51 protein-coding genes and 1 pseudogene (1 of these 52 only partly in view) are annotated in these 57671 nt (G+C 67.7%); 22 read left to right on the top strand and 30 right to left on the bottom strand.

All coding sequences use genetic code 11. From position 1 onward, the window contains the following. Positions 1-87 precede the first annotated feature (87 nt). The gene (locus KBZ19_RS07675; RefSeq protein WP_255100490.1) at positions 88-384 is read right to left on the bottom strand and encodes a hypothetical protein; all 297 of its coding nucleotides are present in this window, start codon (positions 382-384) and stop codon (positions 88-90) included. Between the two features lie 85 nt (positions 385-469). Here KBZ19_RS07675 and KBZ19_RS07670 point away from each other — a divergent pair, with 85 nt between their 5' ends. The 3 genes from KBZ19_RS07670 (at position 470) to KBZ19_RS07660 (ending at position 2076) form a co-directional block, all read left to right on the top strand. Beyond that, positions 470-1000, top strand: a complete 531-nt coding sequence (locus tag KBZ19_RS07670; RefSeq protein ID WP_255100712.1) for an AbrB family transcriptional regulator — start codon at positions 470-472, stop codon at positions 998-1000. A 97-nt stretch (positions 1001-1097) separates the two neighbouring features. After that, positions 1098-1664, top strand: a complete 567-nt coding sequence (locus tag KBZ19_RS15210) for a DUF6554 family protein (RefSeq protein WP_399220116.1) — start codon at positions 1098-1100, stop codon at positions 1662-1664. A 16-nt stretch (positions 1665-1680) separates the two neighbouring features. Then, the gene (locus tag KBZ19_RS07660; protein WP_255100489.1) at positions 1681-2076 is read left to right on the top strand and encodes a hypothetical protein; all 396 of its coding nucleotides are present in this window, start codon (positions 1681-1683) and stop codon (positions 2074-2076) included. 103 nt (positions 2077-2179) lie between these two features. On the opposite strand, the gene KBZ19_RS07655 is transcribed toward KBZ19_RS07660, so the two are convergent. After that, positions 2180-3724 carry a DEAD/DEAH box helicase gene (locus KBZ19_RS07655; protein ID WP_233132860.1) on the bottom strand — a complete coding sequence of 515 codons (1545 nt, stop codon included), beginning with the start codon at positions 3722-3724 and terminating at the stop codon, positions 2180-2182. Positions 3725-3985: 261 nt separating this feature from the next. Here KBZ19_RS07655 and KBZ19_RS07650 point away from each other — a divergent pair, with 261 nt between their 5' ends. Beyond that, complete coding sequence (locus KBZ19_RS07650) at positions 3986-4402, top strand: HNH endonuclease (RefSeq protein ID WP_094511169.1); 417 nt, start codon at positions 3986-3988, stop codon at positions 4400-4402. A 15-nt stretch (positions 4403-4417) separates the two neighbouring features. Here KBZ19_RS07650 and KBZ19_RS07645 read toward each other — a convergent pair whose 3' ends face one another. Then, complete coding sequence (locus KBZ19_RS07645; RefSeq protein ID WP_255100488.1) at positions 4418-4663, bottom strand: hypothetical protein; 246 nt, start codon at positions 4661-4663, stop codon at positions 4418-4420. A 34-nt stretch (positions 4664-4697) separates the two neighbouring features. Between KBZ19_RS07645 and KBZ19_RS07640 the strand changes: the two genes are divergently transcribed. Then, positions 4698-5654 carry an SDR family oxidoreductase gene (locus KBZ19_RS07640; RefSeq protein WP_255100487.1) on the top strand — a complete coding sequence of 319 codons (957 nt, stop codon included), beginning with the start codon at positions 4698-4700 and terminating at the stop codon, positions 5652-5654. Between the two features lie 33 nt (positions 5655-5687). On the opposite strand, the gene KBZ19_RS07635 is transcribed toward KBZ19_RS07640, so the two are convergent. Then, a complete protein-coding gene (locus KBZ19_RS07635) occupies positions 5688-5882 on the bottom strand; it encodes a hypothetical protein (RefSeq protein WP_255100486.1) in 195 nt (64 codons plus the stop codon). Between the two features lie 22 nt (positions 5883-5904). On the opposite strand from KBZ19_RS07635, the gene pdxA reads away from it, so the two are divergent. Continuing rightward, positions 5905-6921 carry a 4-hydroxythreonine-4-phosphate dehydrogenase PdxA gene (gene pdxA, locus KBZ19_RS07630; protein WP_255100485.1) on the top strand — a complete coding sequence of 339 codons (1017 nt, stop codon included), beginning with the start codon at positions 5905-5907 and terminating at the stop codon, positions 6919-6921. Positions 6922-6969: 48 nt separating this feature from the next. Here pdxA and accB read toward each other — a convergent pair whose 3' ends face one another. Both accB and efp read right to left on the bottom strand, forming a co-directional pair. Then, positions 6970-7458, bottom strand: a complete 489-nt coding sequence (gene accB, locus KBZ19_RS07625) for an acetyl-CoA carboxylase biotin carboxyl carrier protein (protein WP_255100484.1) — start codon at positions 7456-7458, stop codon at positions 6970-6972. A 6-nt stretch (positions 7459-7464) separates the two neighbouring features. Then, positions 7465-8025, bottom strand: coding sequence for an elongation factor P (gene efp, locus KBZ19_RS07620; RefSeq protein WP_094511175.1), 561 nt, complete (start codon positions 8023-8025; stop codon positions 7465-7467). A 131-nt stretch (positions 8026-8156) separates the two neighbouring features. Here efp and KBZ19_RS07615 point away from each other — a divergent pair, with 131 nt between their 5' ends. Together KBZ19_RS07615 and thiL are read left to right on the top strand one after the other, a co-directional pair. Continuing rightward, positions 8157-9245: a peptidylprolyl isomerase gene (locus KBZ19_RS07615; RefSeq protein WP_399220115.1), complete on the top strand. Its 1089-nt coding sequence runs from the start codon at positions 8157-8159 to the stop codon at positions 9243-9245. Continuing rightward, positions 9238-10281: a thiamine-phosphate kinase gene (thiL, locus tag KBZ19_RS07610; RefSeq protein ID WP_255100482.1), complete on the top strand. Its 1044-nt coding sequence runs from the start codon at positions 9238-9240 to the stop codon at positions 10279-10281. Before KBZ19_RS07615 ends, thiL begins: the two co-directional genes overlap by 8 nt. A 168-nt stretch (positions 10282-10449) precedes the next feature. On the opposite strand, the gene KBZ19_RS07605 is transcribed toward thiL, so the two are convergent. Next, a complete protein-coding gene (locus KBZ19_RS07605; RefSeq protein WP_094511178.1) occupies positions 10450-11472 on the bottom strand; it encodes a type I glyceraldehyde-3-phosphate dehydrogenase in 1023 nt (340 codons plus the stop codon). A 162-nt stretch (positions 11473-11634) separates the two neighbouring features. Here KBZ19_RS07605 and murC point away from each other — a divergent pair, with 162 nt between their 5' ends. The 3 genes from murC (at position 11635) to KBZ19_RS07590 (ending at position 14429) form a co-directional block, all read left to right on the top strand. After that, positions 11635-13077, top strand: coding sequence for a UDP-N-acetylmuramate--L-alanine ligase (murC, locus tag KBZ19_RS07600; protein WP_255100480.1), 1443 nt, complete (start codon positions 11635-11637; stop codon positions 13075-13077). A gap of 3 nt (positions 13078-13080) precedes the next feature. After that, complete coding sequence (gene murB, locus KBZ19_RS07595) at positions 13081-14001, top strand: UDP-N-acetylmuramate dehydrogenase (RefSeq protein WP_255100479.1); 921 nt, start codon at positions 13081-13083, stop codon at positions 13999-14001. A gap of 92 nt (positions 14002-14093) precedes the next feature. Next, a complete protein-coding gene (locus KBZ19_RS07590) occupies positions 14094-14429 on the top strand; it encodes a YbaB/EbfC family nucleoid-associated protein (RefSeq protein ID WP_094511181.1) in 336 nt (111 codons plus the stop codon). Here the strand turns inward: KBZ19_RS07590 and rsgA are convergent. The 4 genes from rsgA to grpE are packed head-to-tail and all read right to left on the bottom strand — an operon-like array spanning position 14404 to position 17588. Continuing rightward, complete coding sequence (gene rsgA / locus KBZ19_RS07585) at positions 14404-15438, bottom strand: ribosome small subunit-dependent GTPase A (RefSeq protein ID WP_255100477.1); 1035 nt, start codon at positions 15436-15438, stop codon at positions 14404-14406. The two genes, KBZ19_RS07590 and rsgA, sit on opposite strands and share 26 nt — an antisense overlap. A 2-nt stretch (positions 15439-15440) precedes the next feature. Next, complete coding sequence (locus KBZ19_RS07580; protein ID WP_255100476.1) at positions 15441-15704, bottom strand: sulfurtransferase TusA family protein; 264 nt, start codon at positions 15702-15704, stop codon at positions 15441-15443. 22 nt (positions 15705-15726) lie between these two features. Then, the gene (gene dnaJ, locus KBZ19_RS07575) at positions 15727-16839 is read right to left on the bottom strand and encodes a molecular chaperone DnaJ (protein ID WP_094511184.1); all 1113 of its coding nucleotides are present in this window, start codon (positions 16837-16839) and stop codon (positions 15727-15729) included. Beyond that, on the bottom strand, positions 16839-17588 hold the full coding sequence (gene grpE / locus KBZ19_RS07570; protein ID WP_094511185.1) for a nucleotide exchange factor GrpE: 750 nt from the start codon (positions 17586-17588) through the stop codon (positions 16839-16841). The genes dnaJ and grpE overlap by 1 nt, the downstream gene beginning before the upstream one ends. 217 nt (positions 17589-17805) lie before the next feature. Between grpE and KBZ19_RS07565 the strand changes: the two genes are divergently transcribed. From KBZ19_RS07565 to KBZ19_RS07555, 3 genes are all read left to right on the top strand, one after another. After that, positions 17806-19653: a GspE/PulE family protein gene (locus KBZ19_RS07565; protein WP_094511186.1), complete on the top strand. Its 1848-nt coding sequence runs from the start codon at positions 17806-17808 to the stop codon at positions 19651-19653. 71 nt (positions 19654-19724) lie between these two features. Next, entirely contained in the window at positions 19725-20804 is a 1080-nt protein-coding gene (locus KBZ19_RS07560) for a type IV pilus twitching motility protein PilT (RefSeq protein WP_094511187.1), read from the top strand. Positions 20805-20814: 10 nt separating this feature from the next. Then, the gene (locus KBZ19_RS07555) at positions 20815-22263 is read left to right on the top strand and encodes a type II secretion system F family protein (protein WP_094511188.1); all 1449 of its coding nucleotides are present in this window, start codon (positions 20815-20817) and stop codon (positions 22261-22263) included. Positions 22264-22382: 119 nt separating this feature from the next. Here KBZ19_RS07555 and KBZ19_RS07550 read toward each other — a convergent pair whose 3' ends face one another. Further along, a complete protein-coding gene (locus KBZ19_RS07550) occupies positions 22383-23648 on the bottom strand; it encodes an NAD(P)/FAD-dependent oxidoreductase (RefSeq protein ID WP_255100474.1) in 1266 nt (421 codons plus the stop codon). A gap of 69 nt (positions 23649-23717) precedes the next feature. Here KBZ19_RS07550 and dusA point away from each other — a divergent pair, with 69 nt between their 5' ends. Continuing rightward, the gene (dusA, locus tag KBZ19_RS07545) at positions 23718-24665 is read left to right on the top strand and encodes a tRNA dihydrouridine(20/20a) synthase DusA (RefSeq protein WP_255100473.1); all 948 of its coding nucleotides are present in this window, start codon (positions 23718-23720) and stop codon (positions 24663-24665) included. Between the two features lie 119 nt (positions 24666-24784). On the opposite strand, the pseudogene KBZ19_RS07540 reads toward dusA, so the two are convergent. From KBZ19_RS07540 to KBZ19_RS07510, 7 genes and pseudogenes are all read right to left on the bottom strand, one after another. Continuing rightward, positions 24785-25207, bottom strand: a pseudogene (locus KBZ19_RS07540) (RNA recognition motif domain-containing protein); the annotation flags it as partial. A 115-nt stretch (positions 25208-25322) separates the two neighbouring features. Next, positions 25323-26771, bottom strand: a complete 1449-nt coding sequence (gene argH, locus KBZ19_RS07535; RefSeq protein ID WP_255100471.1) for an argininosuccinate lyase — start codon at positions 26769-26771, stop codon at positions 25323-25325. A gap of 52 nt (positions 26772-26823) precedes the next feature. Next, positions 26824-28227, bottom strand: a complete 1404-nt coding sequence (locus KBZ19_RS07530; protein WP_255100470.1) for a PP2C family protein-serine/threonine phosphatase — start codon at positions 28225-28227, stop codon at positions 26824-26826. Between the two features lie 145 nt (positions 28228-28372). Then, positions 28373-30130: a signal recognition particle-docking protein FtsY gene (gene ftsY / locus KBZ19_RS07525; protein WP_255100469.1), complete on the bottom strand. Its 1758-nt coding sequence runs from the start codon at positions 30128-30130 to the stop codon at positions 28373-28375. Between the two features lie 7 nt (positions 30131-30137). Next, entirely contained in the window at positions 30138-30752 is a 615-nt protein-coding gene (nusB, locus tag KBZ19_RS07520; protein ID WP_094511194.1) for a transcription antitermination factor NusB, read from the bottom strand. A 26-nt stretch (positions 30753-30778) separates the two neighbouring features. After that, complete coding sequence (locus tag KBZ19_RS07515; protein ID WP_233132862.1) at positions 30779-31555, bottom strand: DUF502 domain-containing protein; 777 nt, start codon at positions 31553-31555, stop codon at positions 30779-30781. 79 nt (positions 31556-31634) lie between these two features. Beyond that, the gene (locus KBZ19_RS07510) at positions 31635-32285 is read right to left on the bottom strand and encodes an HpsJ family protein (RefSeq protein WP_255100466.1); all 651 of its coding nucleotides are present in this window, start codon (positions 32283-32285) and stop codon (positions 31635-31637) included. Positions 32286-32316: 31 nt separating this feature from the next. On the opposite strand from KBZ19_RS07510, the gene queG reads away from it, so the two are divergent. The 3 genes from queG to KBZ19_RS07495 all read left to right on the top strand — a co-directional run bounded on the left by queG (position 32317) and on the right by KBZ19_RS07495 (position 36822). After that, the gene (gene queG / locus KBZ19_RS07505; protein ID WP_255100464.1) at positions 32317-33297 is read left to right on the top strand and encodes a tRNA epoxyqueuosine(34) reductase QueG; all 981 of its coding nucleotides are present in this window, start codon (positions 32317-32319) and stop codon (positions 33295-33297) included. 87 nt (positions 33298-33384) lie between these two features. Further along, on the top strand, positions 33385-34287 hold the full coding sequence (locus KBZ19_RS07500; RefSeq protein WP_094511196.1) for a tetratricopeptide repeat protein: 903 nt from the start codon (positions 33385-33387) through the stop codon (positions 34285-34287). 75 nt (positions 34288-34362) lie between these two features. Then, complete coding sequence (locus KBZ19_RS07495; RefSeq protein WP_255100462.1) at positions 34363-36822, top strand: DNA topoisomerase (ATP-hydrolyzing) subunit A; 2460 nt, start codon at positions 34363-34365, stop codon at positions 36820-36822. A gap of 51 nt (positions 36823-36873) precedes the next feature. On the opposite strand, the gene purF is transcribed toward KBZ19_RS07495, so the two are convergent. The 7 genes from purF to KBZ19_RS07460 form a co-directional block, all read right to left on the bottom strand. After that, positions 36874-38370: an amidophosphoribosyltransferase gene (gene purF, locus KBZ19_RS07490; RefSeq protein WP_255100461.1), complete on the bottom strand. Its 1497-nt coding sequence runs from the start codon at positions 38368-38370 to the stop codon at positions 36874-36876. 139 nt (positions 38371-38509) lie between these two features. After that, a complete protein-coding gene (gene purL, locus KBZ19_RS07485; protein ID WP_399220114.1) occupies positions 38510-40879 on the bottom strand; it encodes a phosphoribosylformylglycinamidine synthase subunit PurL in 2370 nt (789 codons plus the stop codon). Between the two features lie 70 nt (positions 40880-40949). Continuing rightward, on the bottom strand, positions 40950-41849 hold the full coding sequence (locus KBZ19_RS07480) for an RNA methyltransferase (RefSeq protein ID WP_094511199.1): 900 nt from the start codon (positions 41847-41849) through the stop codon (positions 40950-40952). 4 nt (positions 41850-41853) lie between these two features. After that, a complete protein-coding gene (gene dnaN, locus KBZ19_RS07475; protein WP_094511200.1) occupies positions 41854-43029 on the bottom strand; it encodes a DNA polymerase III subunit beta in 1176 nt (391 codons plus the stop codon). A 525-nt stretch (positions 43030-43554) separates the two neighbouring features. Further along, positions 43555-44613 (bottom strand): threonine synthase, encoded by a 1059-nt coding sequence (gene thrC / locus KBZ19_RS07470; RefSeq protein WP_255100710.1) that lies wholly within the window; start codon positions 44611-44613, stop codon positions 43555-43557. Between the two features lie 142 nt (positions 44614-44755). Beyond that, positions 44756-45406 (bottom strand): alpha/beta hydrolase, encoded by a 651-nt coding sequence (locus tag KBZ19_RS07465; protein ID WP_255100460.1) that lies wholly within the window; start codon positions 45404-45406, stop codon positions 44756-44758. 27 nt (positions 45407-45433) lie between these two features. Next, positions 45434-47362, bottom strand: coding sequence for an AarF/ABC1/UbiB kinase family protein (locus tag KBZ19_RS07460; RefSeq protein ID WP_255100459.1), 1929 nt, complete (start codon positions 47360-47362; stop codon positions 45434-45436). A 75-nt stretch (positions 47363-47437) separates the two neighbouring features. On the opposite strand from KBZ19_RS07460, the gene recN reads away from it, so the two are divergent. The 3 genes from recN to KBZ19_RS07445 all read left to right on the top strand — a co-directional run bounded on the left by recN (position 47438) and on the right by KBZ19_RS07445 (position 53912). Continuing rightward, positions 47438-49165 (top strand): DNA repair protein RecN, encoded by a 1728-nt coding sequence (gene recN, locus KBZ19_RS07455; RefSeq protein ID WP_255100458.1) that lies wholly within the window; start codon positions 47438-47440, stop codon positions 49163-49165. A gap of 87 nt (positions 49166-49252) precedes the next feature. Beyond that, the gene (gene uvrA / locus KBZ19_RS07450; protein ID WP_255100457.1) at positions 49253-52291 is read left to right on the top strand and encodes an excinuclease ABC subunit UvrA; all 3039 of its coding nucleotides are present in this window, start codon (positions 49253-49255) and stop codon (positions 52289-52291) included. Between the two features lie 67 nt (positions 52292-52358). Continuing rightward, positions 52359-53912, top strand: coding sequence for a dienelactone hydrolase (locus tag KBZ19_RS07445; RefSeq protein WP_255100456.1), 1554 nt, complete (start codon positions 52359-52361; stop codon positions 53910-53912). Positions 53913-53945: 33 nt separating this feature from the next. Here KBZ19_RS07445 and KBZ19_RS07440 read toward each other — a convergent pair whose 3' ends face one another. Beyond that, on the bottom strand, positions 53946-54974 hold the full coding sequence (locus KBZ19_RS07440; protein ID WP_255100455.1) for an LCP family protein: 1029 nt from the start codon (positions 54972-54974) through the stop codon (positions 53946-53948). 50 nt (positions 54975-55024) lie between these two features. Further along, positions 55025-56221 carry a formate-dependent phosphoribosylglycinamide formyltransferase gene (purT, locus tag KBZ19_RS07435; RefSeq protein WP_255100454.1) on the bottom strand — a complete coding sequence of 399 codons (1197 nt, stop codon included), beginning with the start codon at positions 56219-56221 and terminating at the stop codon, positions 55025-55027. A gap of 59 nt (positions 56222-56280) precedes the next feature. On the opposite strand from purT, the gene KBZ19_RS07430 reads away from it, so the two are divergent. Beyond that, positions 56281-56469, top strand: a complete 189-nt coding sequence (locus tag KBZ19_RS07430; protein ID WP_233132866.1) for a cytochrome B6 — start codon at positions 56281-56283, stop codon at positions 56467-56469. 92 nt (positions 56470-56561) lie between these two features. Here the strand turns inward: KBZ19_RS07430 and KBZ19_RS07425 are convergent, their stop codons facing one another. Continuing rightward, on the bottom strand, positions 56562-56804 hold the full coding sequence (locus KBZ19_RS07425) for a hypothetical protein (RefSeq protein ID WP_094511206.1): 243 nt from the start codon (positions 56802-56804) through the stop codon (positions 56562-56564). A gap of 112 nt (positions 56805-56916) precedes the next feature. Next, a protein-coding gene (gene mraY, locus KBZ19_RS07420) for a phospho-N-acetylmuramoyl-pentapeptide-transferase (RefSeq protein WP_255100452.1) crosses the window boundary here: on the bottom strand, positions 56917-57671 show its 3' portion. It continues 331 nt past the right edge of the window; only the last 755 of its 1086 coding nucleotides appear in the window; the start codon falls outside the window, past its right edge — the gene reads right to left on this strand; it ends in the stop codon at positions 56917-56919.

Raw genomic sequence — 57671 nt, 5'->3', positions numbered from 1 at the left:
TGGCAGGGGGCAAGCGGGATAGGTGAAAGCCATGTTCGCTTTCTTTTCATTCTGCCACCCCTGGCCAGTGCATCGAGAGAAGGTGAGCTATGCGGCGTCCCGGTAGCTCTGCGGCTCGGGTGCCGATGACAGGAACACTTCGGCCACCGCCTCCGCCTGGGGACCTGGCTCATCAAGCAGCTGCCGGCAGTCCTGAAGCAGCGCTTCCACGTGGTCGAGGGCATCGAGCTGAGCCTGGTCTGGCGACTCAGGCCGCTGGATCGCCGTTTCAAGGGCGCCAAGCCGCTGTTCCAGCTTCACCAGCCGATGGGAAAGGGCGGCCACCGTCTGGGCAAGATCCTCGGCGGTTCGCGTGATCCGGAAAGACACCGATTCGGTCGTCATCGCAGGCAAAGTCGGTAACGCCGATGACAACACACATCCCCGGCGGGCTCAAGTCGTCTTTCAGACTGAGGGATCCCACCAGCGGATCTTCTTCATGGCTGCACCAGCGACTTTGGTGCTCTATCTGCTGTGCGGGACGGCCGGGGGCCTACTGGCTCTGCGTACCGGAATTCCTGCTGCCCCTTTGGCCGGCGCGCTGCTTGGAGCGGCCGTGGCGAGCATGAGCGGGCGCCTCGAAGTGGCCCAATGGCCCACCGGAACCCGCACCCTGCTGGAGATCGGCATCGGCACGGTGATCGGCACTGGGCTCACGAGTGCCGCGCTGGCGGAGCTGCGTGTGTTGTGGCGGCCGGCGATCCTGATCACCGTGGCCCTGGTGGCCACCGGCCTGGTGGTGGGGTTGTGGTCGAGCCGTTTGCTGGGCGTGGATCCGGTCATCACCCTGCTGGGCGCAGCACCGGGGGGCATCAGCGGCATGAGCCTTGTGGGAGCGCAGTTCGGTGTAGGGGCGGCCGTGGCGGCCCTGCATGCCGTGCGGTTGATCACCGTGCTGCTGGTGCTGCCTGTGATCGTGCGCCTGGTGCTCGGCAGCACGGGCGGTTCGTCATCGGGCTGAGCCCGGCCCTGGCCATAACCGCCACAGAGGCCCCTCGACAGCCGAAGCACGGCCGATACGTTGGGCCCAGCAGCCTCGGGCCCGCCTCCACCCTTCCATGCAGCACCCCACTGTTCGCCGCGCCACTGTTCACCAAGACACTGTTCGCCAAGACATTGTTCGGGCCGGCACTCTGCAAGCCAGCGCCACCGAGTCCGGCCTTGCTCCAGCCGGTGCTCTGCGAGCCAGCTCCTTTCGCCGCATCCGCACCGCCCTCACAGCAGGTCTGTTCACGCTGGCTGGTTCCCTGCTGACGGCCGGGGCGATCCCACAGCCCGCCTTGAGCCAGGCCACCACAGCGCTGCCTGCCGATCAAGGCAGCAAGGGCGCGCAGGTGTACTGCTTCATGCGCAAGGCGGGCAACAACCACGAGGTGAGCTGGACGGCGGCCTATGCCCTGATCCGGCGGCAATCCGCGAGCCTGTTCAAGACATCTCCGCAGCACGGCGCCGTGATGATCACCGAGGCGGTGGTCAACAACCCGGACGCCTTCCCCGATTGCGGCCAGTACCTGGGGGCGCTGTTCGGCAGCGAGAACCCTGCCCCTGCGGCTCCTGCCGTCACCTCCAGCGGGCCGGTGCCGATCCAGGGGGGCATGACCCGCGAGGAGCGCTACAACAATTGAAGGTGTTGCACTGCACTTGAGCAGGAACCGGCTGCAGGGGATCCGCCTGCTCACCACGGTCGCCCTGGCCGGCTTGGCGTTGATCGGCTGTGCGGCGGCGCCGCCGCCGGAGCTGGGCGACGCGCCAGCCAACGACGACTGCCTGCGTGAGGTGAAACTGGCGGAATTGCCGGCGGCGCTGCAGCGCTGTGACGCATCGGTGCAGGCCTTCCCCACCGATCCCCGCCCCTTGAGCGAGCGCTCCGTGCTGCACAGCCTGGGGGGCGATCAGGAGGCCGCCTGCAGGGACATCGAACGGGCCGCCCAGCTGCTGCGGCAACAGGGCAACCAAGCGGAGGACTCCCAGTTGGCCATCGACATCCGCATCCGGCTGGAGGGCTGCCAGGAGAAGGCACCGCTGCCTGGCACCTGATCAGGGCGGTGCTGACCCGCCCCACGCTGACCAATCACGGTCGTTGGGCACGGCTCGCGGGGCACGGGTCAGCCATCACTGGAAACCGAGGACTGCGCCATGATCACCAGCGCTCGATCAGCTGCCGCACCATCGCCGGCAGCGCCTGGCGCCGCAGAGCCGTCTGACGGCCTTCCAGCAGCAGCGTGATGCGCTCGGCCTTGCTGGCGATGATCCCGTCCACGAGCTGATCGGCCACGCCCAGCTGCAGCCAATGGCTGGTGAGCGGTCCGGCCATGCCGATGCGGTGGCAGCGGTCCTCCGCCTGCTCCGCGTCCCCCGGCGTCCAGGGGCGCTCCAACAGCACCACATGGGCGGCCCTGTGCAGCGTGAAGCCCAAGCCACCAGCCCCGAAAGTGGCCACCAGGCAGGGCGTCGCCCCGGCCTGGAAGCGATCCACCTGTGCCTGGCGCTCCAACGCCTTCAGCCGACCCGTGAGCAGCGCCCCACCCAGGCGGGCCTGCAGCTGTTCGGCACTGGCCACGAAGGCGGTGAACAGCACCACGGCCTCCCCCTGGCGCAGAAGGGCCTCCACCAGCTGGATGGCGGCAGGCAGCTTGTGCTGGGCACCGATCCGGCGCAGGGCGGTGAGCATGGCGAGGGGCTCGGCGTCGCGGCGCACCTCGCCCCTGGCGGCCCGGCAGCGGTAGTCGTCCAGCCTGGCGGCCAGTTCCTGCTCGAACGCCATCGCCTGGGACTCCCCGAGCGCCACCGGGAGCATGCGGCGGCACTTTGGAGGCAGATCGAGGCAATCCTGCTTGCGGCGGTGGAGCACGAGCGGCCTTGTCAGCCGCTGGAGTTCATCGAGCCGCTCGGCTCCGACCGCCTGCCACTGGCGCCGTCCACCCCGTTCGCTCCAGTGCCCCTGACAGAACCGCTCCTCGTAGGCGTGCCGGTCTTGGGCGAGGGGATGGCCGATTGCCGCCAGCAGCGGAAACAGCTGAACCGGGCGGCCATTCTTCATCGGGGTGCCGGTGAGCAACCAGATCGCCCGCAGCCGCGGATGTCTGGCCAGCCGCAGCAGGGCCTGGGTGCGCGCCGCCTGGATGTTCTGGGCGAAATGGGCCTCATCCACGATCAACACCGTGGCGGCCGGCGGCAACGAGCGCGGCAGGGCCGCCCAGCTGATCAGCTCCAGATCAAGGGCGAGGGAGAGGCCCTCCTGCCGCCAGTGGGGATGGAGGGCGGTTGGAGCCACCACGGCGATGCGGCAATCCGCCGCCCGGACCATGGCCCGGGCCGCCACCAACGCCGTGAGCGTCTTGCCCAGGCCCATGGCGTGGGCCAGCAGGGCACCGCGACGAGCCAGCAGCCAACGCGCCGCCAGCCGCTGATGGGCGAACAGACGGCGCCCATCGGCCAGAGGCTGATCCAGGGCGGCCTGGGCCACGAGGGTGCGGTGAGGCGGCAGGGGCGGCAGGGGCTGCTCCAGCCATTCCATCCACTGCGCCAGCTCCGGATCGATCCGGAAGCGCTGGCCAAGCAGCTGGCGCAAGGCCAGCGAGGCCTCAAGCGGAAAGGCCCAGCAACCACGCCGCGCCTGCCACTGGCCCCGGGGCCGCACGGCGCGCAACTGGGCCTGAGTGACGGGATCAAAGGGGGAGACCACCTCGATCTGTCCCGATGGGCCGAGACGCAGCAGACAGGTGGCGGCGGAAACCGTGCGGGGTCCGAGGGAGCGGCTGACCGAGGGAGAGCTGCTGACGGCGGGAGAGCGGCTGGCGACGGGGGCGCTGCAAGCGGGCCGAAGACAAATTTAGTCGAATCGGGGCGACGGGCAACCGTTGGCGCTGAAGGCCGAAAAAAGCAATCCTCGACACATTGACATCTCTTGAGGTGGGGGCAAACTCTCCGCAACTGAGCCATCAGGATGCACGCGAGAGATGCGGTGTTCCTTGAAGATCTCTGCCCCAAACTTCGCGTCAGGCGCTGGCGTCAATCTCTCCACAAACACACTGACAATCGTTGTATTTACTGCGGCAATCGCTCCGAATCCATTGATCATCTGATGCCCCGCTGCCGTGGTGGCCTGAGCGTGACAGCGAACTGCGTGCCGGCCTGCCTGGCCTGCAACGGCCACAAAAGCGATGCCGATCCCTTCGATTGGTACCGGCGTCAGCGCTTCTACGACCCGCGGCGGGCCATGGCGATCCGTGCCTGGATGGATGGGGATCTACGCCTGGCGGTGCGGCTGCTCCAGTGGGCCAACCCGGAGCCCAGCTCCAGCCCGCCGCTCCATGCCGGAGCCACTCCAGCGGGGACGGACTGGGCCTTTCAGGCGGCCTGAGCGCGCCTCGCCGGTTCACCAGACCCGGCAGGCCACCGGGCCGTTGTGGCGGATGCAGATCCCCTCTTCCCGCTCCGGGGCTTCCGGGGCGAGCACGGAGACGACCAGCACCAGGCTGAGGGCGAGCACGGCCGGAGCCCAGGCCAGAGCGGTGTTCCAGGTGGCCGTGCGGGCAGAGGGAAGCGCGGCGGGGCGCTGATTCCGGGCCACGAAGGGGCCGGCGGGCACCCTGCGGGAGCTAGAGAGAGGGGAGGCGGTCATCAACGAAAGCCATGAATGTGATACAGGTGTACTCATGACGGTCGGTGATGTCAATGGCCGGCCGGCCAGCGTGCTGGTGCTGGGCGGTGGCTACAGCGGACTGCGGTTCGCCCAGGCCCTCACCGAACACGCGCTGCCGGTAGCGGTCACCTCCCGCCGCCAGCCGGCCCAGCCGGAGGTGCTCACCCCCTGGGGATCCGCTGGCAGCGCGCTGCCGCTGCGCTGGCTGAGTTTTGACCCCGACAACGGCGCGTTGCCCGATGCCGAGGCGCTCGACGGCATCACCCATGTGCTGGTGACGATCCCGCCCGACGGGCAGGGAAAGGATCCAGTGCTCGAACATCTGGCCCCGCTGCTGGCCCAGCTGCCGCTGCAGTGGATCGGCTACCTCTCCACCACCGGCGTCTACGGCGACCATGGCGGTCGCTGGGTGGACGAGACCACTCCTCCCGCGCCAGGGGCGTCGCGCAGTCGCGCCCGGCTGGCCTGTGAGCAGGCGTGGGATTGCAGTGGCCTGCCGGTGCAGATCTTTCGCCTGCCGGCGATCTACGGGCCCGGTCGCTGCCCCTTCCAGAACCTGCTGCAGGGCACCAGCAGGCTCGTGCACAAGCCGGGCCAGGTGTTCAGCCGCGTCCATGTCGATGACATCGTGGGAGCGCTGATCCACTGCATCGGCCTGCCGCCCCAGCGGCGCCCGCGGATCGTCAACCTCTCCGACGACCGCCCCTGCCCCTCAACGGAAAGCCTGGGCTACGCCGCCCATCTGCTCGACTGCAAACTGCCGACCGTGGAGCGGTTTGAGGACATCTGCGGTGGCATGAGCCCGATGGCACTCAGCTTCTGGGTGGAAAATCGCCGCGCCAGCAACGATCGGCTCTGCCATGACCTGGGCTACACCCTGCGCTACCCCAGCTACCGCGAGGGTTTTCGCGAGGCCCTCGCCGAAGAGCGCCGGACGGCCGCGCGCGGCAACGGCGACCAGGCCGCATGAGCCCACGTCTCCGGCCGACTCCGCCGGGCCCGTTCAGCGGCGGGTGAACACCCGTTCGATGCTTTGGCTGTCGGCGGGGGAGGCGTCAGCGCCGGGCTCGGGGCAGACTCCGGCCGCATCCGGTTGAAGGTTCTTGAGGGTGGGGAGCTTCGTGTCCTGCATGAAGCGGCAGCCATCCACGGTGACCCAGCCCCGCTCCAGACCGACGGCTGTTCCGACCACCGCCAATCCGATCAGAAACCACCGAAACATGTCGTCACTCTCCCATCAGCGCGAGACTAAGCCCGCTGCCATTGCCGTCTCCCTCGGTGACCCGGCTGGCATCGGCGCGGAAGTGGCTCTTAAGGCTCTGGCCCTGCTCGGCGATCGGCAAGCGGAGGTGGTGCTGGTGGGTTGCCGCCGCTGGCTGGAAGACACCCACCGGCGCCTGGAGCCGCTGAGCAGCGTTCCCCTGGCCGACCCCGGCGGCCTGGAGGTGCTGGACCTGCCGCTGGAGGTAGCGCCACAGCCCGGCCAGGGTTCAGCGGCCAGTGGTGCCGCCAGCTTCGCCTGGCTCACCGCCGCCACAGCGCTGGTGACCAGCGGCCGCTGCCGCGCCATCACCACAGCGCCGATCGCGAAGCACGCCTGGCATGCAGCGGGCCATCACTACCCCGGCCAGACTGAACGGCTGGCGGAACTGGCCGGCGGCATGGAGGCCTCGATGCTGTTCACAGCCCGCTCCCCTCTGACCGCCTGGCGTCTGAACACGCTGCTGGCCACCACGCACATCCCGCTGGCGGCCATGCCGCGCTGTCTCGATGGGGCGCTGGTGGAGCGCAAGCTCGACGTTCTGCTGGCTTTCTGCCAGCGGTTCAAGCCCTATCCGCGGCTGTCAGTGGCGGGCCTGAACCCCCATGCCGGCGAAGCAGGCCAGCTCGGGAAGGAGGAGGTCGAGTGGCTGGTGCCGGCACTGGACCGCTGGCGGCGACGCCATCCGGACGTGGAGCTGGTGGGGCCGGTGCCGCCCGACACCTGCTGGCTGGGTGCCGCCGCCGCCTGGCGTGGTGACGGTGAGGGATCGGACGGCTATCTGGCTCTGTATCACGATCAGGGCCTGATTCCGGTGAAGCTGCTCGCCTTCGATGCGGCCGTGAATGTGACCCTGGGGCTGCCCTTCCTACGCACCTCCCCCGATCACGGCACCGCCTTCGATATCGCCGGACTTGGCATCGCCCGCGCCGACAGCATGGTGGCAGCGCTCACCGCCGCCTGGGACCTGGGCTGATCGGCAGCCGCGCGGGTACGGAGCGGGGCTGCTGGACACCAGCGCGGATCAGCCGGGCTTGACGCGCATCAGCACCTGGCCGAACTCCACCGGGGTGCCGTTCTCCACCAGGATTTCCACCACCTGGCCGGTCATTTCCGCCTCCAGCTCATTCATCAGCTTCATCGCTTCGAGGATGCAGACGGTCTGGCCGACCGAAATGACACTGCCGAGCTCCACGAAGGGGGGATCTCCCGGTGAAGCCGCCCGGTAGAAGGTGCCCACCATCGGTGCGGTGACCTCCACCAGATCGGCCCGCACGGCAGCGGCTGCCGGCGGGGCGCTGGAGGGCTGGGGGGCGACTGGGGCTGGCGCAGCCTGTGCGGGGGCTGCCATCGCCACCGGGGCGTAGGCGGCAGGCGCAGGAACGGGGTTGGGGGCCGGCAGGTTGCGGCGCACCTCAAGACGAAAATCCTCCCCCTCCAGCTTCAACTCCTGGATGTCGCTGCCTTCAAGGAAGGTGAGCAGGGCGTGGAGCTGGTTGTTGTCGAGTTGCATGGCGCTTCAGGACTCCCGACCCAGGTAGCTGTCGGTGCGGGTATCGATCTTGATCTTTTCACCGATCGAGATGAACAGCGGCACCATCACCTGGGCGCCCGTTTCCACGATCGCCGGCTTGGTGCCGCCGGTAGCGGTGTCACCCTTGACGCCGGGGTCGGTCTGGGTGACTTCCAGCACCACGGAGTTGGGCAGCTCCACCTCAAGTGGGGACCCATTCCACGACACCACATTGACCTCCATGCCCTCCTTGAGGTACTTGCGCCCATCGCCGATCTGGTTGGCGGTAAGGCGGGTTTCCTCGTAGCTGCCCATGTCCATAAACACGTAGTCGTCGCCTTCCATGTAGGTGTGCTGAAGGGTGGACTTCTCCAGCAGGGCCTGGGGAACGGTTTCGCCGGCGCGGAAGGTTTTCTCCACCACGCTGCCGCTCTGCACACCTTTGAGCTTGGTGCGCACGAACGCGGAACCCTTACCGGGCTTTACATGCAGAAACTCGACGACCCTCCAGACCTGACCATCCAGCTCGATCGTGGTGCCTGTACGAAAGTCGTTGCTGGAGATCATTCCGAGGGAACGGGTCAGCGGGATTGTACGGCTGCCCTTCGGCCCCTCCCCGCCGTGCGGCTGCAGCGACAGCGCCGGATGGAACGGGACCGGCCGGCTGTGCCAAAGTCCGGAAAACGGCAGACGGACAGATGCGGAGGACCCGGGTCGGTGGTTTGTGGGCCCTGCTCCTGGCCGTGGTGCTTTGCGCAGCGACGGGGCTGACGGCGCCCCGGCCTGTCGCTGCAGCCCTACCCCCAGGCAATGCCGTCACCGATCCCGCTGCCCTGCTGCGGGATGCGCTGCCGATCGAAGCCACCGATCTGCAGGATCTCCAGCACCGGCTCGAAAGCACCAGCGACGACCTGCGCGCCAAGCGCTGGAGCGCCCTGACCAATGTGGTGCGCCGCTCCCAGTCGCTGCTGGGTACCCGTCGTGTGGGTCTGCTCGACAGCTTCGACCCGGCGGACCGCGACAAAGCGGAAGCCCTGCTCGAACAGTTGCAAGGATCCCTCCAGGACATGGCGACAGCAGCTGAGCGCCAGGACCGGGAGGCCTTCCTGGATGCCCGCCGCGAGGCACTCAGCCGGATCGGCGCCGCCGAGGCCGAGCTGGTGGGTCCGTTCCCGTTCACCATTCCTGCCGCCTTCGACGACCTGCCGCGGCTGCTGGGCCGGGCCACCGTGAGACTCACCACCACCAAGGGTGATCTCACTGCCGTGGTGGATGGCTACAACGCGCCGCTCACCGCGGGGGCCTTCGTGGATCTTGTGCAGCGGGGCTTCTATGACGCTCTGCCCTTCATCCGGGCCGAAGACTTCTATGTGCTCCAGACCGGCGATCCCGCCGGTCCCGCCGACGGCTTCGTGGATCCCAGGACACAGCACAACCGCCCGGTGCCCCTGGAGATCAAGGTACCCGGCGAAGCGGCCCCCTTCTACAACCAGACCTTCGAGGACCTGGGCCTGTTCAAGGCCACCCCGACCCTGCCCTTCGCCACCAAGGGCACCCTGGGCTGGGCCCATTCCGATGAAGCCCTCGACGACGGCTCCTCCCAGTTCTTCCTCTTCCTGTTCGAAGCCGAGCTGACCCCCGCTGGGCTGAACCTGATCGATGGGCGCTATGCCGCCTTCGGCTACGTCACCGACGGCTTTGATGTGCTCGAAGAACTCACCGCCGATGACGGCATCGTCAAGGCCACGGTGCTGGAGGGGGCCGAGAACCTGCGGCCCCATGCCTGAGCCACCGGCCGCCTGCGGCGAGGGCTCCACGCCCACGCTCGGCGATCTGGGCGAATGGCGACTGCTCGAGCGTCTGCGGGCCTTCGCGCCGCCGGGCCAGTTCGATGACGATGCCGCCCTGATCGAGGAGCGCGCTGGCGGGGTGCTGGTGGTCAATACCGATGTGCTGGTGGAGGGGGTGCACTTCAACGACGCCACCATGGGCCCTGGCGATCTGGGCTGGCGTGCCGCCGCCGCCAACCTGTCGGATCTGGCCGCCATGGGCTGCCGTGAGGTGGTGGGGCTCACCGTGGGCCTGGTGGCCCCACCCCGCACCCCCTGGGCCTGGGTGGAAGGGGTGTACGGCGGCCTGACCGCGGCGCTGGCCACCACCGGCGCGCCGCTGCTCGGGGGCGACTGCAGCAGCGGCAGCGAGCGCCTGCTGGCGGTGACGGCCCTGGGCCGGCTGGGCCCGCAGGGGCCGATCCGGCGGCAGGACGGCTGTGCCGGTGACGTGCTGGTGTGCAGTGGTCTCCACGGGCTCAGCCGCCTGGGCCTGGCGCTGCTGCTGGAGCAGCCGCTGCACGGGCTCATGACCGGCAGCATCGCCGCCACCGACCTGCCTGAAGACCTGCGGCAGCGGGCGATCGCAGCACACCGGCGCCCTCAGGCGCGTCTTGATGTGGTGGCGGCTCTGGAGCAAAGCCAGCCCCCCGGGGATCCCTGGCGGGTGGGCGGCACCGATAGCAGCGATGGGCTCGCGGCGGCACTCACTGCCATCGCCGGCACCAGCGGCTGCGATGCGCTGCTGGATCGCTCAGCCCTGCCGATCGATCCGGCCATGGCGCCGTTGCGGGAGGCCACCGACTGGTGCCTCGGCGGCGGAGAAGATTTCGAGCTGGTGCTGGCCCTGCCGGAGCGGTGGGCCCAGCGCCTGCAGGCCTGCCTGCCGGGGGTGCACTGCCTCGGCCGGCTGGTGGCCGGCACAGGACGGCTGCTCTGGCAGGGAACAGAGGAGCCACTGCAGGGCCCAGCCGGGTTCCGGCACTTCGGCTGAAGCGTGCCGGAGCACGTGGCCGGGCAAAACAGCGTGGCGGCGGCCCCACAAAAAAGGGCCTCCCTGCGAACCCCCCCTCAGGAGAGGCCGTGCAGGAAGACCCGATTCAGTTGGCAATACGGCCCGATTCGGAAGAAGGGCGATCCGGGCGAATGAGGAACGGGAGGATCAGACCCAGTTGCGGGCCACCACTTCGGCCAGATCAACAACGCGTTGGCTGTAACCCCACTCGTTGTCGTACCAGGAGATCACCTTCACCATGTTGTCGCCCATCACCAGGGTGAGGTCAGCGTCCACGATCGTGGATTCATCAGTGCCGGCATGGTCAGAGGACACCAGCGGCAGATCGGAATACTTGATGATTCCCTTCATGCCGTTCCGTGACGATTCCTCAAGCACCGCATTCACTTCTTCGCGGGTTGTTCCGCGGCTCACCTCCAGCACCAGGTCGACCACCGACACGTTCGGGGTGGGCACCCGCAGGGCGATGCCGTTGAGCTTTCCTTTCATCGGGGGATACACCAGAGCCACAGCCTTGGCAGCGCCAGTGGAGGTAGGAACGATGTTGATGGCAGCAGCGCGGGCCCGGCGCAGATCACGGTGGCTGGCATCGAGGATGCGCTGGTCACCGGTGTAGCTGTGGGTGGTGGTCATCGTGCCTTTGACGATGCCGAAGGCCTGATCGAGCACCTTGACGATCGGCGCCATGCAGTTGGTGGTGCAACTGGCATTGCTGATGATGTCGAAGCCGTCATGGGTGTATTGATCGGCGTTCACACCCACCACGAAGGTGCCGATGCCATCACCTTTCCCGGGAGCGGTGATCAGTACTTTGCGGGCACCGGCCTGAATGTGCTTTCCTGCCCCTTCCTTGTCGATGAACACGCCGGTGGCTTCGATCACCAGATCCACACCCCATTCCTTCCAAGGAAGGTTCAGGGGGTTGCGGTCGGAGAAGCACTTGATGGTGCGTCCATTGACGATCAGGGCGTCATCGGTGTGGCTCACCTTGGCGTCCCGGATCTTTCCGAGCATGGAGTCGTACTGAAGCAGGTGTGCGTTAGTGCGCGGATCGGAGGTGTCGTTGAGGCCGACAATTTCGATGCCGGTGTTCTCGCCGCGGCTCAGCCAGCAACGCATGAAGTTGCGACCAATCCGGCCAAATCCATTGATCGCAACACGCAAAGCCATGGCAACAGCGGGCAAACCCGCTAACAAGGGAGGTTTTGGCTGCCGATCATACAGAAATGGCGCCCCTGCCCCCACGGGAGCCATGCCGGGTTCCACAAGGTGCCTCAGCAGGGACAAGCGGGGATCCTGCCGCTTAAGTTTCGGTTCATCCTGGAGACGCCGTTGGGACTGCTGGTCGATCGCGGGCAGCCTTTGCACTTCATCGGTGTCGGCGGGATCGGCATGTCCGCCCTGGCTGAGATCCTGGTGGAGCGGGGCTTTTCCGTCAGCGGCTCCGACCCCCGCGACAACAGCGTGCTGCAGGCCCTGCGCCGCCGGGGTGTGCGGGTGTTTCAGGAGCAGAGCGCCGCCACCATCGAGGCGATCCGCACCACAGCCGCGGCCGATCCGCAGATCGTGGTGAGCTCCGCCGTTCCCCAGAGCAATCCCGAGCTGGTCGAAGCCCGCCGCGTGGGTCTGTCAGTCGTGCACCGCTCCGATGTGCTGGCGGCCCTGATCAACAGCCAGGACGCGATCGCGATCGCCGGCAGCCACGGCAAGACCACCACCAGCACCATGGTCGCCACCCTGCTGGCCGCCACCGCGAACGACCCCACGGCCGTGATCGGCGGCATCGTTCCAGGCTTCGGCAGCAACGCCCGGGTGGGCAACGGCAGGCTGCTGGTGGCGGAAGCCGACGAATCCGACGGTTCGCTCGTCAAGTTTCGGCCCAGCCTGGGGGTGATCACCAACCTCGAACTCGACCACACCGACCATTACGCCGACCTGGAGGCCCTGATCGGCACCCTGCAGCAATTCGCCTCCGGCTGCGGCCGGCTGCTGACCAACCGGGACTGCCCGGTGCTGCACCAGCATTTCCAGCCCAGTGCCTGCTGGTCGATCGAGAGCGCGGACGGGGCCGACTTCGCCTCCATCGCAGTGGCGGAAGAGGGGGACGGCACCCTGGCCGCGTTCTACGAGCAGGGCACAGAGGTGGGGCAGTTCCGGCTGCCGCTGCCCGGGCGTCACAACCTCAGCAACGCCACCGGCGCCCTGGCCGCCTGCCGGCTGGAAGGGGTGCCGTTCGAAGCGCTCAGCCAGGCCATTCCCTCCCTGAGCGCCCCCGGCCGCCGCTTCGATTTCCGCGGCAGCTGGCAGGGGCGTCTGGTGGTCGACGACTACGCCCACCATCCCAGCGAAGTGAATGCCACCCTGACCATGGCGCGGCTGATGGTGAGCACCGGCCGCAGCCCGCTGCCGGCGGTGCCGCGGCGGGTGGTGGCGGTGTTTCAGCCCCATCGCTACAGCCGCACGGCGGAATTCGGCGAAGCGTTTGCCCAGGCCCTCGGCCAGGCCGATGCTGTGCTGCTGGCGCCCTTGTATGCCGCCGGCGAAGCGCCACTCCCCGGGGTGTCGAGCGGATCGCTGGCGGAGCGCATCGCCGCGCTGCACCCTGCCCTTGAGGTGCGTGTGGCAGCCGACATGCAGCACCTTGCCCAGGACGTGGCGACGCTGAGCCAGGACGGTGACCTGGTGCTGGCGATGGGGGCCGGGGACGTCAACGGGCTGTGGGACCGGCTCAAGGCCCTGCCCGGCGCCGCTGTCGTCACACCCCTGGCTGCCTGAGGGATGGCGGGCGGCGAACCACCGGCCAATCTGAGCGCCCAGCTGCCGCTCGCCGCTCACACCACCTGGAAGGTGGGCGGCCCCGCCGAATGGTTCGGGGAACCCTCCAGTGAGGAAGAGCTGCACGCCATGGCCCGCTGGGCCCGGGAGCGCGGTCTGCCCTGGCGCCTGATCGGCGCGGGCTCCAATCTGCTGATCAGCGACAGCGGCCTGGCGGGCCTGACCCTCTGCTCACGCCGCCTCCAGGGCAGCCAGCTGGACGCCAGCACGGGCCTGGTGGAAGCCAGAGCTGGAGAGCCGATTCCCACCCTGGCGCGCCGGGCGGCCCGGGCGGGCCTGAGCGGGCTGGAATGGGCCGTGGGCATCCCGGGCACCGTGGGGGGTGCTGTGGCGATGAACGCCGGTGCACAGGGAGGCTGCACGGCAGAAGTGCTGCGCGACATCACCGTGGTGGCGCCGGATCCGGGCAGCGTTCCCTTCATCCTGCCGGCGTCGAGCCTGGAGTTCGCCTACCGCCACAGCCGCCTGCAGGAGGAGCCGCTGCTGGTGCTCTCGGCCCGGTTCCAGCTGAGCGCCGGCCATGATCCGCGTGCGATCGACCGGCTCACCAGCGCCAATCTGCAGAGCCGCACCGGAACGCAGCCTTACCACCTGCCCAGCTGCGGAAGCGTGTTCCGCAACCCGGAACCGCTCAAGGCGGGCCGGCTGATCGAGGAACTCGGCCTCAAGGGATGCACGGTGGGCGGCGCCATGGTGTCGCCCATGCACGCCAACTTCATCGTCAACACGGGGGAGGCCACCGCCGCGCAGATCAACCGCCTGATCGAACGGGTGCAGGAGCGGGTGCGTCAGGCCCATGGCCTGGAGCTCCACCCGGAAGTGAAGCGCCTGGGCAGCTTCGATCCGGCAACGATGTCCGATTGATACAGGGTGTCGGCGGGAGGAAAGCCGTTCCAGAGGTGCTGCTGAACGACCGTGGCGGCCCACGTACGCTGTGGCCCCACGACATCGTCCCCATGGCAGGCTTCGGTCTTCCCAACTTCGGCCAGCTCACCGAAGCGTTCCGCAAGGCGCAGCAGATCCAGCAGGACGCCCAGAAACTGCAGGACGAACTGGATGCCATGGAGTTGGAGGGCACCAGTGAGGACGGCCGCGCCAGCGTGTGGCTCTCGGGCAATCAACAGCCCCTGCGGGTGAGGCTGGCTCCCGAACTTGTGGCCTGCGGCGCCGAAGCCACCGAAGCCGCCGCCCTCGAAGCGCTGCGGGCCGCCTACGAAAAATCCACCGCGACCATGAAGGAGCGGATGGAAGAGCTCACCGGTGGGCTCAATCTGACGGGGATGGGGGGCTGAGCCCTTCCTGCTGGCTCTGCCGCAGCCGGCGGCGAGAAGGCTGGCGCTGCCGGCGATCCAGCCGCACCTCTGTCCGCTGTGCCTGAACATCCGGCTCCTGCGTACGGCGCGCTGGCCCTGAGCCACCGGCCGCCAACAACTCCTCCAAGGCCTGCAGGTAGTGGGGGTAACGGTCCCAGTCAGTGCCGACGCAGCAACCGGGATCGCCGCGGTGCAAGCAGTTGCGGTACCGGCACGCACCCGAGCGCAGCGCCTCTCGCATTTCAGGAAACAACGCGGCCAGCCGGGTGGGATCGAGCGGCAGATCCGGCCGGTTGAATCCCGGCGTATCGGCGAGCAGGGCCTCGGATCCCAGCGCGAACAGCTCCACGTGCCGCGTTGTATGGCGGCCACGCTGCAACCGCCCGGACACTGCAGCCACCCGCAGCTGAAGCGCTGGAATCAGGGCGTTCAGCAGGCTGCTCTTGCCCACGCCGGAAGGGCCGCACAGCACGGTGATACCCGGTTTCACCAGCCGCTGCCTCAACAGCTCGAGCCCCTCACCTGTGGCCACGCTCAGGCCGATCGGGTCATACCCCCAGCCCTTCAGGCGAACCAGCCACGCCTCCAGGACGGGGCGGGGCACCAGGTCAACCTTGCTGAGCACCAGCTCCACCTGCAGGTCGGTGGCCTCTGCCGCCAGGAGAAAGCGGGTGATCTGGACGGGATCCGGCTCCGGCTGCGCCAGCGCCACCACCACCAGCAACCGGCTGCAGTTGGCCACGGCGGGCCGCTCCAGCCGGCTGCCGCGAGGAAACAGGCGGCTCACCGCAGCGCGACCGGCGGCCCAGTCGATTCCATCGAGGCTCACCTGATCGCCGACATGGACCTGCTGGCCGCTCTTGCCCAGCCGGGTGCGCCGCACGCACAGCAGTTCGAGCTGATGGTCAGGGCCGGCCCGATCGAGCCAAACCCTGCAGAAATTGGCCTGCAGAGCCACGACCCGGCCGGTGACCGGCTCCTGCTCCACGCTCAGGCCCCGTCGCGGCAGATCAGCAGACGCGCCCCGGCGCCATCGGTGGGCTTCATGCGCAGCACCTCATGCCCCTCTTCGCGGATGCCCTCGCTCACCAGTAACTCAGGGGCGCCTGCGTCAAGATCGACCTGAAGCCAGGCACCGGGCGGCAGTTTTTCAAGCGCCAGCCTCGTGCGCACGAAATTGACGGGGCAAGGTGTGCCGCGCAGGTCAAGGCACTGGGCCGGCGCGGGAGCAGTGGAGGCATCAGCGGGCTTCATGGTGATGGGCAGGCGGCGGCCCTCACCCGAACAGTCCCCCGAAAAGACCGCTCTTGTGCGGGTGTTCCTTGCCGGAATGGTGACCGGCGAGCTGATCGAGCAACTCCCGCTCGTGGCTGGAGAGCTTGGTGGGAATATGCACCTTCACGGTGACGTGATGGTTGCCCCTGGCCACGGGATTGCCCAGCCGCGGCACCCCTTTGTTGTTGAGCGTGAGCGTGGCACCGGGCTGGGTGCCAGCAGGAATCTCCAGGGTTTCCGGACCATCAACGGTGTCGACTTCGATCTTGTCGCCGAGGATCGCCTGGAGATAGCTGATCGTGACATCCGATTGGATGTGGATGCCTTCACGGCGCAGGTGGTCGTGGGCCTGAACGAACAGGTAGACGTAAAGGTCACCGGCCGGACCGCCCCGCTGGCCCGCGTTGCCCTCGCCCGTCACCCGTAGCCGGGTGCCTGAATCGACGCCGGCTGGAATGGTGATGCGCAGCTTCTTCCGCACCTGCTGCACCCCCTGGCCGCCGCAATCGCCGCAGGGATCGGCGATCACCTGGCCGGTGCCTTCGCAGGTGGGGCATGGCGCCACCTGCGTAAAACTGCCGAATGGGGTGCGGGTGGCACGGCGCACCTGGCCGGATCCGGAGCAGGTGCCGCAGGTGGTGGGCCCGCTGCCCCGCTTGGCGCCGCTGCCCTCGCAGGTGGCGCAGGTTTCCAGGTGGCGGATCTGGACATCGCGCTCCTGCCCGAACACGGCCTCGCTGAAACCGATCGTGAGATCAAGGCGCAGGTCATCGCCTTGGCGCGGGCCACGGCGGCGTGGGCCACTGGCACCGCCAGCCCCCCCGAAACCGCTGAAGAATGTCTCGAACAGGTCGGCGAAGCCGCCCATATCCGTCATGTCGGGGCCGCCGCTGGCGCCGGACACACCCGCTTCACCAAACTGGTCGTAGCGAGCGCGGGTCTGGGGGTCGCTCAGAACCTCATAGGCGCGCCCGATCTCCTTGAAGCGCTCCTCGGCGCCGGGATCCTTGTTGATGTCCGGGTGGAACTGCCGCGCCAGCCGGCGGTAGGAACGTTTGAGGGTGTCGGCGTCGGCATCACGGCTGACACCCAGAAGGTCGTAGTAATCGGCCATCAACTCGGATCCGCGCCGGCCATGGGTTCAGTGTCCCCGTGCGGGGCGTTGGCGGCGTTGGGCCCACCGGCAGGACCGGGGCCCATCGACACCTTCACGAGAGCATGACGGATCACCCGGCCTTCCAGCTGGTAACCGCGCTGCAGTTCGGCGATCACCACGTCCTCCATCACCTCGTCGCTGGGCTCCCGCAGCACGGCTTCGTGCAGGTTGGGGTCGAACGGCTCTCCCTCCACGCGCATCGGCGAGACGCCCAGATTCTTGAACACATCGACCAGCTGTTTGTAGAGCCCCTGGTAGCTGCGATGCACGTCCTGGGCTTCGGGGTTCTGGGGGTCCAGCTGCTGGCGCGCCCGGTCGAAATTGTCGACCACCGGCAGGATCTCCGCGAGCGTGGAGCAGGTGATCTTCAGGCGCAGCTCGTCCTGATCGCGGCTCTGGCGCTTGCGGAAGTTATCGAAGTCGGCGGCGATGCGCATGTATTGGCTGCGCACGCCCTCGTGCTCGGCCTGGAGGCTGCTGAGCGTCGCCTCCAGTTCCTGAATCCGCTGCTCGGGACCACCGGCCTCCGAACCGATGGCATCGGCCTGGGCGGAGGCGTCGGCCGAGGCCGCGGAGGCTTCGAGCTGCGTGATCAATTCATTCGCCTCGCTGGCAAGACCCTCGACATTGGCCTCCGTGGAGGCCGCTTGAGGTGCCTCCGCAGGGGCCTCAGAATCCTGGGAGAAGGAAGAGGCTTCGCCACTCATGCCGGCTGGATCGCAGATCTGACACCAACATGTTGGAGGGTGACGCGTGCCTCCCACAAGCGGCGGAAGCCCGCACCTCGGCATCCGTCACGCACCAGGTGCGCCATGATCGCGGCAAACAAGCAGCCCTTCAGCGTGGATCTGGTCTAGAAAGGGGCCTTGGGTGCGTGAAATCTCAGCCCCACATAGGCATTTCCCCCTAGAGCCGCTTCCTGCCATGACCCTTTCGGCAACCCGTCCGGTGCCGGATGCCATCACCCCCACCCAGCAGCGCTTGGAGGTGGAGTTGTTGCTTGGGGAACGTGTGCTCCGTCCGCAGGAGCTGGAGCAGGCGGATCCAAAAGCGTTTGAGGCCTGCCCTTCGATCGGCAGTGAGAGGTGGCGCGGCTTGGCGAGCTTGCCGATTCGGCGCATCGGGAACCGGCTCGTGTTGGCCGTGCCCACCTTCTGGGGATCGGACCAGCGTCACGAGCTGATGGAGACGATCGCTGGCGACGGATTGGAACCCGATTTGCGTCTTGCTCTAAAGGGCGAAATCGAGGTTGTGCTCAAGGCGAGGCTTGAGGAGCTAGATGCTGCTGTCGCTCGTGATGGTGACGGCTCAGGTGATTCCTTGCCGAACCCCGAAGAGACGCAGCAGGAGGCCCGTGTGGAGCGGGTCTCTTTGCTGGAGAACCTGAGCCTCGAACGGCAGCTCGACGAAGCGCCAGCCGAAGACGATGCCTATATGAATCTTGATGAGGGCATTGCCGCCTCGAGTGCTTCGCCGGTGGTGAGTCTTGTGAATCGGATTCTGATCAAGGCGATCGACAGTGACTCCAGCGATGTGCACGTTGAACCTCAGGAAGAGGGCCTGCAGATCCGCTTCCGCCAGGACGGCGTGCTGCAACCTCTGGAACTCCTGCCAAGAAGCCTCATCCCGGCAATCACCTCACGGCTGAAGATCATGGCCGATCTGGACATCTCCGAACGGAGGATGCCGCAGGACGGCCGCATTCGACGGGTTTATAACGGGCGGACAATTGAACTGAGAGTAAGCACCCTGCCCAGCCGCTGGGGTGAAAAGGTGGTGATGCGGCTGCTGGACAGCTCCGCCACAAAGCTTGGTCTTGACAAGCTGATCAGCTCTCCAGCGATCCTCAATCTGGTGCGCACGCTGGGGTCACGCCCCTTCGGGATGATCCTGGTGACCGGACCAACCGGATCCGGCAAATCCACCACGCTTTACTCCCTGCTGTCGGAGCGTAACGTCCCGGGCATCAACATCTCCACAGTTGAAGACCCGATTGAATACATGCTCAAGGGCATCACCCAGACCCAGGTGAACCGCGACAAGGGCTACGACTTCAGCAATGCCCTGCGGGCCTTCATGCGGCAGGACCCCGACGTTCTGCTGGTAGGTGAAACCCGCGACGGAGAAACGGCCAAGACTGCGATTGAGGCCGCCTTGACCGGACACCTCGTGCTCACCACCCTCCATTGCAACGATGCCCCCAGTGCGATCGCCCGCCTCAACGAAATGGGCGTGGAGCCCTTTCTGATCAGTGCCTCCCTGTTGGGAATCGTGTCGCAGCGTTTGCTGCGGCACGTTTGCACGAAGTGCCGGGTGGGCTATCACCCCGGCCCTGAAGAGCTCGGCCACTTTGGCCTCCTATCCAGCCCTGATACAAAGGTCACTTTCTACAAAGCCTTTCGGCCTGAACCTGATGCCACCCACGTCTGCAGCACCTGCCAGGGAAGGGGCTACAAAGGCCGCATCGGCGTTTACGAGGTGCTCCAGTTCAACGAAACCATCGCTTCAGCTGTGGCACAGGGGGCGAGCACCGATGTGATCCGCAAGCTGGCCCTGGAAGCCGGGATGAAAACCCTGCTCGGCTACGGCCTGGATCTGGTGCGGGAGGGGCACACCACACTGGAGGAGGTGGAGCGCATGCTGCTCACCGACACGGAGCTTGAATCGGAACGCCGTGCCAGAGCCCTCACCACCTTGAGCTGCAGCGGCTGCGGGGCCGGGCTCAAGGATGAATGGCTGGAATGCCCCTACTGCCTGACAGAGAGGGCCTGACCCTTGATGCTCTCCCTCAAGCCGTGCAGAATTGCGCAACGTCACGAAGCTTGCTCAACGCCGCGAAGCCCATGGAACTCGTGATTGAAGATTTCATGCGCGAGCTGGTGGAAGCACGCGGCAGTGACTTGCACCTGGCCGCCGGACAACGTCCCTATGGACGGTTCAACGGCGAACTGCGACCGATGCATGAAGAAATTCTCACGGAAGAAACGTGCAACCGGCTGATCTTCTCGATCCTGAACAATGCCCAGAGGAAACATCTGGAGCAAACCTGGGAACTTGATTGCTCCTATGCGCTACGAGGTCTGGCCCGTTTTCGTGTGAATGTCTACAGCCAACGTGGCACCTACGCGGCCTGCCTACGAGCACTCAGCAGCAAGATACCCACCCCTGAGGACCTCCGCCTGCCCGAGGTGGTTGTGGACATTACGGACAGGCCCTCAGGGCTCGTGCTTGTGACGGGACCTACCGGATCCGGCAAAAGCACCACCCTGGCCAGCCTCCTGGATCACATCAATCGCACCAAGGCCTTGCATGTGATCACGATTGAAGATCCAATTGAGTTTACCTATCGAAACAATCTCAGCCTGGTGCATCAGCGCCAGCTGAACGACGACACCAAGAGCTTCAGCAACGCCCTACGTGCCGCTCTGCGAGAAGACCCTGATGTGATTCTGGTTGGTGAGATGCGCGACCTGGAAACGATCCAGCTGGCGATCACGGCCGCAGAAACCGGCCATCTGGTTTTTGCCACCCTGCATACGAGCTCCGCCGCTCAAACAGTCGATCGGATGGTGGATGTGTTTCCCGCCAACCAGCAGACTCAGGTCCGCGCGCAGCTCAGCGGCAGTCTTGCTGCCATCTTTGCTCAGACTCTGTGCAAGCGATTGAATCCTGACCAGCACTCCTGGGGCCGAGTGATGGCGCAAGAAATCATGATCAACACCCCAGCCATCGCCAATCTGATTCGGGAGGGAAAAACGGCGCAGGTTTACTCCCAGATTCAGACCGGGGCTCAACTGAGCATGCAGACCATGGAAAAAGCACTCAGCGAGCTTGTCATGCACGGAGAGATCAGCCTAGAAGAAGCCCGCTCAAAATCCGTCAAACCAGAGGAGCTCAACCGCCTGCTCAGCACCCTTTCCTAATCGTTCCCGAATGGCCTCGTTTCTCGCCACTTACACCACCAGCCGAGGGAACACCAAGGAGCTTCGCGTCAGCGCAGTGGATCTGGCAACCGCACGGCGTGACCTGAGGAAGCGCGGCATCCTCCCGACCACCCTCCAGGCTGTGGGCAGCTCCAGCCCATCTCCGCTCGCAAAGGCAAAGACTCGATCAACACCAACAGTCCAGTTCATCGCCACCTATAGCGGTAGAGATGGCAAGCCCAAGAAACTAAAACTGGCCGCAGTCGATATGACAGCAGCGCGCAGTGAGTTGAGGCGTCGCGGGATCACAGCAACCAAGCTTGTCCAGGATTTCGCAAGAGCGGCTAGCCAGGGAGGCGAGAAACAGCAGGACGGCAGCTTGCTGAACAAGGAAATCAACCTAGGGCCGCTGTTTGAACAGTCACCCGGAGTCAAGGACAAGGCCCTGTTCGCTAGCAAGCTCGCGGCCTTGGTGGATTCCGGCGTTCCGATTGTGCGCAGCCTGACTCTGCTCGCTGCTCAGCAGAAGAATCCAATCTTCAAGCGCGCTCTACAGGCCATCAGTGTCGAAGTCAGTCAGGGTGAAACCCTGGGCAGCTCCATGCGCAAATGGCCAAAGGTGTTCGATCGTTTGAGCATTGCCTTGATCGAAGCGGGTGAGGTCGGGGGTGTGCTTGATGAATCACTGAAGCGATTGTCACTCTTGCTTGAGCAGACCTCCAGACTCCAGAACCAGGTGAAGGGGGCCCTGGGATACCCAGTTGCGGTGCTGGTGATCGCTATAGCTGTTTTTCTGGGGATGACTATCTTCTTAATCCCAACATTTGCGGGCATCTTCGATCAGCTGGGTGCCGATTTACCGCCATTCACCCAATTCATGGTGGACCTCAGCGCTTTACTGCGCTCGCCTTTCTCGATTTACTTGACGGGAATCATCATTCTTGCTGTCATCCTTTTTAGCAAATACTACACAACTCCGCTAGGTAGACGGCAAGTAGATGCAGCCATTCTGAAGATTCCCCTGTTTGGTGATCTCATCCAAAAAACGTCAACGGCGCAATTTTGCCGCACCTTCAGCTCCCTCAGCCGTGCCGGAGTTCCCATCCTCCAGTCACTTGAAATCGTGCGCGACACCGTGGGGAACAGCATTCTCTCTGACGCTATTGACAATTGCCGCGGGGAGCTTCAGAACGGCGTCCTGCTGAGTACCGCCCTCTCCCGCAAGCGCGTCTTCCCCGAAATGGCGTTGAGCATGCTGGTGGTCGGAGAAGAAACTGGTGAGATGGATTCCATGCTCGCCAAAGTAGCTGACTTCTATGAAGATGAGGTTTCAGCTGCCGTCAAAGCGCTCACCTCACTACTAGAGCCCGCCATGATCGTGCTCGTTGGCATCATCGTGGCTTCGATTCTGCTGGCCATGTATCTGCCAATGTTCTCCATTTTTGAAAAGATCAGATAGATCATTACAAGAAGAAGATTGGCCATTGGCCATAGGGGTGGGCAAGATGATTGCAGGCTCTCTCAATGTTTCTCATTCAGAAGAAGCGGCCCTAGCCAGGAACGCTGGATGATCAACGCCTAGTTCGCAGCTGTCGCAAGCTTCGCCTGCTGGGCGATCGCCTGTCCCGCCAGCCAACCGGATGTCCAGCAGTGCTGGAAGTTGAAACCGCCGGTCACCCCATCCACATCCAGCAGTTCGCCGGCAAGGAACAGGCCTGGCTGCTTACGGCTCTCCATCGTGGCCAGGTTCACCTCGCCCAGGGCCACTCCGCCTGCGGTGACGAACTCTTCACCGAACGGGCCCCGGCCACTGACCGCATACCGACTGGCCCGCAGCCCCTCCAGCAGCCGGCGCTGGTCGGCCTTGCCGAAATCGGCCCAGCGCTTCTGCCCGTCCACCCCATGCCGCTCAAGCAGATGCAGCCACAGGCGCCGGCTCAACTCCGGCCAGGGTCTGCAGGCCGCCAGCTGCCGGCGGGGCTGGTCCCGGCGGCAGGCCGCCAGCAGCGCCTCCACATCCGCGGCGGAGCGGCCTCCGCACCAGTTCACCGTCAAGCGGGCCTGGTAGCGATGGTCCTTGAGGGCACGGGCCGCAAAGGCGGTGAGGCGCAGGGTGGCAGGGCCGCTGAGCCCCCAGTGGGTGAGCAGCACGATGCCGCTCTGGCGAAAGCGTTCCCCTCCCGGCACGTCCAGCTCCAGTTCCACCGGATCCATCACCACGCCACTGAGCGCCGCCAGGGGATTGGCCTCCAGCGCGAGGGTGAACAGCGAGGGCACCGGGGGCACCAATTGATGGCCAAGCCCGGCGGCCAGCTGGCGTCCGCTGGGGTGGCCGCCGGTGGCCAGCAGCAACCTCTGGCACCGCAAGGGCTGCTCGCGGTGGCGCACCTGCAGGGCGAAGCCGCCCGCCGCTGAGGCCTCAGCCCCCCGCAGCGCGGCGCCACGCCAGACCGTGACACCGGCCGCCGCCGCCGCCGTTTCCAGGGTTCTGACCACGGAGCTGGAACGGTTGCTGCGGGGAAACAGCCGCCCATCGGGCTCCTCCACCAGCTCAAGGCCATGGTCTGCGAACCAGCGCAGCGTGTCACCGGTGGCGAAGCGGCTGAAGGGCCCCAGCAGCGCCCGCGCCCCGCGGGGGTAGTGACCCACCAGGGCGCGCGGATCCCAGCAGGCATGGGTGACATTGCAGCGGCCGCCGCCGCTGATCAGCACCTTGCCGAGGGGTTGATCGGTGGCCTCCAGCAGCAGCACCCCCGCCAGTCCGGCCTCCGCGGCCGTGATCGCGGCCATGTAGCCGGCCGGGCCACCACCGGCCACCACCAGGGGGCACTCAGAAGGCAGCATGGGGAGATGGCAGAGGGTGAGTTGCAGGTGGGGCGGAAGCTGCCCGCGCACCGGTTCAGTGTGGCGCCGATGATGGACTGCACCGACCGGCACTTCCGGGTGCTGATGCGGCAGATCACCCGCCGCAGCCTGCTCTACACCGAGATGGTGGTGGCCCAGGCGCTCCACCATGGCCGGCGGGAACGGCTGCTGGACTTCGACCCCAGCGAAAAGCCGCTGGCCCTGCAGGTGGGCGGGGATGACCCCACGCTGCTGGCGGAGGCCGCCGGCCTGGCCGCCGCCTGGGGCTACGACGAGATCAATCTGAATGTGGGCTGCCCCAGCGAGAAGGTGCAGAAAGGCCGCTTCGGGGCCTGTCTGATGGCGGACCCTGAGCAGGTGGCCCGTTGTGTGGAGGCGATGGCCGCGGCCAGCCCCTTGCCCGTCACGGTGAAGCACCGGATCGGCATCGATGAGCGCGACAGCTACGCGGAGCTGCTGGCCTTTGTGGAGCAGCTGGCCGGGGCCGGCGCCGCCCGGTTTTCCGTGCATGCCCGCAAGGCCTGGCTGACGGGACTCGACCCCAAGCAGAACCGCACCGTGCCGCCCCTGCGCTACGACCGGGTGCACCAGCTCAAGCAGGAACGGCCCGACCTGACGATCGAGCTCAATGGAGGGCTGCAGGATCTGGAGGCATGCCGGCCCCACCTCCAGCACCTCGACGGCGTGATGGTGGGGCGGGCGGCCTATGAGCATCCGCTGCGCTGGACCCGGGTCGACGCGGACCTGTTTGCCGACGGCACAGCGCCGATCGCCACGTCCTCAAGCGTGGTGCGCGGTCTGGTTCCCTACGCAGAGCGGTGGTGCACCGGTGGTGGCCGCCTGTGGCCGATCGCCCGGCACCTGGTGCACCTGGTGGAGGGCGTTCCAGGGGCCAGGCACTGGCGCCGGCGGCTGGGGGAAGCCGCCGGCCAGGCCACTGCCGGGGCCGAGGTGCTGGAGCAGGCCTGCCGTGAACTGGAGGATCAGGGGCTCTGAGGGCTCCTGTCTCCCCGACGGTCCGGCGTGAGGCGTTGCAGTTCCAGGGGCTGAAGCTCCAGGCGCTGCGCTATCGCGCGCTGGGGTTCAAGGCAGGGCACGGGCGCTTATTGAAAGCGGCTGCGATCTTCCCAGCCACGGCTGCCACGCTCTGAAGCGCCACGGTCGGAGCTGCCGCGGTCGGAGGAACCCCGGTCAGAGCCGCCCCGATCGCCGTAGCCCCCCCCTCCATAGCCGCCGCCGCCATATCCACCACCACCGCCACCGGCATAGCCGCCGCTGCGACGCGGCCCGCCGCTGCCGCGGGGCTCGGCCTTGTTGATGCGCAACGGGCGGCCCATGAGCTCCACGTTCTGCAGGCCGTCAATGGCCTTGCTTTCCGTGGCCTCATCGGCCATCTCCACAAAGGCAAAGCCGCGTTTACGTCCTGTGTCCCGCTCGAGGGGGAGAGAACAGCTCACGACTTCGCCGAAAGGCGCAAACAATTCAGCCACATCTTCCTGCTCAGCGCGGAAGGGGAGGTTGCCGACGAAAATGCTCACTGACCGTAGAAACCGATTGGACCAAGAACAGGGGCCTTGATGGCATCAACCTCGACGGCCTCGGAAAGAACCCATCGGAGGTGACAGCCCAACCCTAGGACCGCCATTCTCTGCTTCAAGGGTTTTCCGCTGGAATCGGATCGAGCCGCTGGCGCATCAGGGCGAGTTGTTCACGCACCCGATCGAAGCCCGTGCCCCCTTCGCTGCGACGTGCACGCACCACCTGCCGCGGCTCGATCGCGGCATACACATCCGCCTCAAAGGCGGGATGCAACGCCTGCCAGCGCTCCAGCGGCAGCTCTCGCAGCAGCAGACCTTCCGCAAGGCAGCGCTTCACCAACCCGCCCACCAGCTGGTAAGCCTCGCGGAAGGGAACATCGCGAGCCACCAGATAGTCGGCCACATCGGTGGCGTTGGAAAAATCAGCGGCCACTGCCTGCTCCAGGCGCTCCGGACGAAACCGGATGCCTTCCTCCAGCAGGATCGCCATCGCCTCGAGGCAGTCTTCGGTGGTGCGCACCACATCGAAGAGCGCTTCCTTGTCTTCCTGAAAGTCTTTGTTGTAGGCCAGGGGCAATCCTTTGATCATCGTGAGCAGGGCCTGAAGATGGCCGAACACGCGGCCCGCCTTGCCCCGCACCAGTTCCGGTACATCCGGATTCTTCTTCTGAGGCATGAGGCTGCTGCCGGTGGCACAGCGGTCGGTGAGGGCCACGAAGCCGAATTCCTCGCTGGCCCAGAGAATCACCTCCTCCGCCAGGCGGCTGAGGTGGGCCAGGATCAGGCTGGCCGCCGCACTGAATTCCACGGCGAAGTCGCGGTCGCTGACGGCATCGAGGCTGTTGGCATAGATCGCCTCAAAGCCCAGCTCTGCGGCCGTCTGGCGGCGATCGATCGGCACGGGGGTGCCCGCCAGGGCCGCCGCCCCCAGCGGGCAGATGTTCACCCGACGCCGCACATCTCCCAGGCGTTGCCGGTCACGCGCCGCCATCTCCACGTAGGCGAGCAGATGGTGAGCGAGGGAGAGCGGCTGGGCCCGCTGCAGGTGGGTGTAGCCGGGGATGAGCGTGTCAACGTGCTGCTCCGCCTGGGCCAGCAGCGCATGCTGGAACCGCAGCAGAGCCCGATCGAGCCCGTCGATCTTCTGCCGCAACCAGAGCCGCAGATCGGTGCCCACTTGATCGTTGCGGCTGCGGCCGGTGTGCAGCTTCTTGCCGAGCGGACCGATCAGGGCGATCAGCCGGCGCTCGACGGCGAAATGGACATCCTCCGCCTCCAGGCCGGGATTGAAGCCGCCCGCGGCCGCTTCCGCCCGCACCAGTTCCAACCCCTCGATCAGCCGCTCAGCCTCCGCCGTGGTGATCACGCCGCAGCGGCCGAGCATGCGGGCATGGGCCACCGAACCGTCCAGATCCTGCGGCAGCAGCGCGATATCAAAGCCGATCGAGGCGTTGAAGCGCTCGATCGCCGGGTGCAGGCCCTCCTCGAAACGGTCGCTCCAGCTGCCGTCGGCACCGCCGGACACCCCCCGACCGCGCGCTGAAGGGGAAGACTCTGTGGCCATGTCCGCCGAGGCTTGTCGTCAGGCAAAGCTTTGCACCCGGCGGCCGGGGGCTTCAGCCCGGCAGTGCCGGCAGCATCACCTCATCGCGCACCTTCAGCACCACCATCGAGGCGTCGTCCTGGAGCTGACGATCGGAGCCCACAAAACGATCCAGACGGGTGAACAGCTGATCGAGAATCCCCTGCGCTCCCAACCCGGAGCGGCAGGAGCGATCGAAGGCCCGCATCAGCCGGGTTTCATCGAAACGTTCATTGCCGACTCCCGCCGCCTCGGTAACGCCATCGGTGTAATACAGGAGCACGTCGCCCGGCTCCAGCACCAGGCGCTCGCAGCCGTATTCGGCCTCGGGCTGCAGGCCGATCAGCAGGCCAGGGGCATCGAGGCGTTCGAGCGTGTGGCCCTGGCGGCGCCAGATCAGCGGCGGGTTGTGCGCCGCATTGGCGTAGCGCAGCACGTGGGTGCGCGGGTCGTAGTCGGAATAGAAGAGCGTCACGAACCGGTGCGAATGGGCCAGGTCTTCCTGCGCCAGCTGGTTGAGATCCCGCAGGATCCGGTCCGGCGCGTGGCCGCTCAGCACCTCCGACCGCAGCATGCCCCTCAGCAGGGTCATCAGCAGGCCGGCCGGGATCCCCTTGCCCATCACATCGCCCATCACCAGCGCCCAGCGCTCGGTTTCACGGCGCCGTCCCACCAGCTCGGGGCGGGTGGGGATGAAGTCGTAGTAGTCGCCGCCGACGCGGAAGGCCGGCCGGCAGCGGGCTGCCAGGTCCACCCCTTCGATCACGGGGCACTGATCGGGCAGCAGCTGGGACTGGATCTCAGCGCCGGTGCTGAGCTGGCGATCAAGGCGCTCATGCAGGCGCATGTCCTCCTGCAGCACCTCGTTTTCAACCGCGACGCCGGTGAGATCGGCCACCAGCTGCACATGGCGCCGGTGCACATCGCTCCAGCTGGGCCCATCGCCCTGACTGGAGCCGAACACATAAAGCCGGCCGCGCTGATGGTTGCGGGCCACCACCGAAGTGCCGAACATCGGCACCTGGCCCAGCAGGCGGCGCATCTCCAGATCCAGCTGGGCCACCACCGCGTCATCGCCGGCGCCGGCGGCCAGATCCTGATCGCTGAGCCCGGCCAGATGGCTCACCAGATGCCGGCAGCGCTCCGGTGGCGAGGCATGCAGTTGCTCGCGCCAGAGGCGGCCATCGGCGTGAAACACCACCAACAGGCTGCCCTCCGCCTCCACCAGCCGGGAGCAGACCAGGGGCACCAGCTCCAGAAAGCGGTTGAAATTGGTAAAACTGCGCAGGGCAAAAGCCAGCGACGCCAGCAGCTCCTGGTTGCGCCGCTGCTCCCGGCTGAGGCTGTCGAGCAGCTGCCTCAGCGAAGCGGATGCCGACAGGGTGCCATGGGCCCGCGGAGGGGGCGGAGGCACACGGGAGGGCGGCGTACTGCTCACGGGAGCGGCCGGGGGAACGAAGAGTAGCAGTGGTGCGCGTTAATCGCTGAGCGCTCGTGATGCGTCTAACCGGGTGGCTGGCATCACCGGTTGAAGCGCAGAGAAGCCGCCCCCGAGCGGAGGGGCAGTCACCGCCACCTCCGGCTCAGACAGCCAGCAGCGCCTCGACGAACTCGAAGCTGTTGAACGGCCTGAGGTCGCGGATGCCCTCGCCCGCACCCACGAAGCGGATCGGCAAGCCGGCCTCGGAGGCCACCGCCAGGGCCACGCCCCCGCGGGAACTGCCGTCGAGCTTGGTGAGCACCACGCCGGTGAGGCCGGCGGCACTGGCGAAGGCCATGGCCTGCCGCAGGCCGTTCTGGCCCTGGCTGGCATCGAGCACCAGCAGCGATTCCACGCTGGCCTGGGGCGCCAGGCGATCGACGATGCGGCGCACCTTGCTGAGTTCCTCCATGAGGTTGTGCTTGGTCTGCAGGCGACCGGCGGTGTCGACCAGCACCAGTTCGGTGCCCTTGGCACTGGCGGCACCGATGGCATCGAACACCACGGCTGCCGGATCGGCGTTGGCGCTCGGGTTGGCGATCACTGGAACCCCGCTGCGTTCCCCCCACACCGTGACCTGCTGCACGGCAGCGGCCCGGAAGGTGTCGGCCGCGGCGATCAGGCAGCTGTAGCCACTGCGCACGGCCAGGTTGGCCAGCTTGCCGAGGGTGGTGGTCTTGCCGACGCCGTTGACTCCCACCAGCAGCCACACGTTCAGGCGATCGCGCTGTGGGGCCAGCAACGCCGTGCCGCTGGCCTGGATCGGTGCTTCCAGCACCCCCCGCAGCTGTTCCTTGAGAAAGCGCAGCCCCTCGCCCGGATCCACCACCTCCTGGTTGAGACGCTGCCGCAGGGCCTCGAGCACCTGATCAGTGGCCTTCACCCCCACATCGGCACGCAGCAGCAGGGTTTCGAGCTGCTCAAGCACCTCCGGGGTGAGCGGATCATCCCCGAGGGTTTCCAGCATCTGGCTGACAAAGCCCTGGCGGGTCTTCTCCAGACCGCGCCGCAGCCGGCCCAGCCAGTCGATCTCCTCGAGCGACACCTGATCGGCGCGCACGCCCTGGGCCGCCAGCACCTCCACCGACCAGGTGAAGGCTTCATCGAACGCTCCCAGCTGGGGAGCGGCGGTGTCGGCAGCCGGGGCAGCAGCGGCGCTGGCAACCGTGGCGCCGGTGGAGTCGGCGGTGGCACTCTCCGGCTCCGGCCGTTCCAGCAACTCCTGCTGGCGCTCGCGGCGCTGGGCCGCAGCCTGCTCAAGCAGCGACAGTGCGGGCGCCGGTGCCGCTGGTGCGGTTGGTGGTGCAGCTGCGGCTGCGGGCGGGGCCGGGGCCTGGAGCCTGGCCTCAGGTTGAGGCTCAGGGGGCACCGCTGCAGCCCCTTCAGGAGCGGGCGCGGGTTCCTCCTGCGCAGGCGGGGCAGCGGAGGGTAGAGCCCCAGACCCTTGCTCGGCCGCAACCGCCTGCAGCTCGGCGGGGGGCTCCTTTTGCCTGGCCGCATCCTGCTGGGCCTTCAGCCGGGCATAGGCCTCGCGCGCCCAGGCAAGAGCGTCCTGATCGACGGCGGGTGCTGCAGGGGTGCCGGCTTGGGCCGGGGCAGAAGGGGCAGGGGCTGGAGCAGCAGAGGCGGAGCCAGCCTCAGCAACTTCATAAGACGAACCGGAGCTCTCCTGGCTGCGGGATGGCCCGCCCTCAGAAGGCTCAGGGGTGGGGGTAGGAGTGGTGGATGAATCACCGGCGGGTCGTTCGTCCTGAGCGGGAGCGGCCGTCGTCGGTGCAGCGGATTCAGCTTCAGCCGCAGAGGGGGCAGGAGCCGCCACGGGCTGGGGGGCGGATTGGCGCCGGAACCAGTCGAAAACCATGCCTGCCTCAGGGGGCCGCGGTGGTGAACCGCCGCAGAACGCCGTTGATCATCCGCCGTCCCTGCTCGTCGCTGTAGCGGTTGGCCAGATCGACGGCCTCGTTGCAGGCCACGGCCGCCGGCGTGCCGAAGGTGTCGAGGTCGACGGCGGCCAGTCGCAGGATGTCGCGGTCGATGCGCGGCAGGCGCTTCAGCCGCCAGCCCTCCATCACCTCATCGAGGCGGCGATCGAGGTCTTCGCGGTGATCGAGCACAGCCCGCGCCCGCTCCACCGCGCCGCGGCGCACATCTTCCTGGTCGGCCAGCATCAGCAGGCGCGGCAGTTCAAGGCCCGCTGACAGGCGGTTGATCGCCTGCTCGGCGTGAGCCAGACCGCGCTGCAGGTGACCGCGCACGCGCACCACCTGATCGGCGGCATCGACCAGTTCGCTGTCGAGCAGTTGCTGCTGCGCCTGCTCCAGGTCGAGCGCGGCATTGTCGAGGGCTTCCCGCACGCACTGGCTGAGGCTGGCGAGGGCCTGGTGCAACAGGCCTTCAAGCGAAAGGTCGGCGGCGGGAACGCGATCGCTCACCTGGCCCAGCATCAACAAAGCCAGTTCTCTGGAAACGGAGCGACTCTGCATCGGATCGTCAGAAGGGGTGAACCCCCTCAGGCCTTGGTGGAGGAGGGGGCGGTGAACACAGGGGCCCGCAGTTGGGCCAGCAGGCTGGAGAAGCTGCGGTTGCCCTGACCACCGCGCTCATCATCGGGGCTGACGATCCCCGCCGAAATGATCGTGCGGAAGGCATCTTCCACCGAGAGGTCGAGGTCGCGGACGGATTGCTCGGGCACCACGGCATACCAACCGGTGGTGGGGTTGGGCGCCGTGGGGATGAACACGCTCAGCATCGGTTGATCGGACGTGCTCTGCATGGCGGCTCCGAGTACACCGGTGACGAAACCGACGGCGAAAAGGCCCTTGCTGGGGTACTCGACCAGCACCACCCGGCGAAAGCGGGTGGAGTTGCTGCGGAACACGGTTTCCAGCAGCTGCTTGAGCGTTTTGTAGACCGAACCCGCCAAGGGGATGCGCTGCAGGGTGCCTTCGCCGAAATCGAGCAACCAGCGGCCCACGATGTTGCGGGCCATCAGACCGATCAGCAGGATGCCGAGCAACGGCACCAACAGACCCACGCCGAGATTGATCAACTCCTGCAGGAGCGGACTCAGCGTATTGAAGGGATTGAATTGCTTCGGGATCGTGGTGAGAAAGGCGAGCACGAAGCGGCTCACCGTGGTGGCCAGCCAGATCGTGGTGGCGAGTGGAATCACCACCAGCAGACCGGCGATCAGGTCGTTCTTGAGGTCCTGGCGAAGACGGTTCCCCAGGGGTTCATCAGTGCGGGGATTCGATTGCACCAAGAGCGGGCCGGAACGACCGGACATCAAAAAGCAGACTTCAACCTAGCCAGCCACCAGGGACGCCGTTAAGCGGCGGCCCATCTCGCCACAGAACTTCCGAGGCTCAGAGCACCGCGGCGAGTGCCACCAACGTGAACGCCACGGCCAGCACCACCGCTGAAGCGGTGCCGTTGAAACGGCGCTGGTTGAGAGCCAGCACGCTGGAGCGTTCCTCCTGCTTCAGCTGGTCCTGCATCTGCTGCAACTGGCGGTCGATGAAGCCGCGCGCCGCCTGCTGCTTCTGCTCAGGCGTGGCCTGGGGCGGCACCTGGCCCGCCTGCTCGGCCTGACGCACCAGTTGCTCAATCACCTGGGGATTGGTGCTCTGCTGCTTGGCCATCTCCAGCTGGCCCCGCTTGGTGGCCAGGCTCTGCTCAGTCTGGGCGGTGATCGAGCCATCGGCGCTCACCGTGACCGGCACTGCCACAGCCAGGCCGATCGCCAGCACCGCTGCCGCGACGGTGACCACCCAGCGCAGGGGGGTGCGGCCCTCGTGGGACACATCAAGGCGGCAGCCCAGCAGGATCAGCAGCAGGCCCACCAGCGCCATCGGTGCCTGGCTGATCAGCCGTTCCACCAGCAGCTGCTGGAAGGTGGGATCCTCCCAGCTGCCGATCAGGATCACGGAGGTGAGCTGCAGGGCCAGCAGCACCACCAGGGTGAGACCGAGCCAGCGCAGCAGCACGCCGAAACGTCCGGAAGAGGCGGAGATCACAGCAGAATGACGGTGATGCGCAACTGTACGGGTGGGATCTAAGCCCGACCAGGAACGCCTGTCTCCCGCAGCCCTGGCGGCAGCCCTCAAACAGCAGGCCCTGCTGCTGGGATTCGCCCCCGTGGGGCTGGGCGTCGCCGAGCCGGATGAACGGATGCAGCTGCGCACGGCGGCCCTGCAGCGCTGGCTGGCCGCAGGCCACCACGCCTCGATGGACTGGATGGCCGATCCGCGCCGGGCGGAAATCCAGCGGCTGCTGCCTGGGGTTCGCAGCCTGCTGGCGGTGGGGCTCAACTACAACGTGGCCGCGATCCGCACCCCCGGCCGGCCGGCGATCGCCCGCTACGGCTGGGGTCGCGACTACCACCGGGTGATCGACAGCCGCCTGCGCCAGCTGGGCCGCTGGCTGGAGCAACAGGCTCCGGAGGTGCGCTGGCGGGCCTGTGTCGACAGCGCTCCCCTGCTGGACAAGGCCTGGGCCGAGCAGGCCGGCCTGGGTTGGATCGGCAAACACGCCAACCTGATCCACCCCCGCCGGGGCTCCTGGTTCCTGATCGGCCATCTGCTCACCACGCTGGAGCTGCCTGCGGATGCTCCGGCCGAGCCACTATGCGGGCGCTGCAGCCGTTGCATCGACGCCTGCCCCACCGGCGCCATCACCGAGCCGTTCGTGGTGGACGCGCGGCGCTGCATCGCCTTCCACACGATCGAAAGCCGCGAGCCGCAGCTGCCGCCGGCGATCAGCACCGCCATGGCTCCCTGGGTGGCCGGCTGCGACATCTGCCAGGACGTCTGCCCCTGGAACGACCAGGACCTGCCCGTGTCCAGCGATCCCGACCTGCAGCCGCGCGCCTGGATGCTCGACCTGCAGCCGGAGGAGGCGCTGCAGTGGAGTGACGACGACTGGGATGAGCGGCTGCGGGCCTCGGCCCTGCGCCGCATCAAGCCGTGGATGTGGCGGCGCAACCTGCGGGCGATGCTGAGGCTGGGCACGCCCGGCCCTGCCAGCTGACTGTGCCCGCCTGAAAAAGAGAGGCCATTCGCCTGCAGAAGTCAAGAACCGCCGCTCTAGGGTGAGTTCTGGAATGGAACGCCCGGCATGGCCCCGCGCTGGTTGGCGAGTCTTACGGCAGCACCGTTCACGTTTTCCGTTCTGGCAGGGTCGGTGCCGCCGGCCTTCGCGCTGGTCCCTTACGCCTATGTGCCGCAGACCGCGGAGTTGGAAGCGGCAGGGCTGGGCATCGCCCAGGCGGCCAGCCGCCTGCTGCGCCTGGGCCAAGCGGAGGATGCGGCCCGTCTGGCGGCCCTCACCGTGCAGCTGCTGCCTGGCGACCCGCGCGGTTGGGTGCTGCTGGCGGAAGCCCAGCTGCGCAGCAACCAGAGCAAGCAGGCATCGGCTTCGTTGGCGCGGGCCAAGCAGCTCGATCCACGCAACCCCGGCATCTGGTTCGCCGAAGGCTCCCTGGCCCTGCGCGATGGTCAGCCGCAGCAGGCGGTGGGGCTGCTGGAGCAGGGCCTGCGCCTGGATGGGCGCAACGCTGGCGCCCACTTCGATCTCGGCAACGCCCAGCTGCTGCTCAACAACCCCCAGGGGGCCCTGCTGGCCTTTGAGCGTGCCTCTGGGCTGCGCAAGGGCTTCTGGGAGGCGATCAACAACCAGGGGTTGGTGCTCTATGAGCTGGGCCGCCGCGGCGAGGCGATCGAACGCTGGCGCCAGGCCCTGCAGATCAATGCCAAGGCGGCGGAACCGATGCTGGCGCTGGCAGCCGGCCTCTCCGCCGCCCCGGACGGACAGAGCGAAGCGCGGAGGCTCGCCAGCGAGGCCTTGGCGATCGAACCCAACTACGTGCTTGACGCCTATCAGAAAGAACAACTCTGGGGGCCCCGCCTGCGTGCCAGCACCAAGACCCTGCTCAGCCATCCCGACCTGAAGGCCGCTGTGGACAGGGCCAATGCCAATGCCTCAGGCACCATGGAGACGGAAGAAGAACCCTCCACCTGAGCAGCCACCAGCAGCTGGGCCCGCCAGGCAGCATCTGTAGGCTGAGCCCCTTCCGCCCCCAGACCCCCGAACCGGATGGCAGAGGAGCGCGTCCAACCGATCTCCCTGCATCAGGAGATGCAGCGGTCGTACCTCGAATACGCGATGAGCGTGATCGTGGGCCGGGCCCTGCCGGATGTGCGCGATGGCCTCAAGCCAGTGCAGCGGCGCATCCTGTTTGCCATGCACGAGCTGGGTCTCACCCCGGACCGGCCCTACCGAAAATGCGCCCGGGTGGTGGGTGATGTGCTCGGCAAGTACCACCCGCATGGCGATCAGGCCGTGTACGACGCGCTGGTACGCCTCGTGCAGACCTTCGCCAGCCGCCATCCGCTGCTCGATGGCCACGGCAACTTCGGCTCGGTCGACGACGACCCGCCAGCGGCGATGCGCTACACGGAAACGCGCCTGGCACCGATCGCCAATCAGGGGTTGCTCGATGAAATCGGCAACGACACGGTTGATTTCGCCCCCAACTTCGATTCCTCCCAGCAGGAACCGACCGTGCTGCCCGCGCAGCTGCCCTTCCTGCTGCTGAACGGCTGCTCCGGCATCGCCGTGGGCATGGCCACCAGCATTCCGCCCCACAACCTGGGCGAAGTGGTGGACGCCCTGATCGCGCTGATCCGCAAGCCCGATCTCAGCGACGACAAACTGCTCGAACTGGTCCCCGGCCCCGACTTTCCGACCGGCGGCGAAGTGCTCACCGGCAGCGGCGTGCGCGACACCTACCTGAACGGCCGCGGCAGCATCCCGATGCGGGGGGTGGCCCACATCGAGGAGGTGCAGCCCGGCAAGGGGCGCCACCGCCGCGGCGCCGTGGTGATCACCGAACTCCCCTACCAGCTGAGCAAGGCGGGCTGGATCGAGAAGCTGGCGGAGCAGGTCAACGACGGCAAGATCGGTGGCATCGCCGACATCCGCGACGAGAGCGACCGCGATGGCATGCGGGTGGTGGTGGAGGTGCGCCGCGACGGGGAGCCCGCCAAGGTGCTGGCCGAACTGCAACGCCGCACGGCCCTGCAGAGCAATTTCGGGGCGATCATGCTGGCGCTCGTCCACGGCCAGCCGCTGCAGCTGAGCCTGCGGCAGATCCTCAACCATTTTCTGGAGTACCGGGAACACACCCTGATCCGGCGCACCAACCACGCCCTGCGCCGCACCGAAGACCGGCTGGAGGTGGTGGAGGGTCTGATCCGGGCGCTCGATGCCCTGCAGGAGGTGATTGCCCGGATCCAGGCGGCCAAGGATGCCGCCACGGCCAAGGCGAGCCTGCAGGTCCACTTCGATCTGAGCGAACGGCAGGCCGAGGCGGTGCTGGCCATGCCGCTGCGGCGCCTCACCAGCCTGGAGCAGGACGGCCTGCGGCAGGAGGCCGCTGAGCTGGCACAGGAACGGGAGCGGCTGCGGCACCTGCTCGACGACCGCCAGGCCCTGCTCGACGCCATGGTGGCGGAGCTGAAAAGCCTGAAGAAGCGTTATGCCACACCCCGGCGCACGCGTCTGGTGGCCGGCGGCGATGCCCTGGTGGCACAGCGTGCCGCTGCCACCCGACCCACCACCGAGCTGCAGCGGCAGCAGGCCCTCGACGCCCTGCCCGGCGATGGTCGCCTGCTGATCCAGGCCGATGGCCAGGTACGGATCGTGGGCCCCCAGCTGCTCGGCCGCCTGCATCTGGAGGAGGCCGCCCCGCTGGGTGAGCACCCGTCCCCGGCGCGGCTGATCCTGGCGGTGAGCGATAAACCGGCCGTGCTGGCCTTCAGCGCCGGTGGGCGGGTGGCCCTGCTGCGCTGGGAGTATGCCGGACAGCAGCAGGGCGGCCTGGAGAAGTTCCTGCCCGAGAGCCTGCTCGATGACCCGATCATTCAGGTGTTGCCACTCCCGGCACAACCCGAGGGCAGCCTGGGCCTGCTGAGCAGCGACGGCCGTTTCAAGCGGCTGCCGATCGACGCGTTTCTCGAGCTGTCCGGCCGTGCCGCCACCGTGCTCAAGCTGAAGGACGGCGTGGTGCTGCGCCGCGTGGTGCCCTGCAGCGACGACCAGGACCTGGTGGTGGGCAGCAGCTCCGGGCGCCTGCTGCGCCTGCAGCTGACGGACGCCGACGTGCCGCTGATGGGGCGGGCGGCCCAGGGCCCCCTGCTGCTGCGGCTGCTGCCCGGCGAGACGATTGCCGGTGCCTGCGCCCCCCGCTCGGATCAGGACGTGGTGCTGGCCAGCCGCCTGGGACGGATCAAGCGCCTGCGGCTGGAGAGTCTGCGGCGGTGCCAGCGGGGCGAGCTGGGCCAGATCGGCCTGCGCTTCCTCGATCGCAGCGACGCCCTGGTGGACCTGCAGGTGTGCGGAACGTCCACCCTGGGGGTGGTGCTGAGCCCGACCCGCAGCTTCCGCCTCGATCCAGCCACCCTTTCGGCCCAGAACCCCGACGAACCCGGCGAACTGCCGCAGCCACTGGCGGCCGGCGACAGCGTGCAGGCCCTGGTGCCGCTGATCAACTGATTTCCGAGGGCTGAGCTGACCTGCTGATCCTCAGGGCCCCGGCAGCAAGGCTCAGGGCTTGGTGGCCGCCAGGCCTGAGGGCTCCAGCATCAGCTTGCTGGAGCGGACGGCGTCGTCCATGGGAATCGGGTAGTTGCCATCGAAGCAGGCGGTGCAGAAATGGGAGGAATGGTCGTGGGCGGCCTCCAGCATTCCCTCCTGGCTGAGATAGGCGAGCGAATCGACGCCGAGGTGGGCTGTGATCTCTTCAAGGGTGAGCCGGGCAGCGATCAGCTGCTCCTGGTTGTCGGTGTCGATGCCGTAGAAGCAGGGATGGGTGACCGGCGGCGAACTGATGCGCATGTGCACTTCGGTGGCGCCCGCATCCCGCAGCGCCATCACCAGCTTGCGGCTGGTGGTGCCGCGCACGATTGAGTCGTCGATCACGATCACCCGCTTGCCGGAGAGCACATCCGGCAGGGGATTGAGCTTGACGCGGATGCCCGCCTCCCGCATCGCCTGGGTGGGCTGGATGAAGGTGCGGCCCACATAACGGTTCTTGATCAGCCCATCGGCGAAGGGGATGCCACTGCCCTTGGAGAAGCCGATGGCAGCAGGGATGCCGGAATCGGGCACGCCGATCACAATGTCCGCCTCCACGGCGGATTCGCGCGCCAGCATCTCACCGATGCGATGGCGGTAGCTATAGAGGGATTCGCCGAAGAAGCGGCTGTCGGGCCGGGCGAAGTAGATCATCTCGAAGACGCACAGCTTCGCCGGCTCCTTGATCCAGCGCACCCGCTCAGGCACCGGCTCGCCCGCCCGGAAGTGAATCAGTTCGCCGGGGCCCACATCGCCGTCGTAGGAGGCGCCGATGATGTCGAGGCCGCAGGTTTCGCTGCTGAGCACCCATTGCCCCTGGTGCTTGTCGCCCATGTGGCCGAACACCAGCGGGCGCACCCCATAGCCATCGCGCAGGGCGAACAGACCGTCCGGGGTGCCGATCGCCAGGCTGAAGGCGCCGCGGCAGCGGCCGGCGGCCTGACGGATCGCGGCGCTCCAGCCCAGACCTCCATCCACGGCCTCCTGAAGCGCGAAGGCGATCAGCTCCGAATCGGTGGTGGAGGTGAATTCACCGGCGAGATGGTCGAGCGCCTCGCGCAACTCGTTGGCGTTGACCAGATTGCCGTTGTGCGCCAGGCCGAAGGGCCCGAGGCGGGTCATCAGCACCACCGGCTGGGCGTTGCAGACCCGGCTGCTGCCGGTGGTGGAATAGCGGTTGTGGCCGATCGCCAGGTCGCCTGGCATGCGCTCCAGCACGTCCTGATCGAACACCTGGCTGACCAGGCCCATGTCTTTGTGGAGCCGGATCTTGGCGCCGTTGAACACGGCGATCCCAGCCGACTCCTGCCCCCGGTGCTGCAGTGCGTAGAGGCCGAAGTAGGTGAGGTTCGCCACCGGCTGGCCGGTGGCATAGACGGCGAACACGCCGCAGGCCTCCTCCATGCGATCGGGACGCTCTGCCTCCGCTGCTGCAGCGGGTTCAGCAGCCACGGCAGGAGCGGTCATGGCTTGTGCGTGTTTGGACCCGTCACCCAGCGCAGGCGAGCTGGCGCCATGGGGGCCGGACGGTGACGGGGAGGGGTGCTGCCTGGGGTGCGCGCGAACCACAGGCCTGACCACTGACCGACTGCGTTGACAGTCTGCCTCAGGCCCCGCCGGCCAAGCGGCGGGGAATCCCCTGCTCGTAAGCCAGCCCCAACACATCGAGCGGCTGCGCCAGCAACGTCGTGCCGCCCCGCACGATGCTCAGCAGCGCCTCAGCCTGCACCTGGCCCAACCGCTGGCAGGCTGGCGGCGAGCCTGCGGCACCGCTCAGCGGCGCCTGCTCCACCAACGCCTGCCAGGCCTGGGCCTGGGCAGGCGGCACGCTCACCAGCACCCTGGCGCCGCCCTCGGCGAACAGCAGCCGGTCGGCCCGGGCCGTGCCCGCGGGCAACTCCAGCTGCGCGCCCAGACCCGAGGCGAGACAGCATTCGGCCGCCGCCACCGCCAGGCCGCCGTCGCTGAGATCGTGGGCGGCAGTCACCACCCCCTGGGCGATCGCCTGCCGCAGGAGAGCCTGCACCGCCAGCTCCAGCGCCAGGTCGGTGCGCGGCGGCCGGCCGGTGCTGAGCCCGTGGATCCACTCCAGGTAGCCGCTGGCCGCCAGCCCGAACCGCTCGTCGGCGTCATCGTCGCCCGCCAGCGGCACACCCAGCAGCCAGATGGCATCACCGGCCGCGCGCCAGGCCTGGCCGGTGACACGGGCAAGATCGGGCACCAGACCCACCATCCCCACCACGGGGGTGGGATGGATCGGCTGCAGGCGCCCGTCGGGCAGGCGGGTCTCGTTGTAGAGGGAGACGTTGCCGCCGGTGACCGGTGTACCGAGCGCGGCGCAGGCCTCCGACAGGCCGCGGCAGGCCATCGCCAGCTGCCAGTAGCCGGTGGGGTGGTCGGGGGAAGGGAAATTGAGGTTGTCGGTCACGGCCAGCGGCTCGGCCCCCACGCAGCTGAGGTTGCGGGCCGCTTCGGCCACCGCCGCCATCGCGCCCCGCTGCGGATCGAGGGCCACCCAGCGGTTGGGGCAATCCACCACCGCCGCCACGCCGCGCTGGGCCGGCAGCAACGAGCCAGGCCCCTGCTGAGGCCGGAGCCGCACCACGGCCGCGTCGGCGCCGCCGGGGGGCATCACGGTATTGCCCTGCACCTGGTGGTCGTACTGGCGGTACACCCAGCGCTTGCTCGCGATCGTGGGCGTGTCGAGCAGGGCCAGCAGCACCTGGTTCCAGCTGAGCGGTGACTGGCCCGCCGGGGTAATCCCGGCGGTGTCGGCGGGCGGCAGCTGGGCCTCGCTCCACTGCCAGTGGGCCTGGATCTCGGCGGGCGGGGCAGCGAGCAGCTCGTGGTGGTTGATCGGGGTGTCGTCGGCCAGGGCATTGGCCGGCACTTCGGCGGCCACCGCGCCGTGCTGCAGCACCCGTACCACGTTCTCGGCCACCACGCGGCCCACCACCGCGGCCTGCAGGCCCCAGCGGCGGAAGCGCTCCATCAGCGGCTGCTCGCGGCCCTGACGCACCACGAACAACATCCGCTCCTGCGATTCCGACAGCAGGAACTCGTAGGCAGTCATGCCGTCTTCGCGGGCCGGCACGCGGTCGAGATCGAGCTCCACACCCACGCCCCCCTTGGCAGCCATCTCCGAGCAGCTGCAGGTGAGGCCGGCGGCGCCCATGTCCTGGGCGGCCACCACATCGCCGCTCTGGAAGGCTTCCAGGCAGGCCTCGATCAGCCCCTTCTCCAGGAAGGGATCCCCCACCTGCACGGCCGGGCGGTCATCGAGGGAGGCTTCGGTGAGCTCGGCGGAGGCAAAACTGGCCCCGCCCATGCCATCCCGGCCGGTGGTGCTGCCCACGTAGACCACCGGATTGCCCACGCCCGCCGCACCCGAGCGCACAATCTCCTCGGTTTCCATCAGCCCCAGGGCCATGGCGTTGACCAGCGGGTTGCCGCTGTAGCTGGGATCGAAGGCCACCTCCCCTCCCACCGTCGGCACACCGACGCAGTTGCCGTAATGGGCGATGCCGGCCACCACGCCCTCCATCAGCCCCACATTGCGGGGATCCTCCAGCGGACCGAAGCGCAGGGCATTGAGCAGCGCGATCGGGCGCGCGCCCATGGTGAAGATGTCGCGCAGGATGCCGCCCACACCGGTGGCCGCGCCCTGGAAGGGCTCCACGGCCGAAGGGTGGTTATGGCTTTCGATCTTGAAGGCCAGATGCTGACCCTCGCCCAGGTCGACGACGCCGGCGTTCTCACCGGGCCCCACCAGGATGCGCGGCCCGGTGGTGGGGAACTGGCCGAGCAGGGGGCGGGAGTTGCGGTAACAGCAGTGCTCCGACCACATCACCCCGAACATGCCCAGCTCGGCGCGGTTCGGTGCCCGGCCCAGCCGCCGCACGATCTCGTCGTAGTCCGCCTGGCTGAGGCCCTCCTTGCGCAGAGCTTCGGCAAGCGGAAAGGAGGGGGAGGACACCAGGCGGCCGCAGGCAGGAAAGCGCAGTCTGGCCGAGCGAGCGCCCACGGCCGCCGGGGGATCGGCAGGTTCAGACCCAGGGATCCGTGTCGCTGTCGTAGCGGCTGCCCCGCCGGGACGGTCCCTCGCTGACAGGCTGGGTCCGACGGTAGCGGTCCGTGTCCGGTTCGAGCTCCGGATCGTCCTCAGGCGAGTCCCAGGCCCTGGGCCCGTCGTCGCGATCCTCCAGACGATCGTCGTCGTCCCAGTCGTCCAGCGGGTCGCCGTCCGGTTGACGGCGGCCGGAATCGGCGTCCTGCCAGGGCGGACCGTCCCGCTGCGGCTCCTGCCAGGGGGGTTCCTCCAGCCAGCCTTCCAGCCGTTCCTCGAAGCGTCCGCCCACCTCCTGGAACTGATCCCTGATCCGGGTGGTCTCCTGACCCACCTGATCCCGCCAGCGGCGTGAGCGGCGCAGAAACTCCTGCCGCACACTGGCCTTGGCCAGCGGCAGGTCGTCGAGGCCGCCGAGGCCGGTGAGCACCTGGCCGGGCTGCTGATCGACGATCCGATCGGGAGTGAGGCGCCAGCGGCTGGTGCCCGGCAGACGCGGATCGCTGCGCGACACCAGGTAGTGCAGGATGCGCCCACTGCGCAGCTCCACGGCCGCATCCGCCACCGTGCCCAGCACGGAACCCCCAGCGCCGGTCAGGGCGGCATCGAACAGCGTGGGCAGGCGTTCGAGCGTGGCCGGATCGGTGACGGCCGGTTCGCCCAGCACCAATGCCTCCAGTTCACCGAGGCCGCGCAGCTGGTCGAGGCGCCAGACAAGCCGGCGGGTGCCGAAGGCGGAGGGCTTGCTGGCCCAGCCGAGCAGGCGGTGCACCGGCGGGTGCATCCAGCCCATCAGTCCAGGGCCGTGGTCGAGGCCCTGATCGCAGCGCACCCGCAGGCGCAGCAGGTCGGAGAGCAGCAGCTGAGCGGGAAGGCTCACGGCATCAGCTGCGGATCTGCACGGGCATCACCAGGTAGGTGAAGCTCGGATCCTCCAGCGGCGCCAGCACGGCGGGCGTGGTGGGGGCATTGCAGCGCAGCTCGACCCGGTCGGCGGTCATCGCTTTGAGGCCATCGAGCACGTAGCGCACATTGAAAGCGATCTCGATCGCGTCCCCCTTCACCAGCGCCGGCAAGGATTCCGAGCCGCTGCCCACATCCTGGGCGTCGGCACTGATGCGCAGGATGTCGGCGGATGGGTCGCTGCTCAGCTTCACCACGTTGTTGTGCTGATCGGCCACCACGGCCACCCGCTCCAGGGCGTTGACGAAGGCGCGGCGGTCGAGCTCGAGCGTGCGGCTGAAGGAGGCGGGAATCAGCTGGCCGTAGTTGGGATAGGTGCCGTCGAGGCTACGGCTGGTGAGCACCTGATCCGCCCAGACGAACACCACCTGCCCGCGTTCGCTGAACAGGCTCACCGGCTCCTGCGACTGGCGGGAGGACAGCAGGCGCTCCAGTTCGCGCAGGGAGCGGGCCGGCACCGTGACCGCAAAGCTCGGCGCCTCTTCCGCATCCGTTGCGCCGTTACCGGGGCCCGCACCGGCAGCAGCGGCCGCCGCATTGTCGAGACGCAGCACCGAGAGGCGGTGGCCGTCGGTGGCGGCGCATTCGAGACCGTCGTGCTCCAGGCCGAGATGCACGCCGGTGAGCAACTGCTTCGCCTCATCCGGGCTGCTGGCGAACAGGGTGGCGCGCAGGCCCTTGATCAGCGCGTCCGCTTCCAGCCGGATCGGAGCGCCGGTCTGAACCAATGGGAGGTCGGGAAAATCCTCCGCCGACAGCCCGCGCATCTGGTAGCTGCCGGAGAAGCTGGTGAGCTCCACCTGCTCCTGGCCTTCGGGGCACTCCAGGGTGATCGGACTGTCGGCGGAGAGCCGGGAAACGATCTCGCCGAACAGGCGGGATGGCAGGGTGATCGCGCCGCTGGTTTCCACCGCCGCAGGCAGGCTCGTCTGGATGCCGAGATTGAGATCGAAGCCGGTAAGGCTCAACCGGCCGGTGCCGGCATCGGCGGTGAGCAGCACGTTGGCCAGCACCGGATGGGTCGGGCGGGCCGCCACCGCGCGGCTGACCAACTGAAGGCTGGCGCTCAGTTCCGCCTGGGAGCAGACCAGCTTCATCGTTTCGAGACTCCGGGTGGGATGCCCTTTTCGGGCCCCACCACGCTTCCACAAGCCGGGGCGATCCGCAACGGCGGACCACCGTCAGCGCCCTTTTCCACGCCCGTTTTCCGCGATCCTTCTACGGAAGTTCTCTCTTTCAGAAAAAAGAGAAAAACAGCCGTAGTCGTAGGGGGTGTGGAAATCGGGGAGAAACCCAAAATGCTAGTTGCAGCAAGGGATCTGGCTCAACAGACATGGGGAGAACCGCTGACGGAAACCGCACGTTTTCCCCTTTTCCACGATTTCCCTGCCTGAGGAAAACCGACGCTCTGTTCGGGGCCCAGATTCAGCCGCACTTTTCCACCGCTGGCCCCCCGTTTTTCCCTGGGACGGTCTGTTCACCGGCCGACATCAAAACGCCACGCTTCTGGCCGCTTCAGGGCTCTACAGCGGCGCTGTCCGTGCCCGAACGCCAAAAACCCCCGTCCACGAAAGGCCGTGGGCGGGGGCTCCTGGTTGATCAGATGGGCTTCAGCCCTGGTCTCAGAAGCCCATCACCTTGGCGACCACGTCCACCTCCGGCGCCAGGCCGGCATGGAAGGCGCCGTCGCTGTGATCGATCGCGGTGCCGGGATCCTTCAAGCCGTTGCCGGTGAGCACACAGACCACCGTGGCCCCTGCCGGCACCTCCGCTGCCCGCTGCAGCAGGCCGGCCACCGAAGCGGCGCTGGCGGGTTCGCAGAACACCCCTTCCTCCCGGCCCAGCAGCTTGTAGGCCTCCAGGATCTCCTGATCGGTGACCGCATGGAAGGCCCCGTTGCTCTGCTCACGCACCGCCAGGGCCTTCTCGCGGTTGGCCGGGTTGCCGATGCGGATCGCCGTGGCGATGGTGTCCGGTTGCTCCACCGTGTGGCCCAGCACCAGGGGGGCGGAGCCGCTGGCCTGGAAGCCCATCATCCGGGGCAGCCGCTGGCTGTGCCCGGCCTGCCGGTACTCCTGGAAGCCCATCCAGTAGGCGCTGATGTTGCCGGCATTGCCCATCGGGATGCACAGCCAGTCGGGGGCATCGCCAAGCGCATCGACCACCTCGAAGGCGGCCGTCTTCTGGCCCTGCAGCCGGAAGGGGTTGAGGGAATTGACCAGGGTGACGGGGTAGCTGTCGGCCACCTCGCGCACGATCGCCAGCGCCCGGTCGAAGTTGCCCTTCACCGCCAGCACCTCGGCGCCGTACATCAGCGCCTGGGCCAGCTTTCCCTGGGCCACGTAGCCATCGGGGATGAGCACGAAGGCGCGCATGCCACCGCGCTTGGCATAGGCCGCGGCCGCGGCGGAGGTGTTGCCGGTGCTCGCGCAGATCACCGCTTCAGCGCCGGCTTCGCGCGCCTTGCTCACCGCCATCGTCATCCCCCGGTCCTTGAAGCTGCCGGTGGGGTTGAGGCCGTCGTACTTGAGGAACACCTTCACGCCGCGGCCCACGCGCGCCGCAATCGCCGGCGCGGGGATCAGCGGGGTGGCGCCTTCGCGCAGCGTGATCACCGGCGTGCGGTCGCTGACCGGCAGCCAGGGGCGGTAGGCCTCGATCAGCCCCGGCCAGTCCTGCAGCGTGGGCTTCGCGCCCAGGCGCCTGAGGGCAGAGAGCAGCGGCACGGGCGCGACGGAGCAGGCTGTGGCGAATCTACGCGGCGGTTAAGAAGCGCCGAGAGGGCTTCACGCCCTGAGAGCTGGCCTTGGGGCCTGGAGCGATTCAGGAGCCCTTGGCATCGGGTGCGCTGGCGGGCGGTTGGCCGGGTGCGCTGGCTGGAGGGCTGGTGGACGGCGCCGGGGGGCCGGAGGGCCGTTCATTGCCCTCTCGCAGGCCGTCAAGCGGGGATTCGGAGAAGAACCGCACCAGATCGGTGATCGAATTGGTTTTGCCCACCAGGCTGAGCAGGGCCGGGATGTTGATCGCCAGCTCGTTGGCGGGGTAGGCCCTCAGAAAGCCTGTGGGGGTGAGGGTGCCGTTGCCGTTGCTGATGCCGATGATCAGGGCGGAGCGGAGCGCCGGAACGCCGGTGCCCGGTGCCCGCAACGGCGCGAAGATGCCCGCCAGGCGCTGCAGGATCGCCTCGCCGATGCGGGTGGACAGCAGACGGCTGGTGAGCACCAGCGGCAGGGTGATCTTCTGGTTCAGCAGCCGTGCCACATCTTCCGGGTTCTGGCGGCCGATCTTGAGCACGTCGGCCAGCAGGCCGCGTGCCTGGCCGGTGGCGGCCAGATGGTCGAGATCAGCGACCGGGATCGAGCGCCGGAAGGCGCCGCTGACGAAAACCAGTTGCTCGGCCGCCTGAAGACTCGGAGCGGCCGTGCTCAGCGAGAGCCCGAGCAGGACCCCCAGGACGTTGGGGCGGATGCGCAACTGAAACTCCCTGGCTGGACGCTGATCCTAGAAGCTGCCGACCGGTGCCATTCCAGCGGCTCGACGGGTTTCCGGCGCCACCAGCACGTCGCGCAGCAGGCGCACCACCCCCCGCTCCGCCAACCCCTGGGCCAGCTGCAGCCCCATGCGGCGCAGGTCGGGTTCCGCCAGCAACCGTGGCAGCCGGCGCAGCAGCAGACGGGGTTCGAAGCCCGGCACATCGCGCAGCACCACCAGGAGTTGCTGCACGGGTTCAAGATCCAGCAACTGGGCGTCGATCACACTCATCCGCTCCATGCCCCGCAGGCCCGGTGGCTGCAGCCGTTTCGGCAGCCGCCGCCCCATCGCCTGCACGGCCCGCCAGCCAAGCGCATCGAGCCGGTCGACCATCGCATCGACCAGCTGCTGGCGCAGCATGCCTCCCTTGGGCGAGAAGAGGAAATCGAGCACCTGATCCAGCAGACCCTCTACATCCAGCTGATCCTGGAGGGAGGCGCTGCTGATCAGATTTTCCAGCCGCTGCCAACGGAACTCCTCACCATCGAAGAGCATCTCGCGCAGGCTGCGGCGCAGATCCGGATCCGGATCCTCCATCAGCCGGCGGGCGAAGTAAGGGTAGGCCGCACCGAGAATCTTGAACTCCGGATCCACACTCAGGGCAATGCCTTCCAGCGTGACCAGCGAGCGGATGATCAGGGCGTAGTAAGGCGGCACCTGAAAGGGGAAGCGGTACATCACCCCGGAGAGATCGTCGGTGACCGCCTTGAAATCCATCCGGCTCACTCCCATCTCCAGGGCCTGGCCGAACACCGATTCGAATGCCGGCACAATCGGCTCCAGATTCACCTCTTCGCCCAGAAAACCGAGCTGCACGAAATCGGTGGAGAGGGCTGAGAAGTTGCGGTTCACCAGGTGCACCACCGCCTGGATCAGCCCGGTGCGCGATTCGCGGCTCACCTCGCTCATCATGCCGAAATCCAGATAAGCCAGGCGGCCATCCGGCAGGGCCAGCAGATTGCCGGGGTGGGGATCGGCGTGGAAAAAGCCGTGCTCCAGCAGTTGCTGCAGGCTGCAGTTCACGCCGATCTGCACCATGTGGTCGGGGTCGATGCCGAGCGAGCGCACCGCCTCCAGATTGGTGAGTTTTACCCCATCGATCCACTCCATCGTGAGCACGCGGCGGCTGGTGGCCTCGTGATAGATGGCCGGTACGGCGATGTTCGGGTTGTGCTGGTGGAGCCTGGCGAAGGTTTCGGCGTTCCTGGCTTCGTTGAGATAATCCATCTCCTCGAATACCCGCTTGCCCAGTTCATCGATCAGGGCCACCAGATCGCTGCGCACCAGGCCTACATTCCGGTTGATCCAGGCGGCGATGTTGCGCACGATGTAGAGATCGAGCGTGATCTGCTCGCGCAGACCAGGGCGCTGCACCTTCACCGCCACCGCCTGGCCGTCCTTGAGCGTGCCCCTATGCACCTGGCCGAGTGAAGCGGCGGAGATCGGCTCGCGATCGAGCTGGGCGTAGATCTCGGAGACGGGCGCACCCAGATCTTCTTCGATGCAGGCCATGGCCAGTGCACCGTCGAAGCCGGGCAATTGATCCTGCAGCTGGGCCAGCTCCTCCAGCAGCACCGGCGGCACGATGTCGGGCCGGGTGGAGAGGGCTTGGCCGGCCTTGATGAAGGCGGGACCGAGCGCCACCAGCAGCTGGGCGCATTCGCGCGCCCGCTCCCGGGCCCGGTCGGGGTTGCTGAGCAGACCGGTGAAGCGATCGACGGCCACACCCACCAGGAACAGACTGATGGGCATCAGGGTCTGCCAGAGCCGCAGCAGCAGACGCCGGGGGTGACCGGCGTAGAGGCGGGTGATCGCCGCCGGGTCGTAGCTGAGCAGGCCGGCGGCTTCGATGAAGTCGCTGAGCTCCGCAGGGGTGCTCACATGGTCGGAGCGAACCATCACGGGGCAGATCGATCAACCCCTTCTAAACGAATCTCAGCGTCGCTACGGTCGGGCAGACGGCTGAGGCACCGGGTGCTCACGGGACTGCGCCTCGAGAACATCGCGCTGGTGGAGAGCCTGGAGCTGGAGTTCTCCACGGGCTTCACCGTGCTCACCGGTGAAACCGGTGCCGGCAAGTCATTGCTGCTCGATGCCCTCGATGCCCTGCTGGGCGGCGGCTCCGGCGTGCGCCTGCTGCGCAAGGGCACCGAGCGGAGCCTGATCGAAGCCCAGTTCACCACCACCGCGCCTGTGCAGGCCTGGCTGCAGCAGCAGCAGCTGGATCAGCAGCTTGTCGGTGCCGAATCCGATGGCCTCGATCAGAACGGAGACGAACCTGCCGACCCACCGGTGGACCTGGTGCTCAGCCGCGAATGGCGCAGCAACGTCGAGCGCATCCAGAGCCGCAGTCGCATCAACGGCGTGGTGGTGAACCGCCAGCAGCTGCTGGAGCTGCGGCCCCTGCTGCTGGACCTCACCGTGCAGGGTCAGACCCAGGAACTGGCCCGTCCCGGCCAGCAGCGTCAATGGCTGGACCGCTGCGGTGGTGACGCGCTGGCCACCTGCCTGGGGCCGGTGCGGCAGGCGGTGCGCAGCTGGCGCCAGGCGGCCGCTCGGCTGGAGCAGGCGCGGGCGGACCGCGACCGGCTGGAGCGGGAACGGCAGGAGGCCTGCCAGCTGCTCGAGGCCCTGGAGGCTGCCGCCCTCGACGACCCCAACGAACGCCTGCGGCTGCAGCAGGACCAGGACCGCCTCGCCCATGCCGTGCGGCTGCAGGAAGGGGTGATGCTGCTGCTGGGCCGGCTGGTGGAAGGGGCCGAAGAGGCCCCGGCAGCGCTCGATCATCTGGCCGCTTGCGAACAGGTGCTGCAACAGCTGGCCGGCTTCGACGCCAGCCTCGGGCCCCTGGTGGAGCGCTGTGGCGAAGCACTGCAGCACGTGCAGGACCTGGCCCGCGACCTGGAGCGCTATGGCGGTGCCCTCGACAGCGATCCCTCCAGCCTGGAAGCGGTGCAGGAGCGGCTGGCCCTGCTCAAGGGATTGGAGCGCCGCCACGGCCGCGATCTGGCGGGGCTGATCGAGCAACGCGACCAGCTACGCATGCGCCTCAGCGGTGGGGCTGCCGCCGCCCTCGAAGCTCTTGAGGCCGAGGAGCAGCAGGCCCGCCTGCTGCGGGATCAGGCCTGCAGCCAGCTCAGCGCCCAGCGGCAGCGGGCGGCGCGGCAGCTGGAGGAGCAGCTGACGGCCTCGCTGCGGCCGATGGGCCTGGCCGATGTGCGCTTTTCGGTGGCGATCGAGCCGACGCCTCCGGCGGAGGAGGGGGCCGATGCGGTCACCTTTCTGTTCTCCGCCAACCCTGGCCAGCCGCTGGCTCCTCTGCGGGAAGTGGCCTCCGGTGGCGAGATGAGCCGCTTCCTGCTGGCGCTGAAAACCTGCCTGGCGGCGGCGGATCCGGGCGTCACCCTGCTGTTCGATGAAATCGACAGCGGCGTGAGCGGCCGCGTGAGTGGCGCCATCGCCGCGCTGCTGCGCCAGCTTGCTGCCCAGCGCCAGGTGTTCTGTGTGACCCATCAGCCGCTGGTGGCCGCCGCTGCCGATCACCATTTCCAGGTGAGCAAGGCGGTGGAGGCGGGCCGCACCCTCACCCGGGTGCGCCCGCTGCGGGACACCCAGGCACGTCAGCAGGAGCTGGCGGAACTGGCAGGGGGTGACTTCGGTGAGGCCCATCGCTACGCGGCCGGGCTGCTGGAGCGAAGCTGAGCGGAGCGCCGTTTCCGTTGCCGTCGAGGGGCGGCACCCTGCCCATCAGGAGACACCCGTAGACTCAGACGCTCTAGACGAGGCCGGATGCCCCGCGCGAGCATCGTTTCTGGGCCCAAGGGCACATCGTCTGAGCCTGACGCCACGTCGACCACAGCCAGCACTACGGTCCCGGCCCTTGACAAGGAAGAGGCGGCGAAGCTGCGCTCCCTCAACGGCGGCGCCCTCGAGGACGTGATCCGTGTGCGTGGCGCCCGCCAGCACAACCTCAAGGACGTGGATCTCACCATCCCGCGCAACCGGCTGGTGGTGTTCACCGGTGTGAGCGGCAGCGGCAAGAGCTCGCTGGCCTTCGACACGATCTTCGCCGAAGGGCAGCGCCGCTACGTCGAGAGCCTTTCCGCCTACGCGCGCCAGTTCCTCGGTCAGGTGGACAAGCCCGATGTGGATGCGATCGAGGGGCTTTCCCCGGCGATCTCGATCGACCAGAAGTCCACCAGCCACAACCCTCGCTCCACCGTCGGCACGGTCACGGAGATTCAGGACTATCTCCGCCTGCTGTTCGGGCGCGCCGGCGAACCCCACTGCCCTCAGTGCGACCGCTCGATCCGGCCCGAGAGCATCGACGAGATGGTCGACCGGATCTCCTCCCTGCCGGAGGGCACCCGCTACCAGCTGCTGGCGCCGGTGGTACGGGGCAAGAAGGGCACCCACACCAAGCTGCTCAGCGGCCTGGTGGCCGAAGGCTTCGCCCGTGTGCGCATCAACGGCGAGGTGCGCGAACTCTCCGACAACATCGAGCTCGACAAGAACCACGCACACAACATCGAGGTGGTCGTCGACCGGCTGGTGGCGCGTGAGGGCATCAACGAACGGCTCACCGACTCCCTGCGCACCTGCCTCAAGCGCGGCGACGGCCTGGCGCTGGTGGAGGTGGTCCCCAAGACCGGCGAGCAGCTGCCGGAAGGGGTGGAGCGTGAGCGGCTCTATTCCGAGAACTTCGCCTGCCCCGTGCACGGCGCCGTGATCGAAGAGCTGTCCCCCCGGCTGTTCTCGTTCAACAGCCCCTACGGCGCCTGCCCCGATTGCCATGGCCTCGGCCATCTGCGCAAGTTCACCGAGGAACGGGTGGTGCCCGATCCCGCCCTGCCGGTGTATGCGGCGGTGGCGCCTTGGAGTGAAAAGGACAACAGCTACTACTTTTCCTTGCTGTTCAGCGTGGGGGAAGCCTTCGGTTTCGAGATCAAGCAGCCCTGGAACCAACTCACCAAAGACCAGCAGCAACTGCTGCTGCACGGCAGCCCTGAGCCGATCGCCATCAAGACCGACAGCCGCTACACCAAGAGCCAGGGCTACCTGCGCCCGTTCGAAGGCATCCTGCCGATCCTGGAGCGGCAGCTGCGCGACGCCAGCGGCGAGGCGATCCGCCAGAAGCTGGAGAAGTATCTGGATCTTGTTCCCTGCGGCACCTGCCATGGCCTGCGGCTGCGTCCTGAGGCGCTGGCGGTGAAGGTGGGGCCGTATGCGATCACCGATCTCACCAATGTGAGCGTCGCCGACACGCTGCAGCGGATCGAGTCATTGATGGGGGTCGGGGAGGCGGAAGGGGCGGACCCCCTGCTCAATCCCCGTCAGATCCAGATCGGCGATCTGGTGCTGCGTGAGATCCGCATGCGCCTGCGCTTCCTGCTGGATGTGGGCCTCGATTACCTCAGCCTCGACCGCCCGGCCATGACCCTCTCCGGCGGAGAGGCCCAGCGCATCCGCCTCGCCACCCAGATCGGCGCCGGGCTCACCGGCGTGCTCTACGTGCTGGATGAACCCAGCATTGGCCTGCACCAGCGCGACAACGACCGCCTGCTCAACACCCTCTTCCGGCTCCGCGACCTGGGCAACACCTTGATCGTGGTGGAACACGACGAGGACACGATCCGCGCTGCCGACCACCTGGTGGACATCGGCCCGGGCGCGGGCGTGCACGGCGGCCGCATCGTGGCCGAGGGCACGCTCGAGAACCTGCTGGCGGAGGAGGACTCACTCACGGGGGCCTACCTGAGTGGGCGGCGCTCGATTCCGACCCCGCCCGAGCGGCGCACCAGCAGCAGCCGCAAGCTCTCGCTGCTCAATTGCTCTCGCAACAACCTGCAGGGGCTCGATGTCGACATTCCGCTCGGCCGTCTGGTGGCGATCACCGGGGTGAGCGGCAGCGGCAAGAGCACCTTGATCAACGAACTGCTCCACCCGGCGCTCGAGCACAAGCTGGGCCTGAAGGTGCCGTTCCCGTCCGGTCTCGATGAATTGCGAGGCATTCAGTCGATCGACAAGGTGATCGTGATCGACCAGAGCCCGATCGGCCGCACGCCCCGTTCCAACCCCGCCACCTACACGGGTGCGTTCGATCCGATCCGCCAGGTGTTCGCCGCCACGATCGAGGCCAAGGCCCGCGGCTATCAGGTGGGCCAGTTCAGCTTCAACGTGAAAGGCGGGCGCTGCGAGGCCTGCAGTGGCCAGGGCGTGAATGTGATCGAGATGAATTTCCTGCCCGATGTGTATGTGCAATGCGATGTCTGCAAGGGGGCGCGTTACAACCGTGAAACCCTTCAGGTGACCTACAAAGGCCACACGATCGCCGACGTTCTGCAGATGACGGTGGAACAGGCAGCCGACGTGTTCAGCGCCATTCCCCAGGCGGCCGACCGGCTGCGCACCCTGGTGGATGTGGGGCTGGGCTACATCAAGCTGGGACAACCCGCTCCCACCCTCTCAGGCGGTGAAGCCCAACGGGTGAAGCTGGCCACCGAACTCTCCAAGCGGGCCACCGGCAAAACCCTCTACCTGATCGATGAACCGACCACCGGCCTGAGCTTCTACGACGTCCACAAGCTGATGGATGTGATGCAGCGGCTGGTGGACAAGGGCAACTCGATCGTGGTGATCGAACACAACCTCGATGTGATCCGTTGTGCCGACTGGCTGGTGGATCTGGGCCCCGAAGGCGGCAACAAGGGCGGGCAGATCGTGGTGGCCGGCACGCCGGAGCAGGTGGCAGAGCATCCCACCAGCCACACGGGTCGCTACCTCCAGCAGGTGCTGGCTCAGCATCCACCGGAGGCCCTTTCGGCCTGAAGCCATCACCACCAACCGAGCAACGGCCAGCGGGAGGGGATCATGGAGGCATCACCGCTCCAACGTCGTGGCCCAGCGTCGATTCAAGCCGGCGGCAACCGCCCTGCTGACCGTTGCCGGGCTGGTGGGGGGCCTCGCCCTGGCGCCTTCCCGCGCCCAGGCGCTGGAGCGGGTGCAGATGCGGCTGCCGCTGCTGGAAACCGACTTCACGGTGGAGCTCAGCGAGCTCAGCAGCCCTGCCAGCCTGTTGGCCGGCAACAGCGACCTGGCCGAGCTGGACCGGGCCACCGATGGAGCGGTGGGCCGCAAGTTCGTTGACCTCTTCAATGCCCCGCTGCCGCTGCAGGTGACGGCTGTGGTCGATACCTCCGCGACCTCGCCCCTGCTGAACCAGGCCCTGCTGCTGGTGTCAGCGCTCGGCGGCATCGACGGGCTGCCGGAGCCGTTCACCGGCGAAGACCTCTCCAGGGTGCTCGACCAGGCGGCGGCCAAGGGTCCGCTCACCATGCTCACCGTGCTGCGGGCCCTGCCCGGGAAAACGGCCACGCTCGATCTGAGCCGCGCCCTGTTCGCCGTGCAGCGGCTGGCGCGGCAGCAGCAGCCGGCCGATACCCTGCTGGCCGCGCAGCCGGCGGCGGCGGAAGATCCGGCCCTGCGCTCAGCGGGTCCACTGGCCACGCAACGCGCTGAGCTGACGATCCCCGTGGCCTACCGGCCCCAGCCGTTGTCCGTGGTGGTGGTCCGCCCGACCACAGGCGCCAACAACCGCCTGGTGGTGATCTCCCACGGTTTGTGGGACAGCCCGGAAAGCTTTGAGGGCTGGGGACGCCATCTCGCCAGCCACGGCTACACCGTGCTCCTGCCCCGCCACCCCGGCAGCGACCGGCAGCAGCAGAGCGCCATGCTCTCCGGCAAGGTGCCGCCTCCGGGCCCGGAGGAGCTGCGGATGCGGCCCCTGGATGTGAGCGCCGTGATCGATGCCGTCGCCGCCGGTGGCCTGGGCCTGCCGCCCGGCATCCGCACCGACTCCGTGGTGGCCATGGGCCAGTCGTGGGGCGCCACAACCGTGCTGCAGCTGGCCGGTGCCAGGCCCAGCGACACCCGCCTGACCGAGTTCTGCAACGACCCCTTCGATCCCTCCAGAAATCTCAGCTGGATCCTGCAGTGCAGCTTCCTCACCTCCGCCAACACCGCCGCGCTGGCGGATCCCCGCATCAAGGCGGTGGTCGCGGTCAGTCCGCCCATGTCGCTGCTGTTCGCCTCCGGTGCGGCCCAGTCCATCTCCAGCCGCGTGCTGCTGGTGAGCGGCAGCCGTGACTGGGTGGTGCCCGCCGGGCCTGAGGCGATCACGCCCATGTCCCTGGAGGCGCGCAATGCCGGCGGTGGGCACAGCCTCGTGCTGGCCAAAGGCGGCGATCACTTCAATCTCGGTTCCACCTACGAGGTGGGTGGTGGGGTGCTGCGCGGCTTGCTCCTGGCCTGGACCAACGCTGCCTATGCGGCCGGGCCTGCGGTCGCCCCGCGCTCGGGTGCCCCGCAACTGCTGCCAGCCAATGGTTGGGGCGACACCACCATTCCCCTGGTGGACGTGACCGGCGCCCTGCGTGAGCGCACCCCCTGAGGCTGAAATGGAGCGGGCCGGCAGCCGGAGCGCTCAGAAAGCCGGCGGTTCTTCGCTGTCGCTGCTGGCCGGATGGTTGGTGTTGGCGTCCGGCATCCAGTAACTCAGGTCGTCCTGCCAGAAGAGCCGCCCCGGCAGGCGGTTGGTGCTGAGCTTGGTGGAGCCCATGGTGGAGAGCAGGGCGCCCAGCTCCATCGGCGTGAGATCGGTTTTTACGTTCTCGCCGGCCAGCTTGATCAGCGCCGGATACTGGGCCACCGTGCCGGGCTGGGCCAGCTTGCGGAACACTTCCCGCAGCACCATCTGCTGACGCTCCATACGGCCGAGATCGCCCAGTTCATCGTTGCGGTAGCGCAGGAAGCCTTCAAGGGCTTCACCCTTGAGCAGCTGCACGCCCGGGTAGAGGTCGATGTAAAGGTCCTGGCGGCTGTCGGTGTAATACATCCGCTTGGGCACATCCACCTCCACACCGCCCAGGGCGTCGGCCAGCTTCTGCACGGCATCGAGGTTGACCAGCACGTAGCGGTCCACCGGAGTGCCCAGCAAGCTGGTGAGCTGTGCCTTCACTTCCTCCACACCACCCATGGCATAGAGGGCATTGGCCTTCAGCACGCCGTGCTGGTCGGATTCGATGAAGGTGTCCCGCGGCACCTGGGTCAGCCGGGTGATGCCGTCCTGCACCTCCACGGTGAACATCACATCGGTATTGGCGGCCACGTGATCGGTGCCCAGCACCACGATGCGGTGCTGGTCGAGGCCGAGGGGCGCCACCAGGCTGCTCACCGAGGGGGCCGCTCGCATCAGCCCGGCCATCAAGGAGCCCAGCAGCTGGGGAAGGGGCCCGGTGACGAGCAGGCTCAGGCCCACTCCACAGGCCAGACCCAGCAGCGCAGAGGGGCGATGCAGACGGCGACGGGGGCTCTTGCCACCATTGCCCCGGCGTGGTGCACCTTCCACCGGCGCGCCATCCTGAAGGCCAGCGGCAGGGTCAGCAGTCGACCCAAGGTCTTGCACCCGGGCCGTGACGGAGAGAGGGCTACGACGCGACTGGGCCTTGGGCATTGAGGTTTCCGATGGCCGCACCATAAAACCCATTCCCCTGGCTGGCCAGGTCAGGGACCTGCCACCACCTCCACCCGGGCGGCGGCGCGATCGGCCCGCTCCCTTGCCTCAGCCAGATCGGTGCCGCGCGCCAGGGCCACACCCATGCGCCGGTGGGGCCGTGCCTCCGGCTTGCCGAACAGCAGCACGGTGGTGTCGGGTTCGGCCAGGGCTGCCGCCACGCCGGTGTAGGCCACGCTGTTGAGCTGCTCGCCGGCCAGGATCACCCGGCTGGCGGCGGGACCGGTGGATTGGATGGCGGGGATCGGCAGCCCCAGCACGGCGCGCAGGTGCAGCTCGAACTCGCTGAGGTTCTGGCCGGCCAGCGTCACCAGGCCCGTGTCGTGCGGCCGGGGCGAGAGTTCCGAGAACACCACCGCGCCGGGGTCCGTGGAGCCGGCAGCACCGGTGAGGAAGAACTCCACGCCGAACAGTCCGGCACCGCCCAGGTGATCGGTGACCTTCAAGGCCATGGCCTGGGCCGCCTCCAGCTGAGCCGGTGCGAGGCAGGCGGGCTGCCAGCTGCATTGGTAGTCGCCCCGTTCCTGCACGTGGCCGATCGGCGGGCAGAACAGCGTGGGGCCGTTCCACTGCCGCACTGTGAGCAGGGTGATCTCCTGCTCGAACTGCAGGAACTCCTCCACGATCACCCGCGCGCCGGCCCCGCGCGCGCCCGCCAGCGCCGCCTCCCAGGCCGCTGCGATGCCTTCGGGGCCCTGTACCACGCTCTGCCCCTTGCCCGAGGAGCTCATCACCGGCTTCACCACCACGGGCCAACCGAGCGGCGCGGCGGCGGCGGCCAGTTCCTCGGCGCTGCTGGCATAGGCGAAGCGGGCGGTGCGCAGGCCCAGGGTGCCGGCGGCCAGATCCCGGATGCGATCACGGTTCATGGTCACGGCTGTGGCCTGTGCCGTGGGAATCACGGTGACGCCTTCCGCCTCCAGTTCAGCCAGGGCATCCACGGCCAGGGCCTCGATCTCCGGGATCACCAGATCCGGCCGGTGGCGCCGCACCACGGCCAGCAGCGCCGCCGCATCGGTCATCGGGACCACCACCGCCGCATCGGCCACCTGCATGGCGGGCGCACCGGCATAGCGGTCGACGGCGATCACGCGGCAACCGAGGCGCTGGGCGGCGATGGCCACTTCTTTGCCCAGCTCGCCGCTGCCCAGCAGCATCAGGGTGCGAGGGAAGGTGGGCGCCGTCATCACGGGGGGGCAGGTGCCCTTGATCCTGCTCCCCCGCTTGGCCCTGCTAGAAGAGCAGCGTGTCGGCCCCGCCTGCCTTGATCGTTTCGCCCGCCGTTCTGGCCTTCGCGTCCACCGGTGACGGCGTCGATGGGCTGCCGTTCGGATGGACCATCGACGGCCTGCAGAATGGTGTGCTGATCTATCTCGGCCTCTCTTCGCTGGCGTTCGTGATCGTGTGGCTGGTGGGCTTCCTGCGGCGCTCCTGAGCGCCGCGACCTACCCGCCGCGACCCACTGCTTCAGCCAGCAGGCCCGCAACAGAACGCCCCGATCAAAACGCCGCCATCAGCCCGGCCCGGTCAGGAATCGGCGATCAGGTCGAGCTGGCGCACCGGCGGCTCCTCGCTCACGAAGCCATAGGCCTCGAACACCTGTGCATCCGCGTGGGTGATGTGCTGGCCGTCGCTGTGCCGCTCCAGTTGGAAGCCCTCCTGCGCCATGCGCCGCATCAGGCCGGCGGCTTCCTCAAAGCGAGCTGCCATCGCCTCGAGGCTGGCGCAATCGGCCGTCAGGCCCGTTTCCTTCCAGGTGAAGTAAGCCAAGGCGACGCTCGCAGTGCGGGAAATGGACGCGGGGGTGGGAGCCACCCTCTCGATTCTGCTCAGCTCCGCCTCAATTCTGCTCAGCTCCGCCCTGCGCCGCAGCGCTCGAGGCTCAGGGCAGCAGCAGCAGGCCGAGCAGCACCAAGGCCACGCTCGCGAGCCAGAACCCCACCACGACTCGCTGTTCCGGGTTGCCCGCCAGCTCGAAATGGTGGTGCAGCGGCGCCATGCGGAACAGCCGCCTGCCCTGCCCATCGGGGCCCTTGGTGGCTTTGAACACCCACACCTGCAGGATCACCGACAGGGACTCGGCCACAAACACCCCGCCCATCACCAGCAGGGGCCAGAGGCTGTCGGTGAGCAGGGCCACCGCCGTGAGCGCCGCCCCCATCGCCAGCGAGCCGGTGTCGCCCATGAACACCCGGGCGGGGTGGCGGTTGTGGCCCAGGAAGCCCAGCCAGGCGCCCGCCATCGCCGCGCAGAAGCCGGCCATGGCAGGGTCGCCGCTGTGGCCACGCAGCATCAGCTCCAGGGCGAAGCCGGTGAACACCACGGCGCCGCAGCCTGCCGCCAGGCCGTCGAGGCCATCGGTGAGGTTGGTGGCGTTGCTTTCGGCCAGGAACACGAACAGACCCAGCGGCAGCAGCAGCAGGCCCAGCGGCAGCACCCAGCCGAACGGCAGGCCCACATCGCCGCCGAACCAGCCACGCCAGCTGCCCCAGGCCAGGAACAGCAGCGCCGCCAGCGCCTGCAGCACCAGCTTCCCCTTCGGGGTCAGGCCGGTGTTGGTGCGGCGGGTGAGGCTGCGCCAGTCGTCGAAGCCGCCGATCGCCAGGAAGGCGAGGGTGATGGCGGCCACCGCCAGCA

The organism is Synechococcus sp. L2F, from assembly GCF_024345695.1.
In the GTDB taxonomy this organism is placed as follows: domain Bacteria; phylum Cyanobacteriota; class Cyanobacteriia; order PCC-6307; family Cyanobiaceae; genus MW101C3.
This window is presented reverse-complemented; position numbering and strand designations above follow the sequence as displayed.

Coding starts and splice junctions, on each gene's coding strand:
- KBZ19_RS07675 (WP_255100490.1), bottom strand. CDS start 384: ATGACGACCGAATCGGTGTCTTTCCGGATCACGCGAACCGCCGAGGAT.
- KBZ19_RS15210 (WP_399220116.1), top strand. CDS start 1,098: ATGCAGCACCCCACTGTTCGCCGCGCCACTGTTCACCAAGACACTGTT.
- KBZ19_RS07650 (WP_094511169.1), top strand. CDS start 3,986: ATGCACGCGAGAGATGCGGTGTTCCTTGAAGATCTCTGCCCCAAACTT.
- KBZ19_RS07645 (WP_255100488.1), bottom strand. CDS start 4,663: ATGACCGCCTCCCCTCTCTCTAGCTCCCGCAGGGTGCCCGCCGGCCCC.
- KBZ19_RS07640 (WP_255100487.1), top strand. CDS start 4,698: ATGACGGTCGGTGATGTCAATGGCCGGCCGGCCAGCGTGCTGGTGCTG.
- pdxA (WP_255100485.1), top strand. CDS start 5,905: ATGTCGTCACTCTCCCATCAGCGCGAGACTAAGCCCGCTGCCATTGCC.
- accB (WP_255100484.1), bottom strand. CDS start 7,458: ATGCAACTCGACAACAACCAGCTCCACGCCCTGCTCACCTTCCTTGAA.
- efp (WP_094511175.1), bottom strand. CDS start 8,025: ATGATCTCCAGCAACGACTTTCGTACAGGCACCACGATCGAGCTGGAT.
- KBZ19_RS07615 (WP_399220115.1), top strand. CDS start 8,157: ATGCGGAGGACCCGGGTCGGTGGTTTGTGGGCCCTGCTCCTGGCCGTG.
- thiL (WP_255100482.1), top strand. CDS start 9,238: ATGCCTGAGCCACCGGCCGCCTGCGGCGAGGGCTCCACGCCCACGCTC.
- KBZ19_RS07605 (WP_094511178.1), bottom strand. CDS start 11,472: ATGGCTTTGCGTGTTGCGATCAATGGATTTGGCCGGATTGGTCGCAAC.
- murB (WP_255100479.1), top strand. CDS start 13,081: ATGGCGGGCGGCGAACCACCGGCCAATCTGAGCGCCCAGCTGCCGCTC.
- KBZ19_RS07590 (WP_094511181.1), top strand. CDS start 14,094: ATGGCAGGCTTCGGTCTTCCCAACTTCGGCCAGCTCACCGAAGCGTTC.
- KBZ19_RS07580 (WP_255100476.1), bottom strand. CDS start 15,704: ATGAAGCCCGCTGATGCCTCCACTGCTCCCGCGCCGGCCCAGTGCCTT.
- dnaJ (WP_094511184.1), bottom strand. CDS start 16,839: ATGGCCGATTACTACGACCTTCTGGGTGTCAGCCGTGATGCCGACGCC.
- grpE (WP_094511185.1), bottom strand. CDS start 17,588: ATGAGTGGCGAAGCCTCTTCCTTCTCCCAGGATTCTGAGGCCCCTGCG.
- KBZ19_RS07565 (WP_094511186.1), top strand. CDS start 17,806: ATGACCCTTTCGGCAACCCGTCCGGTGCCGGATGCCATCACCCCCACC.
- KBZ19_RS07560 (WP_094511187.1), top strand. CDS start 19,725: ATGGAACTCGTGATTGAAGATTTCATGCGCGAGCTGGTGGAAGCACGC.
- KBZ19_RS07555 (WP_094511188.1), top strand. CDS start 20,815: ATGGCCTCGTTTCTCGCCACTTACACCACCAGCCGAGGGAACACCAAG.
- KBZ19_RS07550 (WP_255100474.1), bottom strand. CDS start 23,648: ATGCTGCCTTCTGAGTGCCCCCTGGTGGTGGCCGGTGGTGGCCCGGCC.
- dusA (WP_255100473.1), top strand. CDS start 23,718: ATGATGGACTGCACCGACCGGCACTTCCGGGTGCTGATGCGGCAGATC.
- argH (WP_255100471.1), bottom strand. CDS start 26,771: ATGGCCACAGAGTCTTCCCCTTCAGCGCGCGGTCGGGGGGTGTCCGGC.
- ftsY (WP_255100469.1), bottom strand. CDS start 30,130: ATGGTTTTCGACTGGTTCCGGCGCCAATCCGCCCCCCAGCCCGTGGCG.
- nusB (WP_094511194.1), bottom strand. CDS start 30,752: ATGCAGAGTCGCTCCGTTTCCAGAGAACTGGCTTTGTTGATGCTGGGC.
- KBZ19_RS07515 (WP_233132862.1), bottom strand. CDS start 31,555: ATGTCCGGTCGTTCCGGCCCGCTCTTGGTGCAATCGAATCCCCGCACT.
- KBZ19_RS07500 (WP_094511196.1), top strand. CDS start 33,385: ATGGCCCCGCGCTGGTTGGCGAGTCTTACGGCAGCACCGTTCACGTTT.
- KBZ19_RS07495 (WP_255100462.1), top strand. CDS start 34,363: ATGGCAGAGGAGCGCGTCCAACCGATCTCCCTGCATCAGGAGATGCAG.
- purF (WP_255100461.1), bottom strand. CDS start 38,370: ATGACCGCTCCTGCCGTGGCTGCTGAACCCGCTGCAGCAGCGGAGGCA.
- dnaN (WP_094511200.1), bottom strand. CDS start 43,029: ATGAAGCTGGTCTGCTCCCAGGCGGAACTGAGCGCCAGCCTTCAGTTG.
- KBZ19_RS07460 (WP_255100459.1), bottom strand. CDS start 47,362: ATGGTTCGCTCCGACCATGTGAGCACCCCTGCGGAGCTCAGCGACTTC.
- uvrA (WP_255100457.1), top strand. CDS start 49,253: ATGCCCCGCGCGAGCATCGTTTCTGGGCCCAAGGGCACATCGTCTGAG.
- KBZ19_RS07440 (WP_255100455.1), bottom strand. CDS start 54,974: ATGCCCAAGGCCCAGTCGCGTCGTAGCCCTCTCTCCGTCACGGCCCGG.
- purT (WP_255100454.1), bottom strand. CDS start 56,221: ATGACGGCGCCCACCTTCCCTCGCACCCTGATGCTGCTGGGCAGCGGC.